The sequence below is a fragment of the Paenibacillus cisolokensis genome (genome assembly GCF_050481165.1).
Taxonomy (GTDB): Bacteria; Bacillota; Bacilli; order Paenibacillales; family Paenibacillaceae; genus Paenibacillus_AH; species Paenibacillus_AH cisolokensis.
On sequence record NZ_JBCNFP010000057.1, the window covers coordinates 1 to 57,671 of the forward strand.

Here is a 57,671-nt window from a genome sequence, read left to right on the forward strand (position 1 = left end):
TTAGATTTTCAAGATAGAAGGCGCTGCAACCAAGCCGCAGTATGCACCGGTGAAGACGCCGCCGGGGAAGGGTGCAATTCGAATAGATCGTTATTCAAGCCGCTTCCAACCAGCTGGCCTGCAATCCACAAAGATACGGATGAAGCTTTGCCAAGATGATGTTTCCACCAACGCTTTACGGTGCTGCGGGAGATCCCAACGGCTGGAGATGCAACTGTTAAGACGATGTTCTGCATGGATCGCCCTTGCAGTTTTCGATTGATCGCCGCTTCCCGAACCCATGTCACGAATCTCGCCCATGGTACGAGAAAATCCGGCAACAACGAGACCGTTATTCCGCAATCTTGGCAGAGCCACCGGTAGATGGGTATAATGACCGTGTCGTATTTGGATGAAACAGATCGGTAATAACGACCGTGTTTATGTAAAGTGCGGTTGCAAATGGAGCAACTTAATTCAACGTTTGGAGAACAATCTCCATAGAGACGCAAATAGGCCTTGCAAGAACGGCCAAAAGGAAGTATCTTGTTCATATGTGGTTTGTGTAAATGCTCCTGGTAGCCTCGCCAAAGGTCGGGAGCATTTTTTATTTGTATTTTTAAACATAAGAATAGCCTAATCCTCCGTCAGTGTACAGAAGGCATTAGGCTATTGTCGGTTGAATTGGTGCTGGGGCACCGCCAATAAAAGTGACGAGATTTTGCAATTTTCCCGACAAACAATGTGGCGGCGAACAAGTTGCCGGTAAAAGATTTGGAAGTATCGGTAAAATGGTATCAAGAGGTGCTGGGTATTCCGTTTACATTTGACTTCCGACCGGGTGACAATGAGGCTTGGTTGAATGTCGGCGGCGTAGGACTTGGCTTGATTCGTTGTCCAAAGGTTCCGAGCCTGGATTTCACCAATAGCTCTGGGCAGCTTCAGCCTATAATCTCTTTGCAGGTTGATAACATTCACGATGCGTATCGCGAAATCAAGGAAAAGGGAATTGAAGCGGGAGAACTGATTTATAAGCCGAGCGGAGGCTACAGCTTTACGCTTCGTGATCCGGACGGACATCTGTCTAATCTCTGGGGCGGCTGGCCGTCCGCTGAGGATGAACAAGCAAATTCGTAATCGTATGATCGAAAGCCCTCTCGATGAGGGCTTTTGATTTGCCTTTACGAAGATGACTTGAGGGAATTTCAATTGCAACCAGGGGTTGCGGGGGCACCGCAACCAAAGCGGTCTTTACTTTCGGTTGGGAATATCCAATAATGGCGAATAAATAACAGAAAGGTTGCTGCTGAAAAATGATATTTGCCGAGAAGCTAAAAATGGAAAGAAAGAAGAAGGGGTGGTCCCAAGAGGAATTAGCAGCGAAACTTTTTGTAAGTCGACAGTCTGTTTCAAAATGGGAAAATGGCCAGAACTATCCGAGCATTGAAGTCATCATTAACTTAAGCGATCTCTTCGGTGTGACGATTGATGAATTATTAAGAAGCGATGAGGAGTTGACCAAGAAAGTGATAAGAGATGGTAAAAAATTAGCCTATCCAAAATTAAAAGCAACATTTGATGTGTTGTTTTTAGCAGGTGTGGTCCTGTTATTGATAAAGTTGGGCGTTCTTGCTTTAAATAAATTAACTCCAATGGACATTACGTTGTTCGGCGGGAAGCTGTTATGGAATTTTGGACCTTTATTTCTGATGGTCGGTGCGGGGATTGGTTCCGGTATCCTCAAAGACAAATATAAAAAAGAGTAACGATGAAATCGCGGAATTGAAAAATAAGACATTACAAATTACCCGAAATCGGATTACGCAGTAATGAACTGGAACGGTTTTATATTCGGATGACATCGATACGAACGGATTTGCGTTACAACATTTTGCTTTCTGGAATACAGTCCCAAATTACATCCTTGCATGCAGCCGGGTTTAAGGCCATGAATTTGTGTATTTCCAGATTTTTTTAGGGCCAATACCGTACTTTTTGCCTGCAATGGCATGCCATCACTAAATTTACCGGCTTTAAAATAGAAGATAACTATCATATAATAGAAAATATCTTAATCCATTATTCATAGTGAAGTGATATATTATGATCGGATAGTGAAGCGATACACTATGATTACGTTATATTGATCCGGACAAGGGTGTGACTCGGTCGCACCCTGACTTGCTGTGGAGCCTAAGAAGGAGTGGCTATATCTTTTCTTCAAAATATTAGCGTGTTAGGACGGTAAAAATGGGACAAACCAAAACAGACGTTATCTTGATCGGTGCCGGAATCATGAGTGCGACTTTAGGGTCGCTGCTGAAAGAATTGGCGCCAGACTGGGACATTACGGTGTTTGAGAAGCTGGCGAGCGCAGGAGAGGAAAGCTCTAACGAATGGAATAACGCCGGAACGGGACATGCCGCCCTGTGCGAGCTTAATTACACAGCCGAAAAACCGGACGGATCCATAGATATTAGCAAAGCTGTAAAAGTAAATGAACAGTTTCAAGTTTCCTTGCAGTTCTGGTCTTATCTTGTAAACAGCAATCTGATTCGCAATCCGCAGGACTTTATTATGCCGTTGCCTCATATGAGTTTGGTGCAAGGGGAAAAAAATGTAGCGTTTTTGAAAAAACGTTTTGAAACGATGACGGGCAATCCGCTGTTTCAAGGGATGGAATTTTCCGATGACCCGGCCAAATTGACGGAGTGGATTCCGCTTATTATGAAAGACCGGGTATTGCATGAACCGATTGCGGCAACAAGAATCGAATCCGGTACGGATGTCAACTTCGGCGCTTTAACGCGCATGCTGTTCGACCACTTGAAGAGTAAAAACGTCGAGATCAAATTCAAACATAAAGTCGAGGATATTAAACGTACCGGCGACGGCTTGTGGGAATTGAAAGTGCGGAATATCGATAGCGGCGCCGTCGAGCGCCATACGGCAAAATTCGTCTTTATCGGCGGCGGCGGCGGAAGTCTTCCTTTGCTTCAAAAGTCCGGCATCCCGGAAGGAAAGCATATTGGAGGATTCCCGATAAGCGGCCTGTTTATGGTGTGCAATAATCCGGAGATTGTAGCGCAGCATCATGCCAAAGTCTACGGAAAGGCTAAGGTTGGCGCACCGCCGATGTCTGTACCGCATCTTGACACCAGGTTTATCGATAATAAAAAATCGTTGCTTTTCGGACCGTTTGCCGGTTTCTCGCCGAAGTTCTTGAAAACCGGTTCCATGTTCGATTTGTTCGGTTCTGTCAAACCGCATAATGTTATAACGATGCTCGCGGCAGGCGCCAAAAATCTTTCGCTGACAAAATATCTGATCCAGCAAGTGATGCTATCGAAAGAAAAGCGCATGGAAGAGCTGCGGGAGTTTATCCCGAACGCCAGAAGCGAGGATTGGGATTTGCTGGTGGCCGGCCAGCGTGTGCAAGTGATCAAAGATACGGCCGCCGGCGGAAAGGGAACGCTTCAATTCGGTACGGAAGTTGTCAGTGCCGCCGATGGGTCGATCGCCGCGTTGCTCGGCGCTTCTCCGGGCGCTTCGACCGCCGTTTCCGTCATGCTTGAGGTCATCGAAAAATGCTTCCCGCAGCAACTGAAAGCATGGGAACCGAAAATCAAAGAAATGATTCCTTCTTACGGCGTGTCGCTTGCGAAAAATCCGGAGCTTATCCGTGAAATTCATGCTTCGACAGCGCGAACGCTCGGTCTGAACCGCGAACTGCAACCTGTCGTGTAGACCGTACAAATAAATAAAGAAATGAAGCGGCCTCCGTCCATGAATGCCATCGGACAGAGGCCGTTTAGCTTTGCTTGCATGCTTTCGACGTCTATTTAAGAAAACGAAAAGGCTGTATAATGGTTTCAGCAGCGGAGCGTAGATGAAAAGCATTTGAGAAGGATAGGGAGCATGCATCAAAGAACAACTTTCATGATCATCTTTATTCTTTTATGTGCATCGAATGTAGCGGGAGTTCTTTATCTGGATACTTATGAACTTTTATTTATGTTGTCAGCCAGCTTCCTGATCGGTTTATTGGCGATGTTTACTTCGTCCAGGATCGGCTTTGCTTTTCTTATCGTATATGTTCTGGGACATGGTTTTTACAGCGTGGGGGTTACATGGGGGAAAAAATTAAATTTTGACATACAAATGATCCAAATTTTAAAACAATGCATTTACACGCTGTCCGCTGTCGCTTCATGGCTGCTGATGTATAGTATTAATAAAGCGAGAGAGCGATACATAAGTCTTGAAAAAGAAGTCATGGAGCTTCGTAAATTAGAACCTTCCACGGATATATTGACTTTTAATGAATTCATGGAAAGAGCGAAGCTTCTTATTTCCGGAATGAAGCGAAGAGGGGAAAAGGCATATTACGTCGTGTTTGAGGTTTTAGGGGAAAAAGATTATCAAAAGCGTGTGGTTTATGAGAAACTGACCCAATTATTGCTTCAATCCGTGCGAGTCAATTATGATTTGGTCGGTAACGGCGGACACAATCGCATTATCGTTTTCTTGTCCAATACGGGCGAAGAGGGAGTTCAGATCGTATTGCAGCGTCTGGCCCAAAAAGTGGATGCGGAATACAATCTGACGATGAACGATTTTGTGTACAGTATTCATGATGTTGCCGACGATTTCGCGGCTTTCTCTGAGGCTGTGGCTTCTTGGAGAATGGGGCATGCAGCATCATGAATACCGTATTAAATTTTGTTGCCATTTGTTTTTGGCTGCTTGTCCTCTACTACTCGATTCTTACAGTGGGCGGTTTTTTGTTTCGCGCCAGAAAAAAGCCGAAAACGAAGCCCTTGAAGCATTATCCGAGCGTTGCCGTTTTAATTCCGGCCCATAACGAGGGGGTTGTCATGGCGGATACCCTCCATGCGATGAGTAAGCTGGAATATCCCGGAGAGCTTCGCATTTATCTTTTGAACGATAGTTCGACAGATGAGACGGGTGAGATCGCGCAGTATTACGACGATTCTTATGCTCATATTCACCATATTGAAGTTCCGCCCGGCACACCGAGAGGAAAGTCTCGGGTGTTGAATTACGGGATATCGATCAGCATGATTGCTTTGGAGTTTTCCGCATTTCAATTGCTGATGCAGGCCGGGAGATGGGGACTGTTCAAACTCGGCTCGTTAACGGGAACCAATCTCATTATCCGTCGCGACATACTGGAGCGGGTCGGGGAATACGACCCTTATGCGCTGGCTGAAGACGCTGATCTCACGTTAACTTTAACCCACATTGGCGGTCTGTTGCCGATTGTGCCCGATGCGAGAACATGGTAGCAGGAGCCGGAAAACTTCAAGGTTTGGTTGAGACAGCGTACGCGTTGGATGCAGGGAAATCTGTATTTGATTGAGAAAACGATCAAAAATCCGCGATTGCTGCGCGGAAGAAACTTTATTCATTCAGCGCAGCTCATTCTTGTTTACATCTGTTTCGTATTTTTTCTGCTTGTGTCAGATGTGGTTTTTATTGGGACTTGCCGGCAAGGTTCAAAGTACGGCGACGACTCCGCTGCTTATTCTCTGGTTCGAGTTATGGCTGATGTATTACGTCCAGCTCGTTACTGCGCAGATGTCCGATAAAACACTTCGTCCGATCGATTTATTGGTATCGTTTTTGATGTATTTTTCATATGCCCAATTATGGCTTTTCCTGCTTATAAGAGGCGTTTACTATCAAATCAAATTAAAACTTACCAAGAAGGAACCGATTTGGGACAAGACGGCACGGTTCAAGCAGGGAAGAAATATAATCGGGTAGATGAGCCTGAATCATGATTCGGGACGAGCCTTCAAAACTCTCAAAACCAAATCCGCATCGGGCATCGGACAATCCTTCCATTGGATTTTGCTGATGGCCAGACCTTGAATAAGGGAGTAGTACAGCACCGCCAATTTCTCGGGATCGTCATGCATGATTTCTCCGGTTTGCTGGCCGGCTTCGATTAAGGGCAAGGTAGCCTTGATGGCTGAAAACGCAAGCTCATCGTCCATCATCTGTTTCACTTCCTCCGGTACGGCATCGGATGTAAAAGCTTGTATCATGATCAAAAAGAGATAAGCTCCCTCACCGGCAATGTTTTGCAAAATCATTTGCGTCATCCAGCGCAGTTGTTGCAGAGGGGATCCCGCTTGTTGCCTGGCATATTGAATGACGAGAGCGGACCCCTGCAATGCCTTTTTAACCAGCGTGGTGAACATCTCTTCCTTGGATTTGAAATAATGGTAAACCAGGCCGTGGCTTAATCCCGCCTCAGAGGCAATATCGCTTATTTTGGCGGCGGCCATGCCCCTGCGGGCGAACACTTTCAAAGCCGCCTGAAGAATCTGCTCTTGACGTTCGTCCCGAATTTGTTGATTTTGTTCTTCCGTTCTGGGCATACGTTGTTCCTCCGTTTATTTGTTGGCGGCATACATTTTGGCAAATATTTTTCCCTTCCAGGGCATTTTGTCCAAAACCCGCATATTCCAATAAAAAAGGTGCTTTAGCATGATGCTTTTGTTTAGTTTCTCCATCGCTTTTTCTTGCCGAACCTGACCTTCCTGCAGCTTATCGATTTCATCCCGCCGCATCTGTTCAAACGCAATCAATTTCGCGCGTGAAAAGTCTTGGGCTTGAAGGGCATCGCAGATGATCGGGGCCAGAACATCCGAATCTTTCATCGCCGCATTGACGCCGATTCCGCCTGCCGGGCTCATCGTATGCGCAGCGTCTCCCATAATGACCAGGCCATTCTTCACCCATGTTTCACATTTGCAGCTCTGAACGGGGAGGCATATAAAATCGTTCCAATCCCGAATATGCCGATCGACGAATGGCTTTAATTCCGGCGCGGCTTTCAATAACGTATCGATAAAAGGCTCAAAATTTTGCTTCCGGAGAGAAGGGAACGATCCTTCGGGAATTTGCCATCCGATCTGGACATAACCTCCGGTACAGGCGAAGAGGGTAATTTGGGTATGATTGACGAGCACGATCCGCATCGTCGGTTCCCAATCGGACGGAACCGGTATTTTCGCCCATAGAACATCATAACCATGCTTGGCTATTGTTGCGGGAATATTCGCCAGTTTTCTTACGCTCGAATATCTTCCGTCAGCCCCTACGACAATTTTGCTGCGAACCTCAACTTCCCCATCTTTACCTTTCGCTTTTAATCCTACCACATGATCTTGCTCGATGATTAACTCCGTAACGGTCGTTTTCATAAGCAATTCCAAACAACCGGTTTGCTGCGCTTCTTCGATGAGTACGCTAAGCAGGTGCTTATGGGGGAAGTGAATGCCGACATGCTCGATACCGAACAGGTCAGGCGTGACGGACATGACCCTTTTGGTGCCGATAAAAAATTCAACCCTCTTCATCGGTAAAATCCCCAGTTCCCGAACCTTATCAAAAAGCCGGTATTTCTTCAATAAGTCCGCCACATCGCCGTGTAAGTGTTCGCCGCGGAATTCACGGTCAAGCTCCTCATGCCGTTCGATCAGCAGCGTTCGAATCCCTTTTTGGGCCAGCAGATATCCAAGGAATGCGCCGGCTGGTCCTGCACCGACAATACAGACGTCAACATGATAAGTAGTCATTTATAATCCACCTCTTTTTTTGATTGAATATAAAGTCAATGAAAAACACAACCAAACTTTACTACACTTTTTTCTTTCGGTCAATAGGGAACGGGGAAAAATTTTCCGTTGGACCATTTCCCCGATGACTTAAGGCCAAGTGTTAACGCTCTTGATCTGATGAGGGTTTGCGAAACGAATATAAAGGGCTGTCCCTCTGCAAAATCCGGGACAGCCCTAATGGATGGAGAACAGTATTTTAATCGTTGGAAATAATCACTTTCAACGCTTTGTTTTTTGCTGCGTTTTTAAAGACGTCGTACGCTTGTTCGATCTGATCGAAGCTGAACCGGTGAGTCACCAGTTGCTCGGGCTTCAGCTTGCCCGATTTGACCGTATTAAGAAGCATCGGCGTCGAATTTGTGCTGACGAGGCCGGTCGTGATGGTGACGTTGCGGATCCACAGCTTTTCGAGGTGAAGCTCGACGCTTTTGCCATGTACGCCGACATTCGCAATGTGTCCGCCTGCGGCGATAATTTCCTGGCAGAGCGCGAAGGTCGCGGGAATTCCGACCGCTTCAATCGCCACATCGACGCCTTTATTGCCCGTAAGCTCCAATATTTTCTCAACCGCTTTGCCGTCGGAGGAATTCACCGCTTTTGTCGCTCCGAATTTTTGGGCGACTTCGAGGCGGTTGTCATCCAGATCGATCATAATGATTTCAGCGGGAGAATAGAACTGGGCTGTCAACAGCGCGGCCAAGCCTACGGGGCCTCCGCCTACAATGGCTAAGTCGTGCAAACACGCTTAGTGTAAGCACGGAAACTGACGTATGACACTGTGCGCTCACTCCCCAGACTACCACCAGATCGGATGTAATAAGTTATATATTATGCTTTTCGAGACATTCAAGACGAAAAGCAGCTCAATGTACATGAGCTACTTTTCGTCGTGTCATGAAAGAACCGGTTTCACGAAAATTTACTCTCCCTTAACAGGCATTACCGGATATTGTATTTGCTAATTAACTCATTTTTAAACTTACCTGTCCCCGCAACACTTTTTTCAGAAACGTCTAGCCTATACTTTCCTTCATTAACACCAACGATTACGTATAAATCAGGATATGTCAAGTCAGGCCGCAACACAAGGAGGTATCTTCCCGATTTTTTCATAAGTTCGTACCCTTCAATTGTAAATTGCGTTTTGCCTGGTTTTATTCCATTGTCAACGGTATACACGGGTTCAGAAACTTTAATAATCTCACCCGAGTTCAGCGTTTTATTCGATTTGTTGGCGTAAATGCTATCAATTTTGAAGCTGGTAATCGTAAAACCTTCCTCGACAAATCCTTCTTCATCAGTTATGAAATGATTCTCGCTAGCAATAGGCTCGCCTGATACAATCAATTCCGAACGGTTCTCAAGCTCATCTAAGCTTTTGTGAGTAACAGACATTGCTTCAATTTCAGAAATTGTTGTTCTACCATCTGCATACATATAACCAGCGGCAGATAAAAGTATCACTCCTACAGCAACCGACAGTGTCTTTTTAAATTTCATGACGATGGCTCCCTCCTTATTTCCCATATTTTTCAATAATGTGACTTTTATCAATTGGTTGCGGCATATTGCTTGATGCCACTATCTTATCGTCACGCATAACTGAAGCAACTCCGGGATCATTATTATGCTTTAATCCCACTGCATGACCAAATTCATGTGTGAAGGCATATTGTCTCAAAGCGTTGGACTCCATAGACTTTAGATTGGTATGGTCAAACCGAACTCTCGCTCTATGCCTACGATCATCAGGATTTACCTGTAGCCGTTTCTACTCCCATTGCCTGCTACCCCCTATGAGTTGGCGACCTGGAAGGCCGCCACTGTCCAATTCAATTATCATATAAGCGTTGAGAAAATGCACTATTCCGTTCCCTATGAATATATCAAGCATCGCGTAGATGTACGGATGACCCGCAACGTTATTGAAGTCTTCTACAATAATAGTATCTTTTGATCGGCCAGTTGGCTTAAAGTTTATTGAATTGAAAAATGATTTGGAGACGTTGCTGGAGTGTGAAGTCGATCTGGTGACAGAAGCTGCCTTGAAACCAGCTATGCGAGAAGAGGTCCTGCGAGAGGTTCAATATCAATGAAAAGACAACGGTTGTATTTGCAGGATATGCTGGATTCCATGAATCGGATAGCAAATTACATTCAAGGCGAAAGCTACGATACGTTTGTCAACCATCAAATGTTAGTGGACGCCGTTGTTCGAAATCTTGAGATCATTGGAGAAGCTGCGGGCAAAGTGTCGGACGAACTTCGCGAACGGGTTCCCGAGGTGCCGTGGAAGCAAATGAAAGGACTTCGTAATATCATGATTCATGAGTACTTTGAGATAGATAAGTCCATTATTTGGAATATTGCTTTCATGGATTTACCCAAAGCCAGAGCCCAAATTGAACAAATAATCGCGGAAGAAGTGATAGAGTAAATCTTGATCCTGCTGTGAAAAGGTCTTTTTTTGAAAAAATGCGAATGAAAATATGAAGAATGTTTAAGTAATTTTTGGCATTATCCGCTGGCCGGGGCGGGTCGACCAGGAAGTTCCAGCATGGGTGCGAAGCTTGAACCAAGCCGGTTTCAACGATTTTCGGAGCGCCGATTATGGGCTGCCGGCGCCGGATCTAAAATCTTGTCAACAGCTTTCATGACGAAAGCTGCTTTTTCTTTAATTGATATTGTAAGCGCTTCCTGTTTATGATAGACCCTGGAGTTGAAATTGAGGGAGGTTCATGCATGAGTCAGCTGCGCAACCAGCATACTACTTCCGAAAGCAAAGCCCGGGTCGCAGTTCAGCGTTTTGGCAGGTTTCTCAGCGGCATGGTGATGCCGAATATCGGGGCTTTTATTGCATGGGGTTTTATTACGGCCATGTTCATTCCGACGGGGTGGATTCCTAACGAAAGTTTGGCTTCTCTCGTCGGTCCTATGATGACTTATCTTTTGCCGCTCCTGATCGGTTATACCGGTGGTCATATGATCCACGGAACGCGGGGCGGCGTCATTGGGGCAGTCGCCACAATGGGGGCAATTGTCGGAGCCGAAATTCCGATGTTGCTCGGGGCCATGATTATGGGTCCGTTGTCTGCATGGATTTTAAAGAAATTCGACCAGGCGATTGACGGCAAAGTGCGCGCCGGATTTGAAATGCTCGTCAACAACTTTTCATCCGGCATCATCGGTTTTCTGTTGGCGCTTGCGTCGTTTAAAGGCGTCGGACCGGTGGTCCAGACGGTAAGCAGGGCGCTGGCCGACGGCGTGGAATTTCTGATCAACAACAATCTGATTCCGCTGGCCAACATTTTGATCGAACCCGGCAAAGTTCTGTTCCTGAACAACGCCATCAACCACGGGGTATTGGGTCCGATCGCGCTGGATCAGGCTGCGAAGACCGGTCAGTCGCTGATCTTCATGCTGGAATCCAACCCGGGTCCGGGACTTGGCATCTTGCTCGCGTACTGGCTCTTTGGCCGCGGTATGGCCAAACAATCGTCTCCCGGTGCCATTATCATCCATTTCCTGGGCGGTATTCATGAAATTTACTTCCCGTATATTCTCATGAAGCCGGTTCTCATTCTGGCCGCGATCGGCGGCGGCATTGCAGGGACCTTTACGTTCTCGCTCTTGGGCGCAGGACTTGTCGCGACTCCTTCTCCGGGAAGTATTTTTGCCTACCTGGCGATGACGCCGAAAGGCGGTCTGATTCCGGTGCTCTCCGGGGTATTCGCTGCAGCGCTCGTCTCTTTCCTGATCGCCTCCGTCTTGCTCAAGACAAGCCGAAGCGGGCAGGAAGACGATCTGGAGTCCGCAACCGCCAAGATGAAAGAGATGAAAGCGAAGTCCAAAGGCGAAGACGCAGCACCGGCGGCCAATACGGTCAAATCCGCTGAAGAAGTGAACAAAATCGTTTTCGCTTGCGATGCCGGTATGGGCTCCAGCGCTATGGGAGCGTCCATTCTCCGCAGAAAAATGAACAAAGCCAATATTAAGGTGACCGTTACGAATACGGCCATCAACGATATTCCTGCGGATGCCGATATCGTTATCACCCATAACTCCTTGACCGATCGGGCCAAATTGAAAGCGCCGAATGCCGAACACATCTCGATCGACGATTTTCTGAAAAGCGCGGAATACGATGAGCTTGTGCAACGTTTGAGCAAATCATAAGCCGAGCCGAGGACGCAGCGCCGACGAATCGACCGTCGTCGCTACGTCCGTTTCTCGGAGAAAGGATGCCGGCCATGATCGTCTCCAATCGACAGCGTCGCATATTGGAAGTGCTGCTGAACCGGCAAGGGGAAGTTACAGCCGGCGAGATCGCGGAAGAGGTCCAGATCAGCACAAGGACCGTTCATCGCGAGATGCTGGCGCTCGAGCTTCTCCTCTCGGAGCATCAATTGTCGCTGGTTAAAAAATCCGGCATCGGCATATCGATTCAAGGAAATGACGAGGACGTGGCCCGGTTTAAAAAGAAGCTCAGCCGTTCCGAAACCGCAACCTATTCTTCCGAGGAACGCAAAGTGCTCATCATATGCCGGCTGCTCGAGGAAGCCGAGCCCGTCAAACTCTTCGCGCTGGCCCACCAGCTTAATGCGGCGATTCCGACGATCAGCCGCGATCTGGATGAAATCGAGCCGGAATTGCGCAAGCACGGTCTGGAATTGGTCAGAAGAAGAGGGTACGGAGTGGAAATAACCGGCGACGAGTCCGCCAAACGCCACTTGATCGGAAGGTTGGCGCAGGAATATTTGGACGAATCCGATCTGTTCGGAACTTCTTCCGAGCAATCGTCCCCGTGGCCCGTTACCCGGCAATTGCTTCGCATGGTCGGCAAAAACAATTTTTTTGCCATCGAGAAGCTGCTGTGGAAATGGAAGGAGGGGTGGCCGAACCGGCTGCCGGAGGAGGCATACACGCGTTTGCTTATCCGGCTTTCCGTCGCGGTCACGCGCATGCAGCAAAATCACTGGATCAAGCCCTCCGACCGGATGGTTGCAAGCGCGGGGGAACGGCAACCTCATCCCAGGCTCGAACGCTTTATGGAAGCCTTCGAACTGGAGTGGCCGGAAGCGGAGAAGGAATACGTACAGAAGCTGCTCGACGACGTGGAGGAATATGCCGCCGATGATTCCGCGATACTGCTCGAAAAGTACGGATTGGAGCTGGCGGAGACGGCCGTCGATCTGATCCGGGCGGTAGGGCGCCGGATGGACATTCCGTTCGATCAGGACCGCTCTCTGCTGGACGGACTCATCCGTCACCTGGGCCCCGCTTTGGAACGGCTGCGCGAAGGCAAGGCCATCCGCAATCCGTTGCTTGCGCAGATCAAAAAGGATTACGAGCCTTTGTTTGCAGCGGTCAGAGAAGCCGCGGATGAAATATGGCGGGATCTCGTCGTGCCGGATGAGGAAATCGGTTATCTCGTCATGCATTTCGGAGCGTCCGTAGAACGGTGGCAGCTGTTTCCGCGAAACGTGCGGGCTTTGCTGGTCTGCACGAGCGGCATCGGCTCCTCGAAGCTGCTTGCGGTCCGTATCCATAAGGAAATTCCGCAGATCGAGCTGGTCGGACATTACTCGTGGTATGAAGCCGCGCGGATTCCGCAAGATCGGTATGACCTGATCATCTCGACGGTCGATCTTCCGGTGGAGCCGGATCGCTACATCAAGATCAGTCCGTTGCTGACCCGCGAAGAGAAGGAGAAGCTGCTCGCCTATATCCGCACGATTGCCGCGAACAAACCGTCGCCATCCGCCGTTAAGCCGTCGGACGATCATGGGCCGTGGGAGCGGCTGAAGCTGATCAACACCTACACTTCGGCAATCGTGCAAGTGCTGGATTCGTTTGCGGTATATTCGCTCGATCTTGCGGGCGGAAACGATCATTTGCAAGCCGTATTGACAGCCATTCTGGCCAGGCTGCCGAAAGGATTGCTGCAGCAGGAAGAGACGATCGTGGAGCGGCTCATCCAGCGGGAGAAATACGGCAGCCAGGTCATCCCGGATTCGAAGCTGGCTTTATTCCACACCCGAAGCGAGTGGGTGCGCAAGCCGGTCGTGTCCCTGTTCCGCTTGAGCGCTCCTCTTATGCTGGGTCCCGACGGAACGTCCGAAGTCCGCCAAATTTTGCTGATGCTCGCGCCTCAGTCGTTAAGCCGTCCAATCCTGGAGGTGTTGAGCGAAGTCAGCGCCATGTTGCTGCTGCCCGAGACGATCCGGCTGCTGGAGGAAGAGGAGGCGGACAAGATCAAATCCTTCCTTTCGCTGGAGCTGGAAACGTTCTTGAGAACGAAATGGGAATGGAGAGAATAGACATGAGTATTTTGTCCAAAGAAAAAGTGAAGCTGAATGTAAAGGTTCAAGATAAAGTTGAAGCGATCCGGCTTGCCGGCCAACTGCTCGTCGACGCGGGACATGTGCCTGCGGCTTACATCGACAAAATGATCGAGCGGGAAAACGTGTCTTCTACTTACGTCGGCGGGGGGCTTGCGATGCCTCACGGGACGAACGATGCCAAAGAACTGATCCGCTCGACGGGCATGTCCGTGCTGGTCGTTCCGGACGGCGTCGAATTCGGCGGCGAAACGGCATATCTGGTCATCGGGCTCGCAGCGGTGGGTGACGAGCATCTGGAGATCCTCTCCGGGGTTGCCGCTATCGTATCCGAGGAAGACGACATGAAGCGCATTTTGCAATCCGCTTCGGAAGAAGAAGTGATCGCGATCTTCGAAGAAGGGATGAGCGCATGAAGGCCGTTCATTTCGGCGCCGGCAATATCGGCCTGGGTTTTATCGGGCTGCTGCTGTCCCGTTCGGGATTCCATGTGCAATTTGTCGACGTCGATGAAGAGCGTGTGAACCTGTTGAATCAGCGAGGAGAATACAAAGTTACGCTGGCGAACGAACAAGCCGACACAACGGTGGTGCGGAACGTTTCGGCCATTAACGGCAAAGAGAGCGACCGGGTGGCACGGGCCATCGCCGAAGCGGATCTGGTGACGACGGCTGTCGGCGTTAACGTCTTGCCCTATATCGCGGAGACCATCGCTAGGGGCATCGAGCTTCGACTGAAAGGAGCGGCCGGGCCGCTTATGGTTATCGCCTGCGAGAATGCGATCGGCGGAAGCACGCAGCTCAAGGAACATGTGTACGGGCATCTTGCCCCGGAAGTCAAAGAGCGGGCCGCTGAACGTGTCGCTTTTCCGGATGCGGCGGTGGATCGGATCGTACCGCTCCAGCAAAGCGAGGACAAGCTTCATGTGACGGTAGAACCTTTTTTCGAATGGGTGGTCGACCGTTCGGTCCTGCCCGAAGGATACCCTGTCATTGAAGGCGTCCATTACGTCGACAAGCTTGGGCCTTATATCGAGCGCAAGCTGTTCACGGTCAATACGGGTCATTGCTGCGCCGCCTACCACGGTTACCTGAAGGGTTATTCCACCATTCAGGAAACGATGCGCGATCCGGATATCGTGGCCGAGATTCGCGGCGTGTTGAGCGAGACCGGAGCCGTCCTGGTCAAGCAATACGGTTTTGACGAAGCGGAGCATCGCCGGTATATCGACAAAATCGTGGAACGATTCCGCAATCCTTACCTGACCGACGAAGTCGTCCGCGTCGGCCGCTCGCCGATCCGCAAGCTTTCGCCGAACGACAGGCTTGTTCGCCCGGCGATGACGGCATACTCGCTCGGGATGGAAGTGCCGCATTTGACGAAGGCGATCGCGGCGGCTTTACGGTTCGATTACCGGGAAGACCCGGAAGCGGTCCAATTGCAAGAGACGTTGAAGGAACAGGGGATTCACAAGACCCTTGCCCAATATACGGAAATACCGGAAAGCCATCCCCTTCACGGCAGGATCGTCGCAGCCTATGAGTCGCTCAAGCATCAGAAATAACCGCCAAGGAGGGTGTGGACGTTGACACAGCAGTTGAAAGGAATTGGAGCGTCGCCGGGGCTTGCCATTGCCAAAGCGATCGTTTTAAGCACGGAAACGTATATCCCGGAGAGAAGCGCGGTGGAAGAGCCCGAACTCGAATTGCAGCGTTTCCGGAATGCGGTCCGGGAAGCGCGGGAAGAGATCGAGCGAATCCGGGCGGCGGCAGAAGAGAAGCTCGGATCCGAGAAAGCGGAAATTTTCGAAGGGCATCTGCTTATTCTGGAGGACCCGGATCTGATCGACGTCATTGAGGACAAGATCAGGGAGGAAGCGGTAAACGCCGAATATGCGCTCTACGAGGTGTCCCAATCTTTCATTGAGACGCTGAGCCAGATGGAAGACGAATTGCTTCGGGAACGGGCGGCGGACATACGGGATATATGCGGACGGGTAATGAACCGTTTGCGCGGCATCGAGGGCGGCGACCTGTCCCAATTGACGGATGAATGCATTATCATTGCCGAGGATTTGACGCCTTCCGATACCGCTCAGCTGAATCTGGAGGCGGTGCGCGGGTTTGTAACCGAGATCGGCAGCCGCACGTCGCATTCGGCGATTATGGCCCGCTCGCTGGATATTCCCGCGATTGTGGGTGTCGGGCCCGATCTGCGGAACATTGAAGCGGGCGCCCTTGTGGTGATGGACGCTTCCGAAGGCATTCTCATAGTCGACCCGAGCCCGGAAGAGCTTGCCTTGTTCAAGGAGAAGAAAGCCAAGTACGACCGGCGCAAGGCGGAGCTGGCCCAGTGGGCGAGCCGGCCGACGATCACCGCGGACGGCCAACGCATCGAGATTGCCGCGAATATCGGCCAGTTGGAAGATGTGCAGAAAGCGCTGGACAACGGCGCCGAAGGGATCGGCTTGTTCCGCACGGAATTCCTCTACATGGGCCGCAGCGAGCTGCCGACGGAGGAAGAGCAGTTCAACAGCTACAAATACGTACTGGAGAAAATGGCCGGCAAGCCGGTCGTGATCCGGACGCTGGACATCGGCGGGGACAAGGAGCTTCCTTACCTGGACCTGCCTAAGGAAAGCAATCCGTTCCTCGGCCAAAGGGCGCTCCGCCTGTGCCTGGAACGGCAGGATGTCTTTCGCACCCAGCTTCGTGCGCTGCTGCGGGCAAGCCGCTACGGCAATTTGAAAATCATGTTCCCGATGATTGCCGTATTGGACGAGCTGCTGGAAGCGAAACGTATACTGGAGGAGGAGAAACGGCAGCTGACGGCCTCCGGCGTGGAGGTGTCCGACTCCATCGAAGTGGGCATGATGATCGAAGTGCCGTCGGCAGCCATTTCGGCCGACATCTTTGCGAAGGAAGTCGACTTTTTCAGTATCGGGACGAACGATCTGATTCAATATACGATGGCCGCCGACCGGATGAACGAGACGGTGTCCTATCTGTATCAGCCCTGCCATCCGTCTATCCTGCGGCTGATCCGCAGCGTAGTCGAAGCGGCAAGGCAAGAAGGAAAATGGGTAGGCGTATGCGGCGAGATGGCAGGCGACCTGACGGCGATTCCGCTGTTGCTTGGCCTTGGCGTCCACGAGCTCAGCATGAGCGCCGGTTCGATCCTTCCTGCCCGGGAGCTGGTCGGACAGCTGTCCCGGAACGAATGGGAGACCTTGTCCGGACAATCGCTTGCCATGCGCGGGCAGCAGGAAGTTCAATCCTTCGTGCAGGACCATCGGAGAGGAGAATAACACATCATGATCACGAAAACATTCAAGATTATGAATCCGGCCGGTTTTCACGTCCGCCCGATCAAAACTTTCGTGCAGGCGGCCAACCAGTATCCCTGCAAAGTAAACGTCATAAATAAAGGGAAAAAGGTGAACGGCAAAAGCTCGCTCAGCATGCTCACCCTCGGCATCGCGGCCCAGGACGAAGTAACGCTGGAAATCGACGGCGAGCAAGAAGAAGAAGCGATGAAGACATTGGGCGATCTGCTCGTTCAAATTCACGAATAACAAGGTTACGATCGGCCAAGTAAAGTTCAAGGGCACCTGATTCGCAGGTGCCCTTGAACATTTGGCTTATTCCTTTGTCTCGATTCGGGCAAGCTCTTTGTGCACGATCGGGGCGACTTTGGTGCCGAGCAGCTCAATGGCGCGCATCACTTCGCGGTGCGGCAGCGTGCCGACGTTCACATGCAGGAAGAAACGGGTAACGCCCAGGTTTTTGCGCAGCAGAATAATCTTTTCCGCGACATATTCGGGATCGCCGACATAGAGGGCGCCCCGAAGGCTGCGTGCGGCATCGTAAGTGGCCCGGGTATAAGGCGGCCACCCCCGCTCCCGCCCGATGACGTTCATCTGGGCTTGCGTGGACGGGAAGAATAGATCGGCAGCCTGCTCGGTCGTTTCGCCGACAAATCCGTGCGAATGGGTCGCGATCGGAAGCTTGTCGGGGTCATGTCCGGCCCGCGCAGCCGCCTCCTTATAGAGAGCGACTAACGGAGCGAATCGCTCCGGCATGCCGCCAATGATGGCGAATACGATCGGCAGCCCCAGCGTTCCGGCCCGGACCGCCGATTCCGGATTCCCGCCGCTTGCGATCCATACCGGCAGCGGGTTCTGGACGGGTCTGGGATAGACACCGAGATTATTTATGGCGGGACGGTGGCGGCTGCCGCTCCACGTTACCTTCTCCGAGGATCTGATCGCAAGCAGCAGTTCCAGCTTTTCTTCGAACAATTCGTCATAATCGTCCAGGCTGTATCCGAACAGCGGGAACGATTCGATGAACGAACCCCGGCCCGCCATAATTTCGGCCCGGCCGTTCGAGATGCCGTCAAGGGTGGAGAAGTCTTGAAATACGCGTACCGGATCGTCTGAAGACAGCACGGTGACGGCGCTTGTAAGCCTGATCCGCTTCGTCATGGCAGCCGCTGCCGCCAGCACGACAGCAGGTGCGGAGCTAGCGTAATCGGCTCGATGATGCTCTCCGACTCCATAGACATCGAGACCGACCTGATCGGCCAGTACGATCTCCTCAACCGCTTGGCGCAGCCGTTCGGCATGGCTGATGACTTTCCCTGTCGCCGGATCCGGTGTTGTCTCCAAAAAAGTGCTGATTCCAATTTCCATCGTCTTTTTATGATCGGCCATTGTGACTCGCCTCCTTTATTACTCTCTATTTTACTTAATTATTTACGGTTTCTCAAATTTAGTAAGTAATTTGTCTGACAAGCACCGCCAGACGGATTGTGACGGGCGTCGTTTTATTATATGATTAGGATGGCCTTCGGGAGTAACGGGGCTAATTGACGGAATTGATGTGGAGGACGCGATGTATCCCAGAGATTTGAATTATAGAATGCCGGCGGAATGGGCGCCGCATATCCGCACGTTTATATCCTGGCCGGTGCGCGATTCGATGTGTTATCCGGAGCAGTACGAGCAGGTGTGTCAAGGTTATGCGGAGATTATTGCGGCGATCGCCGAGTTCGAACCGGTCACGGTGGTGGTCAATCCGGACGATCTGGAGAAGGTCAGCCGATTGCTCGCCGATAACCGGATCGAATGCTTGCCTATCGAGCATAACGATGCCTGGCTGCGGGACAACGGACCGACCTTCGTCGTGAATGACGAGGGCGGCCTGGCGGGCGTCAACTGGCGCTTCAACGCATGGGGCGGCAAATATTCGCCGTGGGATCTGGACGACGCGGTGGCCCCGCAAATATTGCGGCATGTCGGCGTCCGGCAATTCGATGCGCCGCTTGTCATGGAAGGCGGCTCGATTCATACGGACGGCGAAGGCACGCTGCTGACGACGGAAGAGTGTCTGCTGAATCCGAACCGGAATCCGCAGCTGAGCCGCGAGCAGATCGAAGCGCATTTGCGAAACTTCGTCAATGCGGAACGGATCATCTGGCTGAAGCGCGGGCTTAGCGGCGATGAGACGGACGGCCATGTCGACAACGTCGCCTGCTTCGCGGCGCCGGGCAAAGTCATCCTGCAAGTATGCGACGATCCGGACGACGAGAATTACGCGATCACGCAGGAAAACCTGAAAATTTTGCAGGAGGCGGTCGACGCGAAAGGGCGCAGGCTCGAGGTTATCCCGATTCAGCAGCCGCCGAAGGCGTTTTATGACGGCGCGCGGCTGACGCTCAGCTATCTGAACTTCTACTTCGTTAACGGCGGCATTATTTTGCCGGTGTTCGGAGGCGCGGCGGAGGAGACGGACCGGATGGCGCAGCAAGTGCTGAGCGAGACGTTCCCGGATCGCCGAATCCGCACGGTGAACGGCATGGCCATTATCCGCGAGGGCGGCAATGTCCACTGCACGACCCAGCAGATGCCCGCCGGACGCGCGTAAACACGTCAAGATCAAGCATTCGCAAGGAGGAGCGGCTATGAGAAAGGTGAAGGTGGCAGCGACACAGATGAGCTGCTCGCACAACAAGGAAGAAAACATCGCCAAAGCAGAGTCGCTGGTCAGGGAGGCGGCAAGGCAGGGCGCGCAAATTATACTGCTGCAGGAGCTGTTTGAAACGCCGTACTTCTGCCAGAAGGAGAAGTCCGAATACTACAGCTATGCGACCGAACTGGAGGAGAATGCGGCAGTCCGGCATTTTCGAAAGATCGCGAAGGAGCTGGAGGTCGTGCTGCCGATCAGCTTCTACGAGAAGAAGAACAACGCCCGCTACAATTCGCTAGCGGTCATCGACGCAAACGGCGAGGTGCTCGGCAAGTACCGGAAGAGCCATATTCCGGACGGCCCCGGCTATGAGGAAAAGTTTTATTTCAACCCGGGCGATACCGGATTCCGCGTGTGGAAGACGCGCTACGCCAAGATTGGGGTCGGCGTCTGCTGGGATCAGTGGTATCCCGAGGCGGCGCGCTGCATGGCGCTGATGGGAGCCGAGCTGCTGTTCTATCCGACGGCAATCGGCTCGGAGCCGCACGACAGCTCGATCGACTCCAAGGATCATTGGCAGACGTGCATGCTCGGCCATGCGGCGGCGAACCTCGTGCCGGTCATTGCCTCCAACCGTGTCGGGGTGGAGGAGGACGACGATTCGAGTATTACGTTCTACGGCTCTTCCTTTATCGCCGGACCTCAGGGCAACTTGGTGGCGGAAGCGGGACGGACGGAAGAGACGGTGCTGACCGCCGAATTCGATCTGGACCTTCTGGAGACGCAGCGCATCGAGTGGGGCATTTTTCGCGACCGACGGCCGGACCTGTACAAAATCATCACCTCCTACGATGGCGAGCTTCGATTCGATTAAGTAACGGAACCATATGAAAGCAACGCAAGGGAAAGCATGTCCTCATCCCGTAAAGAGAGGGCATGCTTTTTTGCTTGTAATTCCCGATCGGAATGAAAAAATGCAGGGAGGTTAAAATAGACCAGCAATCAAAAATTGATCCCAACTTTGGATGTGATCGGAAAGTGAACCCGGACAACAAACTGAGCTTTGCGCAGGTTTTTATGATGCTCATGCTGATGAACGGCCTGGCCTGTCATGTCATTGTCAACCCGATGATTCTCGATGCCTCGGGAAGGGACTCATGGATAACGGTTCTGGTGACCGGTATCGTGTTACTCGTATGGATGATGCTGCTTGCTTTCATCATGCGCAGATCGGGACAACAGGAATTCAAAACGTGGCTCGCCCGCCGGATATCTCCTGTCGGAGCCTGGCTTCTAATCCTTCCGGTATGCGTGCAAATGTATCTGGTCGGCGGCATGACGGTTGTTCATACGACATCCTGGCATATTACCAATTATTTGCCGACAACTCCCAAGCTGCTTCTGGTAATCGCATTGGTGCTGTTCTGCTGTTTTATTACGCTTTGGGGCCTTAACGTCATCACCATACTTTCCGGCGTGTTGCTTCCGCTCGTTGTGGTGCTCGGCATCTTCGTCAGCAGCTTCAACGCCCCGATGAAAGATTATGCCTTGCTGCGTCCGATCCTCGAGCACGGCTCGGGACCGGTCTTGGCCGGCATGGTCTATGCGGGCGCCGGATTCGTCGAGCTAGTGGTGCTGATCATGATGCAGCATCGGATCAAAACGAGAGTTCGTGTCTGGCATCTGCTCCTGTACGGCATTGCTACGGTCATCATTACACTGGGGCCGATTATAGGGGCCATAACGGAATTCGGTCCCGAAGAAGCCGCCAGCCAGATGACGTCCCCTTATGAGCAATGGCGGCTGGTGCGGATCGGACTATACGTCGAGCATCTCGATTTTCTGTCGATTTTCCAGTGGTTGTCCGGAGCTTGCGTTCGGATCAGCCTGTCTGTCTATTTGTTTGTCGAGACGCTGTCGATCCGTAAAGACCGCATTCGCGAATGGATCATCATTGCGGTCACCGCGAGCTACGTTCTGTTGTCTTTAATTCCAATTAACGAATACTCCTTTTATTTGTGGTTGTACCGCTACTATATGCCGGTTTCCCTGATTGTCATCTTGACCTTGTCCTTTCTTTGGATGATCGTCGCACTGTTCTCAAGACCAGCTCAGGAGGAAGCCACATGAACATGAACGCCCAGACGGAGAAGGAACGATGGACGGAACAGAAGCTGCGGGATCTGTTTGCCGGCTCGGCCGACGTGGTGATCCAGACTTGCCGGTTCGGCGAGCAGGAGATTCTGGAAGTTGTCATTGTGTATGCCGAAGGGCTGTGCAACAGTCAGGAAATCGGCAAGACCGTCTTCCCGGAATTGAAGAAGCTGCACAGGCTGCAAGGCTCGTTCGATGATCCGCTCGTCAAATTATCGTGTTCGCTGCCTTTGAAGCCGTTCGACGGCGCTTCGTCGGATCAGCTGGCCGAAGCTGTGTTTCAGGGGGATTTGCTTCTCCTGTTCGTGAAAAAGAACGTACTGTGCTCCATTGATATATCGGACCGGCCGATGCGTCAGCCGAAGGAATCGAATACGGAAATATCGGTTAAAGGTCCGAAGGACGGCTTCGTCGAGGACATTACCGTCAATATTGCCTTAATCCGTAAGCGGCTTCGGGACCCGTCTCTGCATATTGAGATTACGACGATCGGACGAAGAACGAAAACCAAGGTCGGGCTGATGTATTTCCATGACATCCTCGATCCCGCTGTGCTGAAGGAGGTGCGCAGCCGGCTGGGGCAACTCGATGTCGACGGCCTTTTCAGCATTTATCAGCTGGAGGCGGCTTTGACCAAACCGAAGTTCAACATCCTCCCGCTGATGGACTTTACCGGAAGGCCCGATTATGCCGTCTCCAGTCTGCTTGCCGGCCGATTTGTGCTCATCGTCGACGGCCTGCCGATGGTGCTGATCGCGCCGGCCACCTTATCATTAATTTTGAAGTCGCCGGAAGACACGCATTTCAATTACACCTATGTCTCGTTTGCGCGGGTCATCCGAATTATCGGCTTGTTTCTGTCCATCTTTCTGCCGGCGATTTGGGTGGCGCTCATGGCTTTTCATCAGGACCAGGTTCCGTTCCGGATTTTGGCGACCGTCTCGGTCACGCGCATCGGGGTGCCGCTTTCCGCTCCTATGGAGATGTTCCTGTTGCTGATGTTGCTCGAGATCTTTCGGGAAGCGGGGATCCGGCTGCCGAACGCGATCGGTCAGACGTTAACGTCTATCGGCGGTCTGATCATCGGCGATGCCGCCATTCGTGCAGGTCTCGTATCGCCTTCGGTTGTTGTTGTCGGCGCGATTACGGCGGTTTCGGGCGTTACCCTGGTCAATCAGTCGCTCAGCACCCAGGTCAGCATTTTGCGTCTGTTTTTCTTTATCCTGTCGGCTCTTCTCGGGATGTACGGGGTTATTTTGGGCATGGTTCTGCTTCTGGCTTACATGAGCAGCCTAAGGTCTTTCGGCGTCGGTTATCTGATTCCGTTGTCACCCATTGTGGTCAAGGATTTGGTGGTATCTTTTTTGCGGGTGCCATGGTTCATGATCAAAAAAAGACCCGGGCTCCTGCATACGCTTGACAGCGACCAGATGGAGGAGGGGAGGAAATGAAAGCGGTCCGGCAACTGATAGCTTCCTTGCTTATGCTCGGCCTGCTCAGCGGCTGCACGAATATGCCGGATATTCAAAATATGGCCTATGTGACGACGCTCGGAGTCGACTACGTGAACGACCGGTGGGTATCCTATGCGCAGATCCACAACTTTACGAGCCTGGCCCGCACAGAACAGCTGGAAATCGGGAAAGCGGTCCCGGTTTGGGTCGGCAGAGGAGAAGGAGACACGCTGACCATGGCGCTGGCGAATACGAGCACGACTTCGCAGATGCGTTTGTTTTGGGGTCATGTTCATGCCGTCGTGTTGTCGGAAAGAACGCTCAGGCAAGATTTGGCCGAAGTGTATGCCGCAATAAACCGCTACCGGGAAGTGCGATATAACGTTCTCGTTTACGGTACGAAGCGGAAGCTTACCGACATCCTGATTCAGAAATCGCTGCTGAATTTGCCGCCGCTGGATTCGATCATGTTCACGGCGACCCAGACGAACTCGCCCAGGTCGTTCATTCTCCCTTCAACCGGCAATCGCATTATTGCGAATTTGAACGAGCCTGGTGCGCCGGGATTTATACCGTCCATCGATATCGAGCCCGGCGATTGGTCTGAAGACAAGAAGAGCAGGCCGATGTTTAAAATTTCCGGCGCCTATTTCTTCCAGAATAACAAGATGCGTGCTTGGATGTCCGAGGAAGATCTGAGAGGGATGAGATGGGCGATGAAAGACTTGCAGGAGATCCCGGTTCGTATTCCCGGGGGAGACTCCACGGATGCCGTGCTGATGTTTTCCCGACCGAAGCTATCGATTGCACCGATTGTCAAAGGCGAGGAGGTTTACTACGATCTTCGCGTTCGCGCAGACGGCTATGTGATTGAATTACTGGGGGATGTCCCGCTTCCCAGGTTGAAGAGCGAGACAGCCGGCGTAATACAGAGCGAAATCGAGACGACGTATCGAAAAGCCGCGGCGGCCAAGTGCGACCCGTTCAACCTGCAGGAAGCGTTATACCGCAAATATCCCCATACGTTTCGCCGTCTCTCTGAAAAACAGGATTTTATTTTAAAGCCGGATTCTTTGAGAAATATTCAGGTAGAGGTGCAAATTACAAATCTGGGCAAGTACAAGGGCAGAGTCGTAAAGTGACCGCAGACGGGCGTCTTATGTGGAAAGGCGGGACGGACAAGCGGAGGACTCCTGCGAAAAGGCGTTCTCCGCTTGGCGGGATTCATGAGGCCGGATCAAGCCGGATGCTGCCGGGACGGTCCCTGTCGTTCTGCGAGCGGCAGCGTAAACGAAAACGTCGAGCCTTTGCCTTTTTCGCTCTCCGCTTCGATCTTCGAGCCGTGCATGTCGAGAATCGTCTTGACGATAGACAGACCGATGCCGGTCCCGTTGCGCTTCGATCTCGCCTCGTCCGACTTGTAGAAGCGGTCCCATATGCGGGCGAGCGTGATGCAAGTTGGCGGCAGTAGGCGCGCAGTTCTGACAGATAAGGACCGACGGCCGCTTCAAATTCGGATGGAAACGGCATATTCGCATCTCTCCAGGCTCGTTTGGCCTTAGTTTAACAGCCGAATATGAACAAAATATGACGGACGGGGATGGCAAAAAAAGAAGAGGCTGCACATGATGTGCGGCCTCTCGTTCGCGGCGCTTGCTTTCGCGATTTTTTCGTAGGGACGATCAGACCGATTGCCGGTTGCGCATCAGCATCAGCAGCCCGCCGGCGATAATGAGCGCCGCGGCGATGATCGGCTGTCCGCCCGACAAGCTGCCCAGAATGGAGCCGAGGGAGAAGATGGCGAAGAACAGGATCGACAGAACAGTTAAAATATTGATCGGGATGAGCAAATATTTATTGCGGCCGCCGAACCAATACAGCTCGAACAGACCGACCGCGACCGCGAATATAAATCCGGGCCACATGACGTCCCAGCTGTCGAACAGCATGGCAATCTGGCATATGATGCCGACCGTAAAGACGATGCCTCCCGGCACCAGCACGCCGACGGCCTGACGGTGCAGGACGGAGAAGTACAGCCAATGAAAAAATACGCCTACCGGGATGACGAACAAGGTGGGCCAGAAATAGGCGAATATCGTCCCGGTGTTCAATTCGATATCGCCTCTCATAAACATAAACGCGCCCAGCAGGATCAGAATCGGGCCGAGAAAGGCACTCCGGTTCAAATTCAACACATTCACTCCCGTTTCCATCGGATATTGATTCCAGCATACCACGGCATTCCCAAGTTGTCTTCCTGCCGCGGGAAGAATGAAAAATCGGGCTGGAGACCGATTTCTTGCGGAATAAAATATGCTGGCCGGGCGTTATTTTGCTTGCGCTAACAACTTCCAAGCCAAACCGGGCTGCGATCTTCTATAATAGAAAGACATACTGCAGACTTTGCCGGGGAGGAAGAGGCGATGATCGGACTGTTGCCGTTAATGCTGGAGCGGGTCGGCATTTTGTTAATTATCGTATTTCTCGTATCCAGAATGAAATCGTTTCGGAACATTATCCGCCACGAGCACGGCTATAAAGAAAAGATGGCGCTGATCGCCGTGTTCGGCACGTTCGGCATCATCAGCAACTATACCGGGATCGAAATTCGCGACGGCGAAATTTTGACGGTCGTATGGCAAATCGCCGTCGCCGATGACGGCGCTATCGCGAATACGCGGGTGCTGGGCGTCGCGCTCGGCGGATTGCTGGGCGGCCCGCTGGTCGGAACCGGCGCCGGTCTGATCGCCGGTCTGCACCGGCTGACGCTCGGGGGCTACACGGCCGTCGCCTGCGGCTTATCCACCATCGTGGCCGGCATCGCAACCGGCTTTATCGGCAATTACTTGCGCAAACGGGGACAAAACACGCCGTGGCGGGCGGTTGCGGTCGGCATCGTGATGGAATGCATTCAGATGGGCGTCATTCTGGCGATCGCCAGACCGTTCTCCGCCGCGCTCCAGCTGGTGGAAGTGATCGCCATTCCGATGATCGTGATCAACGGCTTCGGCACGCTGCTGTTCATGCTGATCATTCAGTCCATTTTTCAGGAACAGGAAAGAACGCGCGCCTTGCAGACGCAGACCGCACTGAGCATCGCGGACCGGACATTGCCGTTTTTCCGCCAAGGCTTGAACGCGCATTCTTGCCGGGAGGCGGCGAAAATCATTCTGCAAGCGACCAACGCCGCCGCCATCGCCATTACGGACCGCGAACGCGTGCTGGCGCATATCGGTGCGGGCTCCGACCATCATATTCCGGAACAGCGCATCGTGACCCGGTTGACGCGCAATGTGCTGGAGCAGGGGCGCATTCTGAAGGCGAGGACGAAGGAGGAAATCCATTGCTCCAGGCCGGACTGTGCGCTGCAGTCGGCGATCGTGCTGCCGCTTCGCGTTCATCAGAAGACGGTGGGGACGCTCAAGCTCTATTTTACGGAAGCGAGCCAGATGGATCTGGTGGAGCAGGAGCTGGCCGAAGGGCTGAGCAGGCTGTTCTCGACGCAGCTGGAGCTGGCCGCCGCCGAGCAGCAGAGCAAGCTGCTGCAGGACGCGGAGATCAAGGCGCTGCAAGCGCAGGTGCATCCGCACTTTCTGTTTAATGCGATCAACACGATATCCGCGCTGTGCCGGACCGACCCGGACAAGGCGAGGAAGCTCTTGCTGCAGCTCGGCGTGTTTTTCCGCAGCAATTTGCAGGGCGCGCGCCATACCCTGATCCCGCTGCATAAGGAACTGGAGCATGTGGAAGCTTATATATCGCTGGAAAAAGCGCGTTTTCCGGGAAAATACAGCGTCGATTTCCGCATCGAGCCTTCGCTTGGCGAGGTGATGGTTCCGCCGTTCACGCTGCAGCCGCTGGTGGAGAACGCCGTGCGGCACGCCTTTGCCGGCCGGAAGGAAGGACTGATTACGATTCGGGCTTACCGCGAGCGCGACCGCATGGTGCTCATTACGGAGGACAACGGCAACGGCATACCCGCCGATGTGGTTGGCCGGCTCGGCAAGCAGGCGGTCGAATCGAAGGAAGGCACCGGAACGGCGCTGGTCAATATTGGCAAAAGAATCGAAGAGCTTTACGGCGGCGAGGCGGTGTTCCGGGTCGAAAGCGAACGGGATGCCGGTACGAAAGTTTTCATTTCGCTGCCGCTCAGCCAGGAGAGTGGGAGGGGTCTGCATGTTGAGAGCGTTCATTGTGGATGATGAGCCGCTGGCCAGAGACGAACTGGCGTATATTTTGCGTCGGACCAAACGGGTCGATGTGATCGGGGAAGCGGAAAGTCTGGAGCAGGCTGCGGAACAGATCGGGCAATATAAGCCGGATGCCGTCTTTCTGGACATTCAGTTGGCCGAGGACAGCGGGCTGGAGCTGGCGGCGCGGCTCGTGCGCGATGACGAAAGACCCGATATCGTGTTCGCCACGGCGTACGACGAGCACGCCTTGAAGGCGTTCGAGCTGAACGCGGCCGATTATATTTTGAAACCGTTCGACGAGAACCGGATCCGGCAGACGGTCGAGAAGCTGATCCGATTGCGGGATGCGCGGGATGCCGTCAGCACACGCAAGGCCGCTCCGCAGCTGGCGCCGGAACGGACAGACAAGCTGGCCATCATGGTCGACGATCGCATTCTGCTCGTTCCGGTAAGCCAGATTTTGTATATCGGTTCCGAAGAAGGCAAGACGGTCATCGCAACGGAAACCGGGCAAAAGTATACGGTGGCCGAACCGCTGGTCGTTTTCGAGCAGAAGCTGCGGAATACGCCTATCGTGCGTGTCCACCGCGCCTATCTCGCGAATATGGACGGCATTGTGGAAATTCAGCCGTGGTTTCATTCGACATACAACCTGATGATGAAAGACGGCTCGAAGGTGCCGGTCAGCCGGACGTACACGAAAGAATTGAAGCAGCTGATCGGCTTGTAAAAGGGGATGGCCGGCTGCGTTCCGGCCCTCGCATTTTGAATTTCAGCTCCCGGCCTTGACCTTTTATCCTGAAAACCGCGAAATAGCGCTTTCATTTTGTATGATGGATAAACAACCAAGGTCAACGAAAGGACGGGACATTGTTATGAATGCGATTACAATTGTCATCGGATCGATTTGTATCCTGATGATCGCATACCGGATATACGGGACATTCATGGCGGCCAAAGTATTGAAACTGAACGACAATCAACCTACGCCGGCGCATACGTTGAACGACGGCAAAGATTACGTGCCGACGAACAAATGGGTCGCCTTCGGCCATCATTTCGCCGCTATCGCCGCGGCGGGGCCGCTCGTCGGTCCGATACTGGCCGCGCAGTTCGGTTATCTTCCGGGCTTGTTGTGGCTGCTCATCGGAGCCGTCATCGGCGGCGCCGTGCACGATGCCGTCGTGCTTTATGCCTCGATGCGCAAGAGCGGCAAATCGCTGTCCGAAGTGGCCAAGGAAGAGCTTGGGCCGGTCGCCGCATTTTGCACCGGTTTGGCGATGCTGTTTATTATTACGATTACGATGGCCGGTCTTTCGATGGTCGTGCTGCATGCGCTGGAGCGCAATCCTTGGGGGACGTTCGCCGTCGGCATTACGATTCCGATCGCGATGGGCGTCGGACTGCTCTACAAGAAGACGGGCAATTTGAAACTGGCCTCGACGATCGGCTTCATCCTGCTCATGGCCGGCGTGTTTATCGGCCCGGCGATTCAGGAGACGGCTTTCGGGCAAATGCTGTCGTTCGATACGAAGACGCTGGCGATCATTTTGCCTGTATACGCTTTCTTCGCGGCGGCGCTGCCGGTATGGCTGCTGCTCGCTCCGCGCGACTATTTGAGCAGCTTTATGAAAATCGGCGTCTTTATCGCGCTCGTGGTCGGCGTCTTCATGATCAATCCGAGCATTTCCTTTCCGGCTTTGACGGAATTCGTGAACGGGGGCGGCCCGGTCATCGCAGGCCCTGTCTGGCCGTTCATCTCGATCACCATCGCCTGCGGCGCCATCTCCGGCTTTCATGCCTTCGTCGGATCGGGCACGACGCCCAAAATGCTGAACCGCTGGAGCGACATCAAAGTCGTCGGCTTCGGCGCGATGCTGGTCGAATGTCTCGTCGGCATCATGGCGCTTATTGCGGCGATCGCGCTGCAGCCGGCTGACTATTTTGCGATCAACTCCTCGCCGGAAGTGTTCCGGACGCTCGGCATGAGCGTCGTCGATCTGCCGAGGCTGAGCGAGGAAATCGGACTCAATCTGGAAGGGAGAACGGGCGGCGCGGTGACGCTGGCCGTCGGCATGACCCATATTTTCACGTCGATTCCGTGGTTCGCCAACCTGGCGCCGTATTTCTTCCAGTTCGTGATCATGTTTGAAGCCGTTTTCATCTTGACGGCTATCGATGCGGGGACGCGCGTCGCCCGCTATCTGATCCAGGACTTCTTCGGCGAAGTTTACAAGCCGCTGAAGCGTGTCGACTGGATGCCGGGCAATATTTTCGCCAGCGCGCTCGCCTGTCTGATGTGGGGCTACCTGCTGTATTCGGGTGATATCGGCTCGGTATGGGCGCTGTTCGGCGTCTCCAACCAGCTGATGGCGTCCATCGGGCTCATCATCGGCGCGACCGTCATCCTGAAAATCGCCGACAAGCGCCGTTATATGCTGACCTGTCTCGTTCCGCTTGCTTACCTGTTCGCCACGGTCAACTATGCGGGCTATTGGATGATCCGAAACGTGTACCTCAATCCCGAAGCGGCCGGTTACAACGTACTGAACGGGGTGCTGTCGATCATCATGCTCATCCTGGGCGTTGTCATTCTGGTTGCGGCGATCCGCAAGTGGATTCAAATTCTAAGCGTGCCGGGCGCGAGACTGGAGGCAAGGTCGGCGTAAGCGCGATTGCGCGAGCGCGGCGATGCCGCGGATCGGGAACCCCGGGGCTCAGCCGGGCGAATGGGGGCGGTATTGGCGAATTCGGATTCGGCCGGGCGAATGATGCCGCTATTCCCTAACACGGGGCCTAACGAATCCTGGTCACGCTAATTTGGCCATATCAGGCTCCGGGTTCGTGCTAGCGAACTCCAGACACCTGCGAAATGGGGAATTTCGTTCAAATAAGGTGACTAGGGTTTCGTAAGCGAAGCGAAAGCGCGGCGAGAGCGCAGTATCCACAAAGAGGGCCATCCCCGGCGGATGGCCTTTCCTTGTGAATTCCCCGGACGGGTACGGTCCCTCAGCGCCATTGTACAATCTGCAATAAAATGCTCCTCTACGACTCTGCCGGCCATATTTGATTGCAGAACATACAATCGGGAGCTAGAAAGCGGGTGAGTTAGGAGTAATCTGTTGCACAAAATGCAATGAAACGGCCCAAAACGGGGATTAGCGATGTCAATGCCATGAAACGCCATCACGCGGCCGCCGCTGACGGCCGGCATCGACGGGCAAGAGACACGCTCTGCGGCCGTTCCTATAACGTCGACCTGCCGTCCGAACGAGAAGCGCCAGCTTGAGAGTGGACGCCGGTATGTCGGCTGTCGCGGTCCACACGGATCGGTTTTGGCTGAACTGGACGCCGGCTTTTATGCTATTGCGGGTATGAATAAATTACATTATCCGCTGCGTCGTAAATCGCGACGTTAGAATAAAACATATTCCCTTTAACTTCATTCCCGTAAGGAATAATAGCGCCGTTCTTACTAAGCTCTTTCCGAACCACGGTTTGATCATCGAACGTTATTGCTACTGAAGATGCTGACTTTAAAATCTGTTCATCATTTAGTATAACGGTCACGAAGGGAAATCTCGTTGCTGATCCCATTACAACAATAGGGGCGTTTTCCCCAGCCTCCCCAAACACGATCTGATCTTGGAGATTCCCGTCTTTATCCTTATAAAGCATATAATACCCGGTAAATTTATCCTCGTTGAATAGAACGACCGTAATTTCCCCCATTATTTCGACGGCAACTTCTCGAATGTCATGATCAGCAATAAATTTATTAACTTCTTGCTCCGTTATAGGCGACGGGCGAGAATTTGTACAACCTAACATGATGCTCAATCCTACGATAATCAACGTTGTTAGACATCTTCGCATTACCAATCCTCCATTACGGTAGAGCTAATATCCTAATATCCATTGGCATAAAAACGAAAGTAACAGACCGGGGCCTGTTACTTTGAGACTGGCTCATCCAAAAATATCTATTTCAGATTGAGGTCGGTAAATTCTAGTGATACCGCTCTTGGTAACGTAAATATCAGCAGTATCAGTTACAACAGCATTAGTAAGATTTCCGAAAAGGACAGTCCATTTTACACTATATTGGGTCTAGTAGCTTGAGTATACCATACTCCAGATATAGGTTCCGAGCGCCAAGAAATTGTATTTTCATACCTCTCCCAAGTCGGGGGGAATCCTAACGTTAAATTGTAACCAGAAAATTCAGTGCTTTGATGCAAGACAATCTTATCGGGAAGCCACGGATCAGAGGCAAGCCAAGTAGCTTTTTGCGTACCCGAGAACGCCAATTCCCCCTCAGTATAACCAGGGACCCATTTATAAAACTCTGTGCAACCTGTTCCCCAAGTTCTATTAACTGCATCATTAGTATCATAAGCTGAAACGTCATAATCCGGCTGTCCGCCACTCGCATCTCGAATCGGGCGCAACATGCTATACCAGCGCCAGCAGGTCGCGCTTGATCGATTCATAGGACGCGCGATCGCCCTTCTTGGCGTAGAACCGCAGCCCGTCCAGCCCCTTGAACAGCAGGGCGCAGGCGAGCCGCTCCTCGAAGCGGGGAATATCGCGTCCTTCCTCGGCCCAGGCGTCCCGGATCAAGCCGGGAATGTTCAGATACGGTGTCCACAGATGCTGAATGGCCAGGTCGAACACGAAATCGCCGTACATGGCCATCTCCCAGTCGACGATGCCCGTAACGACGAGGCCGTCCGACAGCATGTTGGCGAGATGAAAGTCGCCATGCACGAGACAGCGCTCCGTCGGCGAGGCGCTCGCCTTCTCCATCATCTCCGCGTACAGCCGCTCGAACAGATCGCGCTCCAGAAAGGTCTCCTCGAACAGCGCGTACCAGCCGTGCCAGAAGCCGGTCTGTTCTTCCAGGAAGAACGAGGCGAGAAAGGCGGGCCAGCTGTCGTGCGTCCCGTCGCCCGTGGGCGCGATCCACCCGTATCCCGTCGTATGGGGGGCGGGACGAACTTCGCGAATCGCGGCAAATTTGCGCACCAGGTCGGGCAGAATCTTCCTTATCGTATCCGGCGGGTACCGGATGACGGCTTGGCCCGGCGCTTTCTCCGCGATTTTGAAGCAAAGGCCGTTCATCTCGCCGATTCGGACCACGCGCGGGATCGGGATTTGCGGCGAGGCGATCGTTTCGTACAGGTAGCGCTCCTTGTCGAAGCCGTCCCGGCTGTCCTTGAAATGGGCGACATACTCGGCGCCGCCATGACGGAAGCTGAAGACGCGGCTGATTTCGCCCTGATCGATCGGCGTGACCCCGTCGACGCTGCCGCCCAGCGCGTGCCGCAGCATGTTCGCCGCCTGTTCCGCGTTCATTTCGGGTTTGAACGATAGCATGGATGCCATGTCCTCCAGTGGGGTATAGGTTCAGCGAAAAAAGGTGACGACGAGCGCCATGACGCCCATCAGCGCCATAAAGCCTAAAAATAGATACCCGAATATGCGCAGCGGCGCCGGCATCGTGTGCAGAGGGACTCTTTTGATCGGCCCCCCGCCTTCGATTCTTTGCATCGGGAGCAGCTGCTCGTCGACGTACTGCGGTTCCTCTTGAATTTCCCGCAAGGCCTGCGTTTCATGGATGTCAAGCTGCTTTCCTTCATTCATAAATGTCCACCTCCGATCGGACGAGGATACGCACGGTGGCTGTTGATGGGCGAAATACGCTGTGATACGCTAAATATAGAACAATTGCAGACGACTGCCTGCTTGGCTCCCGTAAGAAAGCCGCTTCAAGGCGGGCGGCTGCAAGACCGGCCGTCGGCCGTCGACCGCTCGCTTCGCAGGGGACGATAATATTATATCAATACATGGAGTTAAAGGCATCCAGGTTTTCCAAAAACTAAGAGAGGAGGAGCGCGGGTTGCAGCCGTTTACGATGCGCGTCATCGAAATCATCAAACGCATTCCGGAAGGCCGCGTCATGACCTACGGGCAAGTGGCGGAGCAGGCCGGAAGTCCGAGAGCAGCCCGGCAGGTCGTTCGCATCCTTCATGCGATGAGCCGCGCGCATCGGTTGCCCTGGCATCGGGTCGTCAACGCCAAAGGCGAAATCGCGATCAAGGACGACGAGGGCCGGGAGATGCAAGTATTGTATTTGCGCAGCGAAGGCGTCGAAGTCGATGTCGACGGGTCGATCGATCTGGATAAATACCGGCATGTGCCGGAATGAGGCGTTCCGCAGGAAATCGCATTTTCCCGGTATACACGGCAAAAGCCGATGCTTGCCTTCGGGGCGAGATCGGCTTTGCTTTTCATGTTCCTATTTTCTTTTGAGCATTCTTTTTCTTATCCACCAGACGATGACGGCAATGGCCGCAATGGCGATTCCGGCGTAGACGAAATTCGAGTAGATGTCCATATATTCGACAATCGTTTCCCACGATGCGCCGACCCTGGAGCCGACATAGATGAGTACGGCATTCCAGATGAACGATCCGACTGCCGTCAGCACGATGAAGACGCCGAAATTCATTTTGGCCATACCGGCCGGGATCGAAATGAGACTGCGGATCAAGGGGATGAACCGGCAGAAAAAGACGGTCCACAAGCCATATTTGGCGAACCAGTCGTTGGCCTTGTGCAAATCCTCGGGCGTCAGCCGCAAAATATGCCCCCAGCGCTTGACGATCTTCTCGAGCCGCTGAATGTCGAGCAGCGAACCGATCAAATACAGCAGGACGGCTCCGAACAGGGAGCCGACGGTCGAGGCGAGGATGACGCCGGGGACCGTCAAGCCGGTATACGTCGTCATGAAGCCGCCGAACGTCAAGATGACTTCGGAGGGGATCGGCGGAAACAGATTTTCGATCGCGATGAGAAGAAAAATGCCCATATACCCGAACTTGTCCATGACTTCCGTAATCCAATGTTCCATGATCGAACTCCTTTTTCGATTAGATCGGTATGGTCAGATCCGGTGCAGCTTTTTGCAGGCGGCGGCATCCATCGCTTTATAGACGATGAACAGCCCCATAAAGCTTGCGCCAAGGCAAATGCCGCGCTCTCCGCCTAAAGCGCAAGCGGCGGAGCGGTCCGAAGCGGCCCTCCGAAGACGAACGCGGCGGCATTGTTACAGAAATCGGTCAATGACAGCGACCGTCTGTTTCCAATCCGCTATATACTTATGCAGCAGCCTCGTCCCATCATCCGTAATCGAATAATATTTGCGTCTGCCTCCGTGACTGACGTCTCCCCAATACGATGTAACGGCCCCTTGTTTCTCCAGCCGCTTCAAGGATAAGTAGAGCGTCGCTTCCTGGATTTCGAAGCTGCCGTCCGTCCGCTCCTTGATCGCCTTCGAAATTTCGTACCCGTAATTTTCTTTCTCCGCAAGTATTGAGAGAATGAGCAGGTCGATGGTCCCTTTCAGCATCTCGGTATTCAAAGGCGGCCTCCACAATCAGTCCGAATTTCAAAAGACACGGACCATCATATTATAAGTTACTTAAAATGACAAGGTACTTGTATGCAGTACTTTTGGCATAAAATGATTGGGGAGTTCGAATGAAAGCGGGAAGCGACAGGCGACGCATGAGACGCAAGATACGCATGAGACGCATGAAACGAATGAGGCGAAAGATACGCAAGATAAGCATGAGGCGCCAAAACGGCCCTCCAGGGGAGGACCGTTAAGCGGTTAATAACAATGATAATAATACTTAAGATTACTTGGTAATGCTAAATAATACTTTCGGGTTTGCTGTCCGTGTATTCTTGTGTTTTCATTGCTTCAGCACCCAGCCGGCAATATCGTTAATGACTTCTTGCGAAACGTTGCCCGGTACGTTGTACTCATCAGGCGTATTTTCGCCCTCCCCTTCGTAATCGACGAAGAAATGGTTCAATCCGGGGTACAGCTTGAACGTCACGTTCGGCTTGCCGCCAAGCAGTTCGCGCCACAGGACGTAGTCTTTGTCCGGGTACACCTGGAAGTCGTCTTCACCTTGCAGCACGAGAACCGGTTTGCTCAGGCGGTCCGCATAGCTTGCCGGAAGCTTGCTGTCCATCTCTTTCAGATAATAAGCCGGCAATCCGAATACGGTTGTCGTCAGCGCCTCCTGCATGCTCATGTCCTGGAGCCGCTTGGCCTTCGCATATTCCGACTCGATCCATTGCTTGGTTTGTTCCTTCTTCGGGTCCTTGTCGTCCATAGCGGCGACAAAGGCGTTATTCTGATCGTACAAAATGTCGGCCAGCGATCTCGGCGAGCCGGCCAGCAGGATCAATCCGGCGAAATCGCCGCCTTCGGCATCGATTCGGGGCGCGAGAATGCCGCCGAGGCTGTGCCCGATCAGGTAGACGCGCGTCGGATCGATCCGCGGATCTTCCTTCAGCAGCTTGGCGGCGGCAATGGCGTCGTCCACCGTCTCTTCTTTCACCGTAATTTTCGCCGCCTGTTCGGGCGTCCACTTATTCGCATGCGCGTAAGTCCGCTTGTCGTAGCGCAAAACGGCAACGCCCTGTTCGCCAAGCCCCCAGGCGATGTCCCGGAACGTCTTGTAGCCGGCTACCGTCTCATCGCGGTCATGCGGTCCCGACCCGTGAACGAGTACGACGGCGGGAACCGGTCCTTTCGCGTTTTTGGGCAGCGTCAGCGTGGCGCCGAGCGGATAATCCGTTCCTTCCCCAATGACGGTCTCTTCTTCGACGACGCTTGCCGGCGCCTTGGCGTCATCGCCGGTCGTCACAAACTGCGCATACAGGCCGGTCAGCTGTTGCCGATCGTTCACCGCCAGCGTCAACTGCACATTTTTCAACTCGAAGTTCAGAATGGCGGTGATAAGGGTATTCCCTTGCGATTGCTCTGCGCTTACGTTTTCGATCCCCGTATAATCGCCGGCCTGCTTGTGGATTTGCTCCCATACCGGCCCCAGTTCGGATTCCGGTACCGCTTTCTTCAGTTCATCGTCAAAGTAGCCGTACAGTTCCTGATAGCGGCCGGATTCCAACAGATCGACCACGCGCTCCGCCAACTCCTCCGGCGTCAAAGCGGCGTTTCCGATCGATACCTCCAGCTTGTTCGCATCAAGCGACGTCGGATAGCCGAGAACGTCCCGGAAAAAGGACAGCGGCACATAGATCCGGTTATGCTTCGCCAGGGACGCTTGTCCGAACGAGCGCTGCTTCCCGTTGACGGTCGCGGTGCTGCTGCCGAGCCGGAAGACGACGGACGTATCGTCTCCGGAGAGGCGCACGGTGCCGGACGCTTTGTCGAACGCGATTTTCAGGCCGAGCGGTCCGGAGGCCGGCCTGAGCGGCAGCATCAGGACACCGCCGTTCTTGTAAGGCTGCGCGTCGGGGAAGACAACGTCTTTTCCCTTTACGCTTACTTTCACGCCGTTCGCCGACGCCGTGAACGGCAGTGCGGCGAGCAGCATCGTGGCCGCCAAGGCGGACGCGATCTGTTTCTTCATACCGAAATCCTCCTTGCATAAATGTTGGAAAAGATGTGTAATAAACTCATACGCAACCGTTTAAATTCGGTTTCGTTAGCTTGAGGCGTTGCGTGCGGCAAGATTTCAAATGGGAAGGGAGATTCGGCATATGCGCTGCAAAATCGGCATGCGGATTCCGCCGCGTATCGGCGGGGAAGGCATCGAAGCGGCGGCGGCCTGGGCCGCGGAAGCGGGGCTGGATGTACTGGATGTGCACGAACTGACGCCGGAAGTGAAACAAGCGGTCGAGCGGGCGGGGCTGACCGTCGGGTCTGTCGACGCCGCCAAAGTCGGCGCGCTGCTCAGCCGGGACGAACGGAGACGGATCGAGGCGGCGGAGTCGGTCAAGCGGCAAATAACGGACATGGCGGAGCTCGGGGCGAGCGTCATGTTCATGTGTCTCGTGCCGGAGGATATGACGTTACCGCGAAAAGAAGGGTTCGCGATCTGGAAAGAGACGTTCCCCGACATCGTGCGCCATGCGGAGCAGACGGGAGTCTACATCGCGATCGAAGGCTGGCCCGGGCCTGCGCCGCACTATCCGACGCTCGGCTGTACGCCGGAAATGTGGCGGGCGATGTTCGACGCCATCCCGTCGCGCCATTTCGGCCTCAATTACGATCCGTCCCATCTGGTGCGGCTCGGCATCGATTATTTGCGGGCGCTGACGGAGTTCGGAGAGCGCGTCCATCATTGCCACGGCAAAGATACGGAGCTGCTGCATGACGAATTGTACGAGTGCGGCGTATTGCCGGCTACATTCGGAGCGAAATACGGCTTCTCCGAAGGCTCCTGGCGCTATACGATACCGGGCCACGGCGAAGTCGAATGGGGCAAAATTGCCGTTCGCCTCGACCGTCTCGGCTACCAGGGGGCGATATGCATCGAGCTGGAAGATCACCGCTATTGGGGTTCGCTGGAAGCGGAACGCCAGGGCATCGTGAAGGCGGCGGAGCATTTGTCCCGGTATTTTCGCTAAATCATAGGAATGGGAGACCGGTAATAATGGGACAAAACGAGATACGATTCGATCCCGGCTCCCTGCCGGATCGTATACGGGACTTTGTCAAGGGAGCCCGGGCCTATGACTGTAGCTTCTCCGAAGCGGCCGTCACGCTGCGGATTGAAGGGGAAACCGTCATGTATCTGAAGATGAACGGTCGGGGCGCTCTGGAACGGGAGTGCGGCATGACCCGCTTTCTGCATAGCCGCAAGCTGGGCCCGGCGGTAATCGCCTACTGCTCGGATGAGAATCGGGATTATCTCCTGACCGAAGCCGTGGCAGGGGAAAACGGAATATCGCCGGGACATCTTGCGCATCCCGAAAAACTGGCGGCTGCGTTCGGCGAGCATCTGCGATTGTTGCACCGGCTTCCGACGGAGGGCTGCCCGTATCCGGGCCGAATGGCCGAAATGCTGGACAAGGCTGCCGCCAGCGGCCGGATCGGTCAGGCTGCAGCTCAACTTGAACGGATGCGGGAGCGTCTGGCCGACGATACGGTCATCCATGGCGATTATTGTCTGCCCAATATCGTCATGGAGCGCTACGCGTTCCGGGGATTTATCGATGTGGGGGACGGAGGCGTCGGCGACCGGCATTACGATTTGCATTGGGGCTTGTGGACGCTTCGTTACAACTTGAAGACGGATCGGTATGCCGATACGTTTCTGGATGCCTATGGGAAAGAGGATGTCGATCCGGAGCGGCTGGCGATGTGCGCTGCGCTTGCCGACTTGCAGGCAGATTGAATGGCAGGACGTTTGGGCAGACGAGAAGATGCTTGAGCGGAAAGGAAGGATCGGCGGGGCAGACGGATGCAGGCGGTTGTTGCTGTCGACGTCCGTCTGCCTGTCGGCCGATCGACGGTCAGCGGGTCGTTTCGTTTGCTTGAATAGGGTATGGGGGTATGTTATAATGGCAACCAAAGGAGGCGAGTCGCATGAGCGCAGACAACGTGGAAATCGAATCGGCGAATGAGCGGTCGGCTTCGGACCCGGAATGCTGCTCCCACGAAGGAACGGCGCGGAAGAGCCATCATTCGGATAAAGTCAAGAACAGCCTGATCAACCGGTTGAACCGGATCGAAGGCCAGATTCGCGGCATTAAAGGGTTAATCGAAAAAGACACCTATTGCGACGACGTGCTGAATCAGATCGCTTCCGTTCAATCGGCCCTGAACGGCGTTGGCAAGCTGCTGCTGGAAAACCATATGAAAAGCTGTGTCGTCGAACGCATTCAGGAAGGCGACATGGACGTGTTGAACGAACTGATGATTACGATGAACAAACTGATCAAATAGCCTGCAACCGCCGTACTCGGTTTGCGCCAGTGAAGCAGCATCGGATGCTGCTTTTTATATTATAGGGTACAGGGGTACCGTAAAAAAATAATTGACTTATATAGGGTAGAGGGGTATACTACATACGAAGAAACGGATACGGCATGACCCGACATACGGATGGTTGACCGCCACCATGCGGCGAGCCACGCGCCGGGAGTCGAGCGCGGCGAAAAGTCGTCGGGAATAATGCCGGCCACGAATAAATCGGCTGCGATAAGAAAGGATGAGGAATATGACAAATATTAAACTTCAGGTAAACGGGATGAGCTGCCGTCACTGCGTCGTCTCCGTCGAGGGAGCGTTGAAGGATATCGGGGCGTCCGGCAAAGTCGATCTCGAAAACGGCACCGTAGAGGTGACTTATGACGAAAACCGGATCACGACCGAGCAAATCAAGGCGGCAATCGAGGAACAAGGCTACGACGTCGTATGAACGCCTGTACAAGTAAGGAGTGAACGGAAGTGGAAGCAAGCGCGGGGAACCATGACAGGCAAGCGACTTTGCAAATCACCGGCATGACTTGCGCGGCATGTGCCAACCGGATCGAGAAAGGCCTGAGCAAAATAGACGGCGTCACATCCGCCAATGTCAACTTGGCGTTGGAACAAGCGAGCGTGACATACGATCCGGCGAAAGTGGATGCGGCCCGTCTCGAAGCGGCGATCAACAAGCTGGGTTACGGCACGGTCAAAGAAACGGCTGAATTCAGGCTGGAAGGGATGACGTGCGCCGCCTGCGCGAATCGGATCGAGAAAGGTCTTGGCAAACTCCCCGGCGTAACGAACGCTTCCGTCAACTTTGCGCTGGAGACGGCTCGCGTCGAATACTTGCCGGGCGAGGTTTCGATCTCCGATATGCAGCAAAAAGTGTCGCAGCTCGGCTATAAAGCGATCGAGAAGCGGGAAGAACGCCCCGAAGACGACCGGCGTGCGCACGAAATCCGGCGCCAGAAACGGAAGTTTCTCGTTTCGGCCATTCTTTCCTTTCCGCTTCTATGGTCGATGGTCGGGCATTTCTCGTTCACTTCATGGATCTATACGCCGGATATTTTTATGAATCCGTGGTTTCAACTTATATTGGCCACTCCGGTACAATTTTATATCGGACAACCGTTTTATACCGGTGCCTATAAGGCGCTGCGCAACGGCAGCGCAAACATGGACGTGCTGGTCGCGCTCGGGACTTCCGCGGCTTATTTCTACAGCCTGTATTTGACGATCGACTGGTATTTGCAGGGCGGCAACGTCCATCACGGGCCTTCGCTGTACTATGAGACGAGCGCGGTGCTGATTACGCTGGTCGTGATGGGCAAATGGTTCGAGTCGCTCGCGAAGGGCCGGACATCGGAAGCGATCAAATCGCTCATGGGCCTTAAGGCCAAGACGGCGCTCGTCGTGCGCGGCGGGCAAGAGCTGGCGTTGCCGGTGGAAGAAGTCATCGTCGGGGATATTGTGCTGGTGCGCCCTGGCGATAAAGTACCGGTAGACGGCGAAGTGCTGGAGGGCGAATCGTCGGTGGATGAATCGATGCTGACCGGCGAAAGTCTTCCCGTCGAGAAGAAGCCCGGAGATACGGTAATCGGCGCAACGATCAACAAAAACGGCATGCTGCGGATCCGAGCGACGAAGGTCGGCAAAGAAACGGCACTCGCGCAGATCATTAAAGTCGTGGAGGAAGCGCAAGGCTCCAAAGCGCCGATTCAGCGTGTGGCCGACGTGATCTCCGGCATTTTCGTGCCGATCGTCGTCGGCATTGCGGCAGTTACGTTTCTGGCATGGTTCTTCTTCGCAGCGCCGGGTAATTTCGCCGCCGCGCTGGAAAACGCGATTGCGGTGCTGGTCATCGCATGCCCTTGCGCGCTCGGGCTGGCAACCCCGACATCGATTATGGCGGGATCCGGACGCGCCGCCGAGCTCGGCATTCTGTTCAAAGGCGGCGAGCATCTGGAGCTAACCCATAAAATCGACACGATTGTACTGGACAAAACCGGAACGGTGACGCACGGGAAACCGAAGCTTACCGATGTGGCGGCGGAAGGCGACGAGACCGAATTTCTTCGCCTTGTCGGCGCGGCGGAGAAAAACTCGGAGCATCCGCTTGCGGAAGCGATTGTCGCAGGCATTCGGGAGCGCAATGTCGAGTTGCCGGAAGCGCAATCGTTCGAAGCGATCCCGGGCTTCGGCATTAAAGCCGAGGTCGAAGGCCGCAGGTTGCTTGTCGGCACCCGCCGGCTGCTTGCGACATACGGGGTGGAAGCCGCACATGCCTACGATGCGATGTCGCGCCTGGAGGAGGCCGGAAAAACGGCTATGCTGGTCGCGATCGACGGCCGTTATGCCGGTATGGTGGCGGTAGCGGATACCGTCAAGGAAACATCGAAGGCGGCGGTCGGCAGGCTGAAAGAAATGGGCATCCAGGTCATTATGATGACAGGCGACAACGAACGGACGGCCAGAGCGATCGCGGCGCAAGTGGGCATCGAGCACGTCCGTGCGGAAGTGCTGCCCGAAGAGAAAGCGGAGCAAGTGAGAAAGCTGCAAGCGGAAGGCAAAAAGGTTGCCATGGTCGGAGACGGCATTAACGATGCGCCGGCGCTGGCGACGGCCGATATCGGCATGGCGATCGGCACGGGGACGGACGTCGCGATGGAAGCGGCCGACGTCACGCTGATGCGCGGCGATCTGGCGAGCATTCCGGACGCGATTTACATGAGCAGGAAGACGATGCGCAATATCCGGCAAAATTTGTTCTGGGCGCTCGGCTACAATACGCTCGGCATACCGATAGCCGCTGCCGGGCTGCTCGCGCCTTGGGTGGCGGGTGCGGCAATGGCGTTAAGCTCGGTATCCGTCGTCCTCAATGCGCTGCGGCTGCAGCGCGTCAACATTCGCCATTAAGCGACAGCAAGGCCGCTTGTTTTCATATTGAAACGGAGGTTTTCAACCGAATGAAACGAAACATGATATGGATCCCGGCGATTCTCGTCCTCGTCCTCTTGTCCGCCTGCGGCAATGGAAACGGCCATAGTGTTCCGACAGGACATGAATCGGGCTCGGAAGAGGCCCATGAGAAGCATGCCGGCGGCCATGGAGGAGAGGATACCGGCAGTCATGTGGGGGAGCGTGCCGATAACCATGAGGGTGAAGACGGTCATGGAGCGCATGGCGAGCATGGCGCGCATGACGCGGACGAGCAAGCGGACTCCGGCCGCTTCCAGGCATCGTTCACGTTCGGCGGGGACGGCGCCGAAGCCAGCGAGAACGCCGAATTGACCGTGCAAATCACCGACCGTAACGGCAACCCGGTCAACGATTTTGACCTCAACCACGAGAAACTGCTGCATCTGATCATCGTCAACCGCGATCTGTCGTTCTACAATCATATCCATCCGGATTTCATCGGAGACGGCAAATTTACAGTCGCCACTTCTTTTCCGGAGGGCGGGAATTACAAGCTGTTTGCGGATTTCGTTCCGAAGGGCGAAGCCGGCGTGACGCTTAACGACTGGGTGAACGTGAAGGGCAAAGCCAGCGGGCATAAGGCCGTAGAGGCCGATCCGGAGCTGGTGAAAGAAGTAAATGGCAAACAAATCGAGCTTGCCATCAGCAGCACGAAACCGAAAGAGGACGCTACGCTGACGTTCACCATTCGCGATGCGGAGACGAAGCAGGGCATTAACGACCTGGAGCCGTATTTGGGCGCCGTCGGCCATGTCGTCATTCTGTCCGCCGATGCGGAGCAGTACATTCATGTTCATCCGCTCGACGAGAAATCGACCGGTCCGGAAGCGCAGTTCATGACCGAGTTCCCGGCAGCGGGCCTCTATAAAATCTGGGGAGAGTTCCAGCATCGGGGCAAGGTGTTTACGGTTCCTTTTGTCGTCGAAGTGAAATAAAGCCGTTCGATTGGCGGGCTTAAGGAGCATGGTCGCGGGAAAGTTTCAGCGAAAATTTCGGGGGCGAATCGGATAAGGGGCTGGCCGTTGACCGGCCCATTTTTATTGAAAGCCTGCAAAAGTACATCTTTTTCGGGCTGTATTACCCGTTTTCGACGAAATTCCTGCAAAAATACATCTTCTGGAGGACGGAACATCGGATTCGAACGATTGGAATAGTCGTTTCCTGCACAATTGCAGTTTTTTAACCTTCATGCGCGAATTTCGCCTCAAAAAACTGCATTATCGCAGGATTTCATCTTTTATGCCGACCTTCTATGCCGACTGTGTGCGACGACGAAAGGGTTGCCGAAGGACTGGTATGATCGAAGCCGCAAGCAAGGTGTCTGCAAGCACGCAGTTTGTGCTGATGTTGCCGACGGGCTTGTGTGATCGAACCGCCATCGGAACCGGCATGCGGCTTTTCTAACTTTGCCTCGTTGATATGCTGCCTTGATAAAATGATGCTTCGATGCTATACGAAATGATTCTCGTATTCTTGTTCCACTCCGGGCTTAACCGGGAGCATATCGGCTTCCAGCAAAAAATGAATCTTTCCTTCCAATCCCACCCTTCCCGATCTCGCCTCCAGACAAAAGTCCGGGTCCGCCGCCCGCCGAAGGTCCGGACCGAAATACACCTGTCGGCGGTATGCCGGACCAAGCGTCTCTCGCTACAATGACAATGGCATTGCACTCAAATAGCAATGGAGGAATTGTCGTGTATGCGATAGCAACGCAAACGGAACTGGGGCTTCTGTTCCTGCTCCTTGCCATGAGCGCCATCGCGGCGATCAAAGCGTCCGGGCTGTTGTACGACCGTCCGGTCGCCAAATTGCGCCGCAAGGCGCAAAAGCTGCGCTTCTGGGCGATCCTGGTGTCGCTGCCCGCCGTCATGGCCGCTGCGGCGGTCGTTTATATGGTTTTTGCGCTCGAACCGGTGTTTTGGCTCGATCGGCTGCTGCTGCATGTTCCGCTGCTTCTCATCCCCGCCGCATCGATATGGCTGTTGTCGGTTCCGAGGCTGCGTAGGCTGCTGCTGGCCGCCGATGGCGGAATGGGCGATCCGCAGGACTGGAGCCGTCGGGCGAGCGATCCGGGCATTGCCGGGCCGTTCCGCTGGATGCTGCTCGGCGCGCTCGGCGCTTTCTATTTCAGCTTGCGTCCCCCGGTCCCTTTCGAGTGGACGGAAGCGGCCGTTCCGCTCGTCGCGATACTCGGTGCGGCCGCTCTCCTGTGGTTCCCGCAGGCTGCGAGACATCGGGCCGCCAATCGGCCCGGCGGGGGCGTCTCCCTGCAACCGGGATGGGTTCACGCATTGCGCCGCCTGAGCATGCTGCTTGCCTGCGCCGGTATTGCGGTCGTTCCGTTCTCGCTGGCGATGCAGAACAGCAAGCTGCCTGATCGCCTCGCGATGGCCGAGGGTCCCGCCGATTTCGGCACAGGAGCGGCATTGGCGGCGTATGCCGGGTATGAAGGACATTCCGGACACGATGGGCTCGGCGCGTCGCAGACGGCTCAGCCGAATGCTGCTACGCCGGTTTCGGTGACGGAACTGACCGGGCCGCGCGCCGGCAAACCCGACCGCACGATCACCTTGACCGCCATGAAGAAGACGGTCCGGCTAAGCTCCGGCAAAACGGTGGATGCCTGGACGTTCAACGGGCAAATCCCCGGGCCGGAAATCCGGCTCAGGGAAGGAGAACTGGTGGAAGTGAAGCTCGTCAACGAAGACATCGAGCAGGGCGCCACGATCCACTGGCACGGCCTCGACGTGCCGAACGCCGAGGACGGCGTCGCCGGCGCCACCCAGGACGCCGTCATGCCGGGCGAGACGCATACGTACCGCTTTCGCGCCGAACAGGTCGGCACGTTCTGGTACCATTCCCACCAAAACTCGAGGGAGGCCGTATCGAAAGGACTATTCGGACCTTTGATCGTCGAGCCGAACACGGCAGATGCTCGGAAAACCGCGGACATCACGGTGATGACGCACCTGTGGGATGGCACGTTCGCAGTAGGGGATGCCGATGGCATCCGCAAGGAAACGATCGCCCCCGGAACGCCCGTCCGGTTGCGGCTCATCAATACGGTCGACTGGGTCAGGCAGCGGTACGAGCTGGCCGGGACATCGTTTCGGGTGACGGCCATCGACGGCACGGAACTGAACGATCCGGGCGAGCTTTCGAACGTGCGGCTGACGCTGACGACCGGCGGGCGGTACGACATCGCGTTTACGATGCCGCATCATCCTGTCTTTTTGCGGGTCGGCGGCAACGACTCGCTCGGCGTCCTGATGAGCCCGGACGGAGTAGGCGACGCGCCCGCGGTCTCCTCGTACGGCGAGTTCGACCCGCTGCATTACGGCCGTCCGGCCCCCGTTGCGTTCGGACCGGACAGCGATTTCGACCGGGAGTTTACGATGCTCCTCGACAACAAGCTCGGATTTTACGACGGGCAGTTCGAGATGCTGTACACGATGAACGGACACGTGTTTCCCGATACACCCATGTTCATGGTGCGCGAAGGGGAACTGGTCAAGACGACCATCGTCAATCGCGGGGCGGCCGATCACCCGATGCATCTGCACGGACATCACATGCTCGTCTTGTCCCGCAACGGGGAACGGGCGTCCGGCTCGCCGTGGTGGTCGGATACGCTTGACGTGCAGCCGGGTGATGTATACGAGGTCGCATTCAAGGCCGACAATCCGGGCATCTGGATGGATCACTGCCACAACCTGACGCATGCCGCGATCGGCATGACGATGCATCTGATGTACGAAGGCGTGACGACGCCGTTCGAAGTCGGCCGGGCAACCGGCAATCATCCCGAGTGACGGAGACGCTGCCTGCCGCTGAACTGGCTTTCGTACAGGTCGGCGTAAAATCCGCCCCTGGCGAGAAGCTGCTCGTGCGTTCCCTGCTCGATAACAGAACCTTTGTTCATGACCAAAATGAGGTCGGCGTCGCGGATCGTGGACAATCGGTGGGCGATGACGAAGCTGGTCCGCCCTTTCATCAGCTCGTTCATCGCCTGCTGAATGTGGATTTCGGTCCGCGTATCGACGCTGCTCGTCGCCTCGTCCAGGATCAGAATCGCCGGATCGGCGAGAATGGCCCGGGCGATCGTCAAAAGCTGCTTCTGTCCTTGCGAAATGTTGGTGGCTTCTTCGTTCAGCACCGTGTCGTAGCCTTCCGGCAAGGTCCGGATGAAATGGTCGGCATACGCCGCTTTCGCCGCTTCCACAACTTCCTCATCCGTCGCCCCGAGCCGGCCGTAGGCGATATTGTCGCGAATCGTGCCGTTGAACAGCCACGTATCCTGCAGCACCATGCCGAACATGCCGCGCAGATGGCCGCGTTTCATTTGGGTAATATCGGTGCCGTCGATCGTAATGCGCCCGCCGTTCACCTCGTAGAAGCGCATGAGCAGGTTGATCAGCGTCGTTTTTCCGGCGCCGGTCGGTCCGACGATGGCAACCGTCTGCCCCGATTTCACATCGATGTTCATATCCTCGATCAGCGGCGCGTCTTCCTTATAGCCGAACTTGACATGCTCGAACCGGACGTCGCCTTTCGGGCGGGAAATCTCGGCGGTATGCGCGGGCTCCGCAACTTCCTCCGGTTCGTCCAGCAGCTCGAATACCCGTTCGGCCGAAGCGATCGTCGATTGAATGATATTGGCGATTTGAGCCGTTTGCGTAATCGGCATCGTGAACTGCTTCGAATATGAAATGAATGCCTGCACGTCCCCGATGGTGATGGCCTTCCGCATGACGAGAATGCCCCCGGCGACCGCGACGAACACATAGCCGAGATTGCCGACGACGTTCATAATAGGCATGATCGTGCCGGAAATAAATTGCGCGCGCCAGCTCGCATCGTACAGCCGGTCGTTCACTTCCCGAAAGCGGCCGACCGATTGACGCTCCCGCCCAAAAGCTTTAACGACCGCGTGGCCGGTGAACATTTCCTCGACATGGCCGTTCAGCTCCCCGATCGATTGCTGCATGCTCCGAAAATGCTTTTGCGACCGCATCGTAATCTGCCGGATCGCGATCAAGCTGATCGGCAGCGTGACGACGACGATGAGCGTCATAAGCGGACTGATCGACAGCATCATGACGATGACGCCGATCAGCGTCACGAACGCCGTAATAAATTGCGTCAGGCTTTGCTGCAGCGTCGAGCTGATGTTGTCGACGTCGTTGACGACGCGGCTGAGCGTTTCGCCGTGCGTGCGGGAATCGAAATATCTGAGCGGCAGCCGGGCCAGCTTCTCGTTCACGTCCTTGCGCAGGCGATAGACGATTTTTTGCGATACGCCGGCCATAATATATTGCTGCACATAGCCGAAAATCGCGCTCAACACATAAAGACCCGCCAGCAGAAGCAGAATGTCGGCGATATAGCCGAAGTCGATCCGGGCGTTCGGATCGCCTTGTATCCTGCCCATCATGCCTTCGAAGATGGCCGTCGTGGCGTTGCCCAAAATTTTCGGGCTGACGATCGAGAAGATGGTGCTCAGGATGGCGGTCAGCAGGACGACAAGCAGCGCGGCTCGATGCGGCTTCAGGTAGCCGACGAGCCGGCGGAACGTGCCCTTGAAATCCTTCGGCTTCTGTCCCGGCATGCCCATCATGCCCGGACCGCCGCGTCCTCCCGGGCCGAAGCCGAATCCCGGCCCCGGGCCGCCGCCCTGCTTGCGGCCTGAGCCGCCCGGTCCTCCGGGACCGCCCGAGCCTTGCGCGTTGTGACGCTGGTCGCTCATGCGATCTCCTCCTCCGAAAGCTGGGATGCGACGATCTCGCGGTATACCGCAGACGTTTGCAGCAGCTCTTTGTGCGTTCCTTCGCCGACGATCCGCCCCTCGTCGAGCACGATAATCCGGTCCGCGTCCATGATCGTGCTCACCCTCTGGGCGACGATAATGACGGCCGCGTCCTTCGTTTCGGTGCGGAGCGCTTCTCTCAGCTTGGCGTCGGTTTTGTAATCGAGCGCGGAGAAGCTGTCGTCGAACAGATAGATGCCGGGCTTCCGGACGAGCGCCCGGGCGATCGACAGCCGCTGCTTCTGGCCGCCCGATACGTTCGTGCCGCCTTGGGAGATCGGGGAATCGAAGCCGTCCTTCATTTCCGAAATAAACTCGGTCGCCTGGGCAACGTCGGCCGCATGGCGAACCTCCTCATCGGTCGCGTCCTCTTTGCCGTAACGGATGTTTTCGGCGATCGTTCCGGTAAACAGCACCGCTCTCTGCGGGACCAGTCCGATCCGCGCCCGCAGCTCCTCTTGCGTCATCTGACGGACATTCACGCCGCTTACGAGCACTTCCCCTTCCTCGGCGTCGTAGAAGCGCGGAATAAGGTGGAGCAGCGTCGACTTGCCCGACCCGGTCCCGCCGATAATGGCGGTCACTTCCCCGGCGTTCGCCTTGAAGGTAATACCGGACAGCGCGGGCATTTCCGCGCCGGGGTAGCGGAACGTCACGTTCCGGAACTCCACGGAAGGCTTCGCTTCGGCCGCGCCGGACCCGTCGGCCTCGTCCCGGATGCCCGGCTTCATGTCGAGCACTTCGTTGATTCTCGCCGCTGAAGCGGCGGCGCGCGGAATCATGACGAACATCATCGAGGCGAACATCAGCGCGAACATGATCTGCCAGGAATATTGGATAAAGGCGATCAGATCGCCCACCTGCATGCGGCCGGCTTCGATCCGGATGCCGCCAAACCATATGATCGCGATGGCGGCCGCGTTCATGACGAGCACCATTACCGGCATGACGAACGCCATAATCCGGTTCACCCGTACGGCCGTAGCGGTCAGATCACGGTTGGCATCGTCGAATCGTTCCTGCTCGTAGGCGGTCCGGTTAAAGGAGCGGATAACGCGGATGCCGGTCAAATGCTCGCGCAGGACGAGGCTGAGCTTGTCGAGCTTCGTCTGCAGCGACCTGAACAGCGGGCCGCCTTTGCGGAAGACGAATACCATGAACCCGGCCAATACGGGGACGATGGCGACGATGACAAGCGACAGGGTGGCGTCTCTCGACACGGCCATGACGATGCCGCCGATGCACATCATCGGCGCCATGACGACCACGCGCATCATGATCGTCAGGACATTATAAACTTGCGTGATGTCGTTCGTCGTCCGGGTAATGAGCGAGGCGGTGCCGATCTTGTCGAATTCGCCCAGCGAGAAGGTTTCCGCATGCGCGAACAGCCGGTTTCTCACATCCCGGGCAAAGCCGCCGGCAGCTTTGGCCGACCACAAGCTCGCCAGCACCGCGCAGACGCCGCCTGAAGCCGCGACCAGAAGCATTAGCCCGCCGACGCGCCAAATGTAAGGGGTGTCGCCGTAGACGACGCCGCGGTCGACAATGTCGGCCGTCAACGTGGGCAAATAGAGTTCGGCCAGAGACTGGAAGAAAACGGCCGCCAATACGCCGGCGACGAGCCAGCGATACGGTTTCATGAAACGCAGCAATTTGATCATCGTTCCTTGTTCACCTGCTTTCTCATCGTTTCGGTTATTGCTCCGGCTCCCGGTGCGGCGGGCAGGGAAACGGGCAATTGCCGTCGCCGTAATAGTCGAATACGTCCTCCAGCAACTCCAGAAGCAGCCGGCTGCGATCTTCGCCCAAATGGGCGATCAGCCCCTTCATGTCTTCCAGCATCGCTTTATCCGCCAATTCCGTCAGGCGGTTACCGGCTTCGGTCAGCCGAATTCTGACAGCTCGCCGGTCGTCTGGATCGACGCTTCGCTCCAGCAAGCCTCTCGCCTCGAGCACGTTGACCATCTGGGTGACGGACGGCGAAGAAATGCGGAGGAGACCGCTTAACTCGGACGCTTTCAAGCCGGGGGAATCCTTCCCCATGCTTCGTCTCAGGACGAGAAGCAGAATTGTCTCGCTGTTCGTGCAGCCTTCGATCATCGGCCCTCTGGCATGAAACTGAATGTGCCGCAGCTTCCGAAATGCGCGGAGGAGCGCCAGTGAAGTTTGGTCGTCGCGGTTCATCGCTATGATCGGCTCCTTCCCTTTTATTTAACTAGGTACTAAATAATTTATTTAGGTAAGTTAAGTTTATGGACCGGAAAGCCGAATGTCAAGCGCCCGACACCGCTTCATTGGCGTCAGACTTTGCATCAACAATATAAGCGCGTTATTTAAACGGAATATAAACTGCCTCGTATTTCCAAAAATAGCGCTTCCAAAATACTGCAATCCGAATATAATGAAAACAAACGGTCGAAAAGGAAAAGGAGAGGCGCGGATGAGACGGAAAATGGTCAATTCCCCGATCACGTACGCGTTCGGCATGCTGGCCATGATGGTTCCGGTCCAGGCGTTCAGCGCGTTTTACAGCTACTATTACGTTGAAAAGCTCGGACTCGGCATCGGCCTGGCTACGCTTGCCCGTACGATTTACCTGATCTGGGACGCGGCGAACCAGCCGCTGTTCGGTTATTGGTCGGACCGCACCCGCACCCGTTACGGCCGGCGCAAGCCATGGATTTACGCTTCGATGCCGCTGTTCGTCCTGACCTTCGTCATGGTGTTCGCCGTTCCGGAAGGGACGAAGGGAATGGACCTGTTCTATTGGTTTCTCGTCTCTCTGCTGCTTTACGAAACGGTATCGACTGTGCTGTGGGTCAATTACGGCGCGCTGTTCCCGGAGCTGTTCCGCGGGGACAAGCCGCGCGCCAAAGCTTCGGCGGTGCAGCAAGCTTTTCAGATCGTCGCGCTGCTCATCGGCACCGCGCTGACGCCGATCATTTTTACCGAATACGGGTTTCGCAATATGGCGCTGCTGTACTCGCTCGTGTTTATTGTGTTTATGTGGATTTGCATGTGGACGGTAAGGGAGCGCGAGGATGCCCGCAAGGTGGAGCCGCTGAAGTTCGCGGACGCGTTTCGCGCGACATTGAAAAACAAAAATTTCTGGATTTTCAACCTGGCCAACTCGTTCGCCCAAACCGTCAACGGCCTGCTCAGTTCGATTATTCCGTTTTACGCCAAATATGCGCTCGGCATTCCGGAATCGCAAACATCCATCCTGCTGGCCTCGGTCTTCGTCTCGGTGATTCCGCTCGTCGCGGTCTGGTACTTCGTCGTGCGGAAGCTGGGGGGACGGAGAGGGTGGCAGTTGTCGCTGGCGGTGTACGGCTTGTCCGTCATTCCGCTCTGGTTCGCGCAAGGACTTGGCGGAGGCATCGCGGCCGGCGTTATGGCAGGCTTCGGTCTGGCGGGTTTTCTCGTTTCTCCGGCCGTTCTGAGCAGCCGGATCGTCGATCTGGATGCGGCCGTTACCGGACGGCGGCGGGAAGGGGTCTACACGGCCGTTGCCGGATTCATTACCAGGTCGAGCGGGCTTATCTCCGCCGTCGCGTTCTGGATCGTCGGTCTGCTCTTCGGCTATGTGAGCGGCGATAATCCGGGGCCGAACCCGGAAGCGACGTTCCGTTATCTCATCAGCGCCGTGCCGTTCGGGCTGCTGCTCGTCGCCTTTCTGATCTCGCTTATGATCCGCAGAGGACCGCTGGACGATCCGCAAAAGGATAATGGATGAGGTGCAGGGGGGCGCTGAGCCATCCGCAAAAGGTTAACGGAAGAGGTTCAAAGGGACGCTGGAAGATAGGTACAGGGGGTATTGGAAGAGGTGCAGGGCTGCTGGAAGAGGTGCAAAGGGGTAACGGAATGAGCCGACCCCGGTTGTGAAGGAAGCGTTTTTTGCTTATAAGAAGCGGGTTTTCGGGAGAGGGAGAAGTTACAATAACACGAAATAACACTAAGTATTACTTATTTGAATTCTATGAGTGTTCCAAAGTAATTCTAAGTATTACTTATAGTGTGGGCGCCATTTTGTCAGGAACGAATTTCGCTATTGTACCGGCAGCAACGCTGCAGTATAATAGTTGAAAAATTGAAATAATTGGAGGCATCGTGCCCGTGATGATGATGGCGGTTTTTTTGACAGTATGCGTTCATTCCAACTGAACTGCATAACGATTGCGACCTTTAGGAAGTCGGCGCCCCTGAAATGGGAGGGGTTATATTGCCGTGCCCGAAGGCTGCACTGTCGAATGAACCGAATCGTTTATCGCCGCTTTCAAAAGAAACCGCGACTGAGCGTTTGTTCATGCGCGGTTTTTTGCGTTCTTTCCATATCGAAAACGGAAGGATGGGGTATTCACGATGATCCGTTATTTCGCAACCGTTCTGCCCGGTCTGGAAACCGTGTTGAGTGATGAAATAAAAATGAAAATAACCGATGCTCATATATTGGAATCCGCCAGAGGAAAGGTGTTTTTCGCCTCGGCCTGTTCCCTGGACCGATTAATGGCTTTGCGGACGGCGGACAATTTGTACCGGGTGATCGATCGTTTCGAGGTCGGCCCCCACCGTATTCATTTGCCGGCGCTCACCGAGCGGATTGCCCGGCTCGACCTTTCATTTGCCATGAACGGTCGGGCGGGAGAGCGATGTTTCCGGGTCAACGCAAGTCGCCGCGGCAAGCAATCGTACAGCCGTTTCGAGGCGGCGGAGGCCGCCCGGGCCGGCATTGCAAAACGTTACAAGGACTGGCGTTTCGGCGAGGCGGATGAGTCGAACGTGGAGTTTCGGCTGGATATCGACGACAGCGAGGCGACGTTCTCGTTGCGGTTGACGGATGCCGCCTTTCGTTACCGGGGGGCGGACAGGCAGTTTGCGCCGGCTGCCCTGCGTCCGCCCGTTGCCCATGCCATGGTGCGGCTGTCCGACCCGGAAGAAGCAGATGTTTTTGTCGACCCGTGCTGCGGTTCGGGCACGATTGTCGCGGAGCGGTTGCAGTATCCGTATGCGCGCATCGCCGGTGGCGATCTGTCGCCGGAAGCGCTGAAGGCCGCGCTGGTTAATGTGAAGGACCGCCCGAACATCGATTTGCGGGAATGGGATGCCCGCCGTCTGCCGCTCGATGCGGGCAGCGTCGACAAGGTCGCGGCCAACTTGCCGTTCGGCGTTCAGATCGGCCGGAAGGAGGACATTCCCGAATTGTATCGCGGGCTGCTTAAGGAGACAGGGCGCATCCTGCGCAAAGGAGGCGTCGCCGTTATGCTGACCGAATGCCCGGAAGAGCTGCTTGCCTCGGCGGAAGCGGCGTCGCTGTTGTGCGTGCGCACGATAACGGTCAGCCTGAAGGCTCATCGGCCGACGCTCTTCCTTCTGCGGCGCGGGTAGCGAATCGGTCATGAAGGTGACGGGTCCGGTCCGCCTTCAATCGCCCAAATAGACATTGAGCGGATGCGCGCGTTTCTCGGGCGCGACGGCGGGGGCAAGGTACAGCCGATGCAGCCGGGGATCGGCGTACCGCTCCCGATATTCGGACGGCCTCACGCCTTTCCATCTTTTGAAGGCGCGGCAAAAGTAAGCTTCGTTGCGGAATCCGACGCGAAACGCGATCTCCTTGACAGACGAGGCCTCCAGCAACAAATATTCGCAGGCGCGATCGATTCTCCGACGGATCACTTCCTGCTTGGGCGGAAGCCCGACGGCGGCCGTAAAGACGCGGGTAAAATATTCATGCGTCCAGCCCGCGCCTGCTGCAAGCGCCGGAATGGAGAGCTCGGTCTCGAGATGCTCGTCAATGTGCGCGAGCGCCCGGATGATCTGCGGCGGCAGACCCGCCGCCGGTACGGAACGCTGATCGTACCGCGCCGGCAGCGCGGCCGATGCGGCGAGCTCGTCGAGGGCCACTTGCAGGAGCGCGGCGCATCGAGAGCGCCAACGATCCGGCTGTGCGGCGGCCAGCGCGAGCGCCGAAGCGACAAGCTGCACCACGAGCGGGGCGCGGTCCGCCGGGACGTGCGCCGGAATGCTGCGGATCGGATGATCGTGCGGCAACGGAGCATCGCCGTCTTGATCCAGCATGAAATGGATAAATTGGTGGCGTATCGGCTGATCCGAGTCGAATATATACGCATGTTCGATGCCTGGCGGTGTCAAAATCAGACAAGGGCCTGCGAGCGCGAATGTCTGATCCGCGATTTGGTAACGGGTGCGCGAGCCTGACGGAAAGTATACGAGCTCGTAGTCGCGAATCGTCCGGGGGCCGAGCGTCCAGCCCGGTCGAATGACGAAATCGCCGCCGATTCTGTACCGGGGCAGGAAGCCCCGGGCGGTGAAGCCCATTTCGCTGCCGGAACGTTCCGGATCGGTTGGCAGCATCGTTTTCGCCTCCTGTTCGTCCTTTATCGGTTCTTGTATCGGTCTTGATAACAGTATATACGAATCGCTTGTTCCTTGGAGATCAAATTCGTGCAACACTTTCCCGCTGGCGTTCATTGTTGGCCGTTTCGCTCGTGAATATAATGAAGGACAAAGCAAGGCGACACGAATGCGCAAGGAGAGTGGAGGAAGATGATCTCGTTTACCGGCATTGCGAACCCGTACGCGCTCGGAGCTTACAGTATTGAAAAAAATGTGCAAATATTGCAGCGCTACCGTTACTTGCACGAAGCATTGGCGCGGACGGCTGCCGGCCAGCTGCCGGCGCGCGGCGATTGGGACTTAAAGCTCGGTCTGTGCCGGCACCTGTACGAGGATGCCGAAGCGGCGGAGTCGCTGCGCAAGCGGATTCCCCAAATGCGGACATCCGCGGCTGTGCTGAACAAGGAGCCGGACCCGTGTCTGACGCTGCTGATGGATGAGCTGATACACGCGCGCAACGACTACGAGTTGGCCGTCGGCATTTACGGCATTATCCGTCCGGCGATGTTGGCTGCATATCGAAATCATATGGCGAGGACGCAGCAAATCGTCGACCAGCCGACGATCCGGGTGCTGCGGCAGGCCGCTTACGATCTGGAAGAGCAGGTGCGATGGGGAGAAGAGCTGCTGGAGGCGTTGAGGAGCGCAGGCGCGTATGACGAGGCCGCGACGGCATCGTTCGCCGCCAAGCTGCAAGCTTGTCTCGATGCGGCTGGCGGCGTCGACGGGCAGGGCGAGCGGTCGAAGGATATTCCGGTCCGCGACCGTTCGCGCGAGCCGTACCGGCTGCCGCATCGCTCGGTTCGCGATCCGCGGAGCATGGGACCGACGACGCTGGCCCGAACCGGGTCGCCGCTCAAGACCGGCGACCCGGTCGAACGGGAGCTCGTCATGAAGATGCGCGTCCGGCAGGAGGAGATGACCGCCTGCGAACTGATCGCGGCTGTCTATTACAGCCAGCGCAATATGCCCTGGGCATTCTATTATGATCTGGCGCGGCATATCTGGGACGAGGCGCGCCATGCGATGTTTGGGCAAGCGGCGCTGGAAGCGGACGGCTACGAGTGGAAATCCCGGCCGCAGTACACGTCGGACTACGATGTGAATGCGCCGAAGCTGCCGGGCGCCCAATATACGTGGCTTAGCATCGGCATCGAGGAAGGCGCGATGATTTCAAACGGGAAGAAGAAGGAATACGAATGGTGCCGGGATGTGGCCAAACATCCGCTGATGGCGCAGTTTCAGGATTACGACTGGGCTGACGAAGTGGTGCACGCGAACTTCGGGCGGCGCTGGTCACCGGAGCTGATGGGTGAGGAGCTGCCGTTCGTCCGGGAAGTGGCAAAGCGCGAGCTTGACCATTTTTGGGGCGAAGTCGGCGCTGCCCAGCAGCAATGGGAAGCGGAAGCGAAATAGCGTGCAGGAGGGGAGGGGCCTTGATTGCAAGGTTCCTTCAGGTGCGCTATACGGGCGAGCGTTGCGCATGAGCGGCGGCATAAGGCCCTGGAGGTGCGCAAGCGCGCAACCGTACGTTCTGTCGGGCTCGTCCACCACGCCACCCAACCGGCGGAATCGCGGCCGCTGAAACGGCTGCTGCCGGTTAACGGACGCGAATCGTTCATCGAGGCATCGTTGAAGTAAACGTCAAAGCAATCCATGAACAGGCTGCCGCCGGGCGGCCTGTTTTTCATTGCAGAGCCGCCGGTTTAACATTGCCAGAATTTATTGACAAATCAAGTTTGTCAGGTATAATAATAATGAGTTGATTGATAATGAATATCATTATCTATGAAGAGTAGGGAAGCGCGTGAACGACATATGAAGAAACGTTATTTAACGGCGGCATTGATCGTTTTATCCGTCTGCTCGGTATTTATCGGGGTCAAAGATATTTCTCCGCTCGATTTGTTCAGCCTGACGGAGCAGCAGATTCAGATTTTGCTCGTCAGCCGGCTTCCCCGACTCGTCAGTCTGATCATTGCCGGCACGAGCATGAGCATTATCGGTCTCATTATGCAGCAGTTGACACGCAACAAGTTCGTCTCGCCGACGACGGCCGGCACGATGGATTCGGCCCGCCTCGGCGTGCTCGTCGCGCTGATGCTGTTCACGTCCGCGGCGCCGCTGCTGAAGATGGCCGTCGCATTTGTGTTCGCGCTGGCCGGCACGATCGTTTTCATGAAGATTTTGGACAAAATCAAGTTCAAGGATGCGATCTTCATTCCGCTTGTCGGCCTGATGTTCGGCAATATCATCAGTTCCATCACGACGTTCTTCGCCTACAAGAACGATCTCATTCAGAACATTTCGTCCTGGTTGCAGGGAGACTTTTCGATCGTGATGAAAGGCCGCTACGAGATGCTCTATCTGAGCATTCCGCTGATGGTTATCGCTTACCTGTACGCCAACCGGTTCACCGTAGCCGGAATGGGCGAGGACTTTTCGAAAAATCTCGGTCTGAATTACCGTCAGGTCGTCAACATCGGCCTTATTCTCGTCGCCGCGGTATCTTCCGTCGTACTGCTGACGATCGGCACCATCCCGTTTCTCGGGCTCATCATTCCGAATATTGTGTCGATTTATCGGGGCGACAATTTGAAAAACAATTTGTCTCATACCGCCTTGCTCGGCGCCGTCTTCGTCATCGCTTGCGACATTCTGGGCCGCGTCATCATTTATCCGTACGAAATTCCGATCGGTCTGACAGTCGGCGTTATCGGAAGCGGTATCTTCCTTTATTTGCTGATGAGGAGCAGGGCCTATGCATCCTAAAGGTAAAATCGCCGCGCTCGCCGCGTTCGCCCTGCTGCTGATCGCCGCATTCGTTTTCTATAAATCGGGGACTAACTGGGATTACGTTCTGCCCCGCCGGCTCGTCAAAATTGCGGCTATCGCGCTGACCGGCGCAGCTATCGCTTTCG

At 54.9% G+C, this 57,671-nt stretch carries 52 protein-coding genes and 2 pseudogenes (1 of these 54 running past the window's edge); 35 read left to right on the top strand and 19 right to left on the bottom strand.

Annotated features, from left to right (window positions below; translation table 11 throughout):
* Nucleotides 1-8: 8 nt before the first annotated feature.
* Nucleotides 9-533 (bottom strand): DUF6431 domain-containing protein, encoded by a 525-nt coding sequence (locus ABEV74_RS09760; RefSeq protein ID WP_430145556.1) that lies wholly within the window; start codon nucleotides 531-533, stop codon nucleotides 9-11.
* A 205-nt stretch (nucleotides 534-738) separates the two neighbouring features.
* On the opposite strand from ABEV74_RS09760, the gene ABEV74_RS09765 reads away from it, so the two are divergent.
* From ABEV74_RS09765 to ABEV74_RS09785, 5 genes and pseudogenes are all read left to right on the top strand, one after another.
* Nucleotides 739-1,116 (top strand): VOC family protein, encoded by a 378-nt coding sequence (locus ABEV74_RS09765; protein ID WP_430145559.1) that lies wholly within the window; start codon nucleotides 739-741, stop codon nucleotides 1,114-1,116.
* 176 nt (nucleotides 1,117-1,292) lie between these two features.
* A complete protein-coding gene (locus ABEV74_RS09770) occupies nucleotides 1,293-1,745 on the top strand; it encodes a helix-turn-helix domain-containing protein (protein WP_430145560.1) in 453 nt (150 codons plus the stop codon).
* Between the two features lie 484 nt (nucleotides 1,746-2,229).
* Nucleotides 2,230-3,726 (top strand): malate:quinone oxidoreductase, encoded by a 1,497-nt coding sequence (locus ABEV74_RS09775; protein ID WP_430145563.1) that lies wholly within the window; start codon nucleotides 2,230-2,232, stop codon nucleotides 3,724-3,726.
* A 171-nt stretch (nucleotides 3,727-3,897) separates the two neighbouring features.
* Entirely contained in the window at nucleotides 3,898-4,686 is a 789-nt protein-coding gene (locus tag ABEV74_RS09780) for a hypothetical protein (protein WP_430145566.1), read from the top strand.
* Nucleotides 4,683-5,769: pseudogene (locus ABEV74_RS09785) on the top strand (glycosyltransferase family 2 protein). The gene ABEV74_RS09780 and the pseudogene ABEV74_RS09785 overlap by 4 nt, the downstream one beginning before the upstream one ends.
* An 11-nt stretch (nucleotides 5,770-5,780) precedes the next feature.
* Here ABEV74_RS09785 and ABEV74_RS09790 read toward each other — a convergent pair.
* From ABEV74_RS09790 to ABEV74_RS09810, 5 genes and pseudogenes are all read right to left on the bottom strand, one after another.
* Nucleotides 5,781-6,389 carry a TetR/AcrR family transcriptional regulator gene (locus ABEV74_RS09790; protein ID WP_430145568.1) on the bottom strand — a complete coding sequence of 203 codons (609 nt, stop codon included), beginning with the start codon at nucleotides 6,387-6,389 and terminating at the stop codon, nucleotides 5,781-5,783.
* A gap of 15 nt (nucleotides 6,390-6,404) precedes the next feature.
* Nucleotides 6,405-7,592, bottom strand: a complete 1,188-nt coding sequence (locus ABEV74_RS09795) for an FAD-dependent monooxygenase (protein ID WP_430145570.1) — start codon at nucleotides 7,590-7,592, stop codon at nucleotides 6,405-6,407.
* A gap of 238 nt (nucleotides 7,593-7,830) precedes the next feature.
* A pseudogene (locus tag ABEV74_RS09800) lies at nucleotides 7,831-8,364 on the bottom strand (zinc-binding dehydrogenase); the annotation flags it as partial.
* A 209-nt stretch (nucleotides 8,365-8,573) separates the two neighbouring features.
* Nucleotides 8,574-9,134 (bottom strand): hypothetical protein, encoded by a 561-nt coding sequence (locus ABEV74_RS09805; RefSeq protein WP_430145572.1) that lies wholly within the window; start codon nucleotides 9,132-9,134, stop codon nucleotides 8,574-8,576.
* A gap of 16 nt (nucleotides 9,135-9,150) precedes the next feature.
* Nucleotides 9,151-9,315, bottom strand: coding sequence for a hypothetical protein (locus tag ABEV74_RS09810; protein WP_430145574.1), 165 nt, complete (start codon nucleotides 9,313-9,315; stop codon nucleotides 9,151-9,153).
* Nucleotides 9,316-9,414: 99 nt separating this feature from the next.
* On the opposite strand from ABEV74_RS09810, the gene ABEV74_RS09815 reads away from it, so the two are divergent.
* The 8 genes from ABEV74_RS09815 to ABEV74_RS09850 all read left to right on the top strand — a co-directional run bounded on the left by ABEV74_RS09815 (nucleotide 9,415) and on the right by ABEV74_RS09850 (nucleotide 17,549).
* Complete coding sequence (locus tag ABEV74_RS09815; protein WP_430145576.1) at nucleotides 9,415-9,591, top strand: Mu transposase domain-containing protein; 177 nt, start codon at nucleotides 9,415-9,417, stop codon at nucleotides 9,589-9,591.
* 135 nt (nucleotides 9,592-9,726) lie between these two features.
* Nucleotides 9,727-10,071 carry a HepT-like ribonuclease domain-containing protein gene (locus ABEV74_RS09820; RefSeq protein ID WP_430145578.1) on the top strand — a complete coding sequence of 115 codons (345 nt, stop codon included), beginning with the start codon at nucleotides 9,727-9,729 and terminating at the stop codon, nucleotides 10,069-10,071.
* Nucleotides 10,072-10,376: 305 nt separating this feature from the next.
* Nucleotides 10,377-11,810: a PTS mannitol transporter subunit IIBC gene (locus ABEV74_RS09825; RefSeq protein WP_213528897.1), complete on the top strand. Its 1,434-nt coding sequence runs from the start codon at nucleotides 10,377-10,379 to the stop codon at nucleotides 11,808-11,810.
* Nucleotides 11,811-11,884: 74 nt separating this feature from the next.
* The gene (locus ABEV74_RS09830) at nucleotides 11,885-13,954 is read left to right on the top strand and encodes a BglG family transcription antiterminator (RefSeq protein WP_430145581.1); all 2,070 of its coding nucleotides are present in this window, start codon (nucleotides 11,885-11,887) and stop codon (nucleotides 13,952-13,954) included.
* A 2-nt stretch (nucleotides 13,955-13,956) separates the two neighbouring features.
* On the top strand, nucleotides 13,957-14,391 hold the full coding sequence (locus ABEV74_RS09835; RefSeq protein WP_062489878.1) for a PTS mannitol transporter subunit IIA: 435 nt from the start codon (nucleotides 13,957-13,959) through the stop codon (nucleotides 14,389-14,391).
* The gene (locus ABEV74_RS09840; protein ID WP_430145584.1) at nucleotides 14,388-15,539 is read left to right on the top strand and encodes a mannitol-1-phosphate 5-dehydrogenase; all 1,152 of its coding nucleotides are present in this window, start codon (nucleotides 14,388-14,390) and stop codon (nucleotides 15,537-15,539) included. The genes ABEV74_RS09835 and ABEV74_RS09840 overlap by 4 nt, the downstream gene beginning before the upstream one ends.
* A gap of 21 nt (nucleotides 15,540-15,560) precedes the next feature.
* Nucleotides 15,561-17,282, top strand: a complete 1,722-nt coding sequence (ptsP, locus tag ABEV74_RS09845; RefSeq protein WP_430145585.1) for a phosphoenolpyruvate--protein phosphotransferase — start codon at nucleotides 15,561-15,563, stop codon at nucleotides 17,280-17,282.
* 6 nt (nucleotides 17,283-17,288) lie between these two features.
* Nucleotides 17,289-17,549, top strand: coding sequence for an HPr family phosphocarrier protein (locus ABEV74_RS09850; RefSeq protein ID WP_430145588.1), 261 nt, complete (start codon nucleotides 17,289-17,291; stop codon nucleotides 17,547-17,549).
* Between the two features lie 66 nt (nucleotides 17,550-17,615).
* Here ABEV74_RS09850 and ABEV74_RS09855 read toward each other — a convergent pair whose 3' ends face one another.
* Nucleotides 17,616-18,668, bottom strand: a complete 1,053-nt coding sequence (locus ABEV74_RS09855; protein WP_430145665.1) for an LLM class flavin-dependent oxidoreductase — start codon at nucleotides 18,666-18,668, stop codon at nucleotides 17,616-17,618.
* Between the two features lie 202 nt (nucleotides 18,669-18,870).
* On the opposite strand from ABEV74_RS09855, the gene ABEV74_RS09860 reads away from it, so the two are divergent.
* The 5 genes from ABEV74_RS09860 (at nucleotide 18,871) to ABEV74_RS09880 (ending at nucleotide 24,694) form a co-directional block, all read left to right on the top strand.
* A complete protein-coding gene (locus ABEV74_RS09860) occupies nucleotides 18,871-19,902 on the top strand; it encodes an agmatine deiminase family protein (RefSeq protein WP_430145591.1) in 1,032 nt (343 codons plus the stop codon).
* Between the two features lie 37 nt (nucleotides 19,903-19,939).
* The gene (gene aguB / locus ABEV74_RS09865; protein WP_430145593.1) at nucleotides 19,940-20,818 is read left to right on the top strand and encodes an N-carbamoylputrescine amidase; all 879 of its coding nucleotides are present in this window, start codon (nucleotides 19,940-19,942) and stop codon (nucleotides 20,816-20,818) included.
* Between the two features lie 164 nt (nucleotides 20,819-20,982).
* Entirely contained in the window at nucleotides 20,983-22,074 is a 1,092-nt protein-coding gene (locus ABEV74_RS09870) for an endospore germination permease (protein ID WP_430145595.1), read from the top strand.
* Complete coding sequence (locus tag ABEV74_RS09875) at nucleotides 22,071-23,549, top strand: spore germination protein (protein ID WP_430145597.1); 1,479 nt, start codon at nucleotides 22,071-22,073, stop codon at nucleotides 23,547-23,549. Before ABEV74_RS09870 ends, ABEV74_RS09875 begins: the two co-directional genes overlap by 4 nt.
* Nucleotides 23,546-24,694, top strand: coding sequence for a Ger(x)C family spore germination protein (locus ABEV74_RS09880; RefSeq protein ID WP_430145600.1), 1,149 nt, complete (start codon nucleotides 23,546-23,548; stop codon nucleotides 24,692-24,694). The genes ABEV74_RS09875 and ABEV74_RS09880 overlap by 4 nt, the downstream gene beginning before the upstream one ends.
* Nucleotides 24,695-24,789: 95 nt before the next feature.
* On the opposite strand, the gene ABEV74_RS09885 is transcribed toward ABEV74_RS09880, so the two are convergent.
* Together ABEV74_RS09885 and ABEV74_RS09890 are read right to left on the bottom strand one after the other, a co-directional pair.
* On the bottom strand, nucleotides 24,790-25,020 hold the full coding sequence (locus tag ABEV74_RS09885; protein ID WP_213528923.1) for an ATP-binding protein: 231 nt from the start codon (nucleotides 25,018-25,020) through the stop codon (nucleotides 24,790-24,792).
* 214 nt (nucleotides 25,021-25,234) lie between these two features.
* Entirely contained in the window at nucleotides 25,235-25,741 is a 507-nt protein-coding gene (locus ABEV74_RS09890) for a hypothetical protein (RefSeq protein WP_430145668.1), read from the bottom strand.
* 237 nt (nucleotides 25,742-25,978) lie between these two features.
* Between ABEV74_RS09890 and ABEV74_RS09895 the strand changes: the two genes are divergently transcribed.
* The 3 genes from ABEV74_RS09895 to cstA all read left to right on the top strand — a co-directional run bounded on the left by ABEV74_RS09895 (nucleotide 25,979) and on the right by cstA (nucleotide 30,417).
* Nucleotides 25,979-27,757, top strand: coding sequence for a LytS/YhcK type 5TM receptor domain-containing protein (locus ABEV74_RS09895; protein ID WP_430145602.1), 1,779 nt, complete (start codon nucleotides 25,979-25,981; stop codon nucleotides 27,755-27,757).
* Nucleotides 27,732-28,478 (top strand): LytR/AlgR family response regulator transcription factor, encoded by a 747-nt coding sequence (locus ABEV74_RS09900; protein ID WP_430145605.1) that lies wholly within the window; start codon nucleotides 27,732-27,734, stop codon nucleotides 28,476-28,478. Before ABEV74_RS09895 ends, ABEV74_RS09900 begins: the two co-directional genes overlap by 26 nt.
* Before the next feature lie 145 nt (nucleotides 28,479-28,623).
* On the top strand, nucleotides 28,624-30,417 hold the full coding sequence (gene cstA / locus ABEV74_RS09905) for a carbon starvation protein CstA (RefSeq protein WP_062489899.1): 1,794 nt from the start codon (nucleotides 28,624-28,626) through the stop codon (nucleotides 30,415-30,417).
* Nucleotides 30,418-31,111: 694 nt separating this feature from the next.
* On the opposite strand, the gene ABEV74_RS09910 is transcribed toward cstA, so the two are convergent.
* The 3 genes from ABEV74_RS09910 to ABEV74_RS09920 all read right to left on the bottom strand — a co-directional run bounded on the left by ABEV74_RS09910 (nucleotide 31,112) and on the right by ABEV74_RS09920 (nucleotide 33,394).
* Nucleotides 31,112-31,603 (bottom strand): hypothetical protein, encoded by a 492-nt coding sequence (locus tag ABEV74_RS09910; protein WP_430145608.1) that lies wholly within the window; start codon nucleotides 31,601-31,603, stop codon nucleotides 31,112-31,114.
* A gap of 600 nt (nucleotides 31,604-32,203) precedes the next feature.
* Nucleotides 32,204-33,127 (bottom strand): phosphotransferase family protein, encoded by a 924-nt coding sequence (locus ABEV74_RS09915; protein ID WP_430145610.1) that lies wholly within the window; start codon nucleotides 33,125-33,127, stop codon nucleotides 32,204-32,206.
* A 30-nt stretch (nucleotides 33,128-33,157) separates the two neighbouring features.
* Entirely contained in the window at nucleotides 33,158-33,394 is a 237-nt protein-coding gene (locus tag ABEV74_RS09920) for a hypothetical protein (protein WP_430145613.1), read from the bottom strand.
* 256 nt (nucleotides 33,395-33,650) lie between these two features.
* Between ABEV74_RS09920 and ABEV74_RS09925 the strand changes: the two genes are divergently transcribed.
* Nucleotides 33,651-33,959 carry an MGMT family protein gene (locus ABEV74_RS09925; RefSeq protein ID WP_062489908.1) on the top strand — a complete coding sequence of 103 codons (309 nt, stop codon included), beginning with the start codon at nucleotides 33,651-33,653 and terminating at the stop codon, nucleotides 33,957-33,959.
* Nucleotides 33,960-34,049: 90 nt separating this feature from the next.
* Here the strand turns inward: ABEV74_RS09925 and ABEV74_RS09930 are convergent, their stop codons facing one another.
* The 3 genes from ABEV74_RS09930 to ABEV74_RS09940 all read right to left on the bottom strand — a co-directional run bounded on the left by ABEV74_RS09930 (nucleotide 34,050) and on the right by ABEV74_RS09940 (nucleotide 37,203).
* Entirely contained in the window at nucleotides 34,050-34,664 is a 615-nt protein-coding gene (locus ABEV74_RS09930) for a DedA family protein (protein ID WP_430145616.1), read from the bottom strand.
* 195 nt (nucleotides 34,665-34,859) lie between these two features.
* A complete protein-coding gene (locus ABEV74_RS09935; RefSeq protein ID WP_062489916.1) occupies nucleotides 34,860-35,174 on the bottom strand; it encodes a PadR family transcriptional regulator in 315 nt (104 codons plus the stop codon).
* 337 nt (nucleotides 35,175-35,511) lie between these two features.
* Nucleotides 35,512-37,203 carry an alpha/beta fold hydrolase gene (locus ABEV74_RS09940; protein ID WP_430145619.1) on the bottom strand — a complete coding sequence of 564 codons (1,692 nt, stop codon included), beginning with the start codon at nucleotides 37,201-37,203 and terminating at the stop codon, nucleotides 35,512-35,514.
* 130 nt (nucleotides 37,204-37,333) lie between these two features.
* Between ABEV74_RS09940 and ABEV74_RS09945 the strand changes: the two genes are divergently transcribed.
* The 7 genes from ABEV74_RS09945 to ABEV74_RS09975 all read left to right on the top strand — a co-directional run bounded on the left by ABEV74_RS09945 (nucleotide 37,334) and on the right by ABEV74_RS09975 (nucleotide 46,339).
* Nucleotides 37,334-38,203, top strand: coding sequence for a sugar phosphate isomerase/epimerase family protein (locus tag ABEV74_RS09945; RefSeq protein WP_430145622.1), 870 nt, complete (start codon nucleotides 37,334-37,336; stop codon nucleotides 38,201-38,203).
* Between the two features lie 26 nt (nucleotides 38,204-38,229).
* Nucleotides 38,230-38,973 (top strand): aminoglycoside 3'-phosphotransferase, encoded by a 744-nt coding sequence (locus ABEV74_RS09950; protein WP_430145625.1) that lies wholly within the window; start codon nucleotides 38,230-38,232, stop codon nucleotides 38,971-38,973.
* A 191-nt stretch (nucleotides 38,974-39,164) separates the two neighbouring features.
* A complete protein-coding gene (locus ABEV74_RS09955; RefSeq protein ID WP_082655008.1) occupies nucleotides 39,165-39,524 on the top strand; it encodes a metal-sensitive transcriptional regulator in 360 nt (119 codons plus the stop codon).
* A 274-nt stretch (nucleotides 39,525-39,798) separates the two neighbouring features.
* Nucleotides 39,799-39,999 carry a cation transporter gene (locus tag ABEV74_RS09960; protein WP_213531085.1) on the top strand — a complete coding sequence of 67 codons (201 nt, stop codon included), beginning with the start codon at nucleotides 39,799-39,801 and terminating at the stop codon, nucleotides 39,997-39,999.
* A 29-nt stretch (nucleotides 40,000-40,028) separates the two neighbouring features.
* Nucleotides 40,029-42,464 (top strand): heavy metal translocating P-type ATPase, encoded by a 2,436-nt coding sequence (locus ABEV74_RS09965; protein ID WP_430145629.1) that lies wholly within the window; start codon nucleotides 40,029-40,031, stop codon nucleotides 42,462-42,464.
* A 50-nt stretch (nucleotides 42,465-42,514) separates the two neighbouring features.
* On the top strand, nucleotides 42,515-43,462 hold the full coding sequence (locus ABEV74_RS09970; RefSeq protein ID WP_430145632.1) for a hypothetical protein: 948 nt from the start codon (nucleotides 42,515-42,517) through the stop codon (nucleotides 43,460-43,462).
* 759 nt (nucleotides 43,463-44,221) lie between these two features.
* Complete coding sequence (locus ABEV74_RS09975) at nucleotides 44,222-46,339, top strand: multicopper oxidase family protein (RefSeq protein WP_430145634.1); 2,118 nt, start codon at nucleotides 44,222-44,224, stop codon at nucleotides 46,337-46,339.
* Here ABEV74_RS09975 and ABEV74_RS09980 read toward each other — a convergent pair.
* The 3 genes from ABEV74_RS09980 to ABEV74_RS09990 are packed head-to-tail and all read right to left on the bottom strand — an operon-like array spanning nucleotide 46,327 to nucleotide 50,520.
* On the bottom strand, nucleotides 46,327-48,273 hold the full coding sequence (locus tag ABEV74_RS09980) for an ABC transporter ATP-binding protein (protein ID WP_430145638.1): 1,947 nt from the start codon (nucleotides 48,271-48,273) through the stop codon (nucleotides 46,327-46,329). The two genes, ABEV74_RS09975 and ABEV74_RS09980, sit on opposite strands and share 13 nt — an antisense overlap.
* Nucleotides 48,270-49,997 (bottom strand): ABC transporter ATP-binding protein, encoded by a 1,728-nt coding sequence (locus ABEV74_RS09985; RefSeq protein WP_430145641.1) that lies wholly within the window; start codon nucleotides 49,995-49,997, stop codon nucleotides 48,270-48,272. The genes ABEV74_RS09980 and ABEV74_RS09985 overlap by 4 nt, the downstream gene beginning before the upstream one ends.
* Before the next feature lie 34 nt (nucleotides 49,998-50,031).
* Nucleotides 50,032-50,520 (bottom strand): MarR family winged helix-turn-helix transcriptional regulator, encoded by a 489-nt coding sequence (locus ABEV74_RS09990; RefSeq protein WP_430145644.1) that lies wholly within the window; start codon nucleotides 50,518-50,520, stop codon nucleotides 50,032-50,034.
* A 256-nt stretch (nucleotides 50,521-50,776) separates the two neighbouring features.
* On the opposite strand from ABEV74_RS09990, the gene ABEV74_RS09995 reads away from it, so the two are divergent.
* Together ABEV74_RS09995 and ABEV74_RS10000 are read left to right on the top strand one after the other, a co-directional pair.
* Nucleotides 50,777-52,072, top strand: coding sequence for an MFS transporter (locus tag ABEV74_RS09995; protein ID WP_430145646.1), 1,296 nt, complete (start codon nucleotides 50,777-50,779; stop codon nucleotides 52,070-52,072).
* A 626-nt stretch (nucleotides 52,073-52,698) separates the two neighbouring features.
* A complete protein-coding gene (locus ABEV74_RS10000) occupies nucleotides 52,699-53,721 on the top strand; it encodes a methyltransferase domain-containing protein (RefSeq protein WP_430145648.1) in 1,023 nt (340 codons plus the stop codon).
* Between the two features lie 36 nt (nucleotides 53,722-53,757).
* On the opposite strand, the gene ABEV74_RS10005 is transcribed toward ABEV74_RS10000, so the two are convergent.
* Nucleotides 53,758-54,708, bottom strand: a complete 951-nt coding sequence (locus ABEV74_RS10005) for an AraC family transcriptional regulator (RefSeq protein WP_430145650.1) — start codon at nucleotides 54,706-54,708, stop codon at nucleotides 53,758-53,760.
* A gap of 192 nt (nucleotides 54,709-54,900) precedes the next feature.
* Here ABEV74_RS10005 and ABEV74_RS10010 point away from each other — a divergent pair, with 192 nt between their 5' ends.
* The 4 genes from ABEV74_RS10010 to ABEV74_RS10025 form a co-directional block, all read left to right on the top strand.
* Entirely contained in the window at nucleotides 54,901-56,166 is a 1,266-nt protein-coding gene (locus ABEV74_RS10010; protein WP_062489947.1) for a hypothetical protein, read from the top strand.
* A gap of 24 nt (nucleotides 56,167-56,190) precedes the next feature.
* Nucleotides 56,191-56,391, top strand: coding sequence for a hypothetical protein (locus ABEV74_RS10015; RefSeq protein ID WP_430145653.1), 201 nt, complete (start codon nucleotides 56,191-56,193; stop codon nucleotides 56,389-56,391).
* Nucleotides 56,392-56,568: 177 nt separating this feature from the next.
* A complete protein-coding gene (locus ABEV74_RS10020) occupies nucleotides 56,569-57,522 on the top strand; it encodes an ABC transporter permease (protein WP_430145656.1) in 954 nt (317 codons plus the stop codon).
* Nucleotides 57,512-57,671 carry the 5' end (the start) of an iron chelate uptake ABC transporter family permease subunit gene (locus ABEV74_RS10025; RefSeq protein WP_430145659.1) on the top strand. Its footprint extends 785 nt past the window's final position, so 160 of the gene's 945 nt are visible here — the first part of the coding sequence; its start codon is at nucleotides 57,512-57,514; its stop codon lies beyond the right edge, outside the window. Before ABEV74_RS10020 ends, ABEV74_RS10025 begins: the two co-directional genes overlap by 11 nt.

Excerpts from the sequence above, each read along its gene's own strand:
- ABEV74_RS09930 (WP_430145616.1), bottom strand. The coding sequence starts at position 34,664 with ATGGAACATTGGATTACGGAAGTCATGGACAAGTTCGGGTATATGGGC.
- ABEV74_RS09760 (WP_430145556.1), bottom strand. The coding sequence starts at position 533 with ATGAACAAGATACTTCCTTTTGGCCGTTCTTGCAAGGCCTATTTGCGT.
- ABEV74_RS09990 (WP_430145644.1), bottom strand. The coding sequence starts at position 50,520 with ATGAACCGCGACGACCAAACTTCACTGGCGCTCCTCCGCGCATTTCGG.
- aguB (WP_430145593.1), top strand. The coding sequence starts at position 19,940 with ATGAGAAAGGTGAAGGTGGCAGCGACACAGATGAGCTGCTCGCACAAC.
- ABEV74_RS09820 (WP_430145578.1), top strand. The coding sequence starts at position 9,727 with ATGAAAAGACAACGGTTGTATTTGCAGGATATGCTGGATTCCATGAAT.
- ABEV74_RS09850 (WP_430145588.1), top strand. The coding sequence starts at position 17,289 with ATGATCACGAAAACATTCAAGATTATGAATCCGGCCGGTTTTCACGTC.
- cstA (WP_062489899.1), top strand. The coding sequence starts at position 28,624 with ATGAATGCGATTACAATTGTCATCGGATCGATTTGTATCCTGATGATC.
- ABEV74_RS09985 (WP_430145641.1), bottom strand. The coding sequence starts at position 49,997 with ATGATCAAATTGCTGCGTTTCATGAAACCGTATCGCTGGCTCGTCGCC.
- ABEV74_RS09945 (WP_430145622.1), top strand. The coding sequence starts at position 37,334 with ATGCGCTGCAAAATCGGCATGCGGATTCCGCCGCGTATCGGCGGGGAA.
- ABEV74_RS09920 (WP_430145613.1), bottom strand. The coding sequence starts at position 33,394 with ATGAATGAAGGAAAGCAGCTTGACATCCATGAAACGCAGGCCTTGCGG.
- ABEV74_RS10005 (WP_430145650.1), bottom strand. The coding sequence starts at position 54,708 with ATGCTGCCAACCGATCCGGAACGTTCCGGCAGCGAAATGGGCTTCACC.
- ABEV74_RS09825 (WP_213528897.1), top strand. The coding sequence starts at position 10,377 with ATGAGTCAGCTGCGCAACCAGCATACTACTTCCGAAAGCAAAGCCCGG.
- ABEV74_RS09775 (WP_430145563.1), top strand. The coding sequence starts at position 2,230 with ATGGGACAAACCAAAACAGACGTTATCTTGATCGGTGCCGGAATCATG.
- ABEV74_RS09860 (WP_430145591.1), top strand. The coding sequence starts at position 18,871 with ATGTATCCCAGAGATTTGAATTATAGAATGCCGGCGGAATGGGCGCCG.
- ABEV74_RS09960 (WP_213531085.1), top strand. The coding sequence starts at position 39,799 with ATGACAAATATTAAACTTCAGGTAAACGGGATGAGCTGCCGTCACTGC.
- ABEV74_RS09880 (WP_430145600.1), top strand. The coding sequence starts at position 23,546 with ATGAAAGCGGTCCGGCAACTGATAGCTTCCTTGCTTATGCTCGGCCTG.
- ABEV74_RS09795 (WP_430145570.1), bottom strand. The coding sequence starts at position 7,592 with ATGACTACTTATCATGTTGACGTCTGTATTGTCGGTGCAGGACCAGCC.
- ABEV74_RS09835 (WP_062489878.1), top strand. The coding sequence starts at position 13,957 with ATGAGTATTTTGTCCAAAGAAAAAGTGAAGCTGAATGTAAAGGTTCAA.
- ABEV74_RS09790 (WP_430145568.1), bottom strand. The coding sequence starts at position 6,389 with ATGCCCAGAACGGAAGAACAAAATCAACAAATTCGGGACGAACGTCAA.
- ABEV74_RS09875 (WP_430145597.1), top strand. The coding sequence starts at position 22,071 with ATGAACATGAACGCCCAGACGGAGAAGGAACGATGGACGGAACAGAAG.
- ABEV74_RS09780 (WP_430145566.1), top strand. The coding sequence starts at position 3,898 with ATGCATCAAAGAACAACTTTCATGATCATCTTTATTCTTTTATGTGCA.
- ABEV74_RS09950 (WP_430145625.1), top strand. The coding sequence starts at position 38,230 with ATGGGACAAAACGAGATACGATTCGATCCCGGCTCCCTGCCGGATCGT.
- ABEV74_RS09980 (WP_430145638.1), bottom strand. The coding sequence starts at position 48,273 with ATGAGCGACCAGCGTCACAACGCGCAAGGCTCGGGCGGTCCCGGAGGA.
- ABEV74_RS09970 (WP_430145632.1), top strand. The coding sequence starts at position 42,515 with ATGAAACGAAACATGATATGGATCCCGGCGATTCTCGTCCTCGTCCTC.
- ABEV74_RS09955 (WP_082655008.1), top strand. The coding sequence starts at position 39,165 with ATGAGCGCAGACAACGTGGAAATCGAATCGGCGAATGAGCGGTCGGCT.
- ABEV74_RS09855 (WP_430145665.1), bottom strand. The coding sequence starts at position 18,668 with ATGGAAATTGGAATCAGCACTTTTTTGGAGACAACACCGGATCCGGCG.
- ABEV74_RS10010 (WP_062489947.1), top strand. The coding sequence starts at position 54,901 with ATGATCTCGTTTACCGGCATTGCGAACCCGTACGCGCTCGGAGCTTAC.
- ABEV74_RS09840 (WP_430145584.1), top strand. The coding sequence starts at position 14,388 with ATGAAGGCCGTTCATTTCGGCGCCGGCAATATCGGCCTGGGTTTTATC.
- ABEV74_RS09940 (WP_430145619.1), bottom strand. The coding sequence starts at position 37,203 with ATGAAGAAACAGATCGCGTCCGCCTTGGCGGCCACGATGCTGCTCGCC.
- ABEV74_RS09900 (WP_430145605.1), top strand. The coding sequence starts at position 27,732 with ATGTTGAGAGCGTTCATTGTGGATGATGAGCCGCTGGCCAGAGACGAA.
- ABEV74_RS09805 (WP_430145572.1), bottom strand. The coding sequence starts at position 9,134 with ATGAAATTTAAAAAGACACTGTCGGTTGCTGTAGGAGTGATACTTTTA.
- ABEV74_RS09830 (WP_430145581.1), top strand. The coding sequence starts at position 11,885 with ATGATCGTCTCCAATCGACAGCGTCGCATATTGGAAGTGCTGCTGAAC.
- ABEV74_RS09995 (WP_430145646.1), top strand. The coding sequence starts at position 50,777 with ATGAGACGGAAAATGGTCAATTCCCCGATCACGTACGCGTTCGGCATG.
- ABEV74_RS09770 (WP_430145560.1), top strand. The coding sequence starts at position 1,293 with ATGATATTTGCCGAGAAGCTAAAAATGGAAAGAAAGAAGAAGGGGTGG.
- ABEV74_RS10020 (WP_430145656.1), top strand. The coding sequence starts at position 56,569 with ATGAAGAAACGTTATTTAACGGCGGCATTGATCGTTTTATCCGTCTGC.
- ABEV74_RS10000 (WP_430145648.1), top strand. The coding sequence starts at position 52,699 with ATGATCCGTTATTTCGCAACCGTTCTGCCCGGTCTGGAAACCGTGTTG.
- ABEV74_RS09895 (WP_430145602.1), top strand. The coding sequence starts at position 25,979 with ATGATCGGACTGTTGCCGTTAATGCTGGAGCGGGTCGGCATTTTGTTA.
- ABEV74_RS09915 (WP_430145610.1), bottom strand. The coding sequence starts at position 33,127 with ATGCTATCGTTCAAACCCGAAATGAACGCGGAACAGGCGGCGAACATG.